This is a genomic window from Neisseria flava (assembly GCF_982712965.1).
In genome coordinates this window covers 1-57,420 of the sequence record NZ_CEXQBZ010000109.1, presented here as the reverse complement: position 1 = coordinate 57,420, position 57,420 = coordinate 1, and the positions used below count along the sequence as shown (strand labels likewise).

Annotated in this window: 52 protein-coding genes and 1 pseudogene (1 of these 53 only partly in view); 36 read left to right on the top strand and 17 right to left on the bottom strand. The window is 49.6% G+C overall.

The features are described from left to right. From holA to AC5M9B_RS05115, 5 genes are all read left to right on the top strand, one after another. A protein-coding gene (gene holA / locus AC5M9B_RS05135) for a DNA polymerase III subunit delta (protein ID WP_070654798.1) crosses the window boundary here: on the top strand, positions 1–967 show its 3' portion. It extends 35 nt beyond the left edge of the window; only the last 967 of its 1,002 coding nucleotides appear in the window; its start codon lies off the left edge, out of view; it ends in the stop codon at positions 965–967. Positions 968–1,163: 196 nt separating this feature from the next. After that, positions 1,164–1,814 carry a site-2 protease family protein gene (locus AC5M9B_RS05130; RefSeq protein ID WP_070654800.1) on the top strand — a complete coding sequence of 217 codons (651 nt, stop codon included), beginning with the start codon at positions 1,164–1,166 and terminating at the stop codon, positions 1,812–1,814. A gap of 158 nt (positions 1,815–1,972) precedes the next feature. Continuing rightward, entirely contained in the window at positions 1,973–2,977 is a 1,005-nt protein-coding gene (gene dusB, locus AC5M9B_RS05125; RefSeq protein ID WP_070654802.1) for a tRNA dihydrouridine synthase DusB, read from the top strand. Positions 2,978–3,283: 306 nt separating this feature from the next. Next, positions 3,284–3,529, top strand: coding sequence for a Fis family transcriptional regulator (locus tag AC5M9B_RS05120; protein ID WP_070654804.1), 246 nt, complete (start codon positions 3,284–3,286; stop codon positions 3,527–3,529). An 11-nt stretch (positions 3,530–3,540) separates the two neighbouring features. Further along, a complete protein-coding gene (locus AC5M9B_RS05115) occupies positions 3,541–4,404 on the top strand; it encodes a DMT family transporter (protein ID WP_070654806.1) in 864 nt (287 codons plus the stop codon). 224 nt (positions 4,405–4,628) lie between these two features. Here the strand turns inward: AC5M9B_RS05115 and AC5M9B_RS05110 are convergent, their stop codons facing one another. The 3 genes from AC5M9B_RS05110 to AC5M9B_RS05100 are packed head-to-tail and all read right to left on the bottom strand — an operon-like array spanning position 4,629 to position 6,335. Continuing rightward, on the bottom strand, positions 4,629–5,291 hold the full coding sequence (locus tag AC5M9B_RS05110) for a DUF799 domain-containing protein (protein WP_487648338.1): 663 nt from the start codon (positions 5,289–5,291) through the stop codon (positions 4,629–4,631). A 5-nt stretch (positions 5,292–5,296) separates the two neighbouring features. Next, the gene (locus AC5M9B_RS05105) at positions 5,297–5,656 is read right to left on the bottom strand and encodes a DUF4810 domain-containing protein (protein ID WP_016686669.1); all 360 of its coding nucleotides are present in this window, start codon (positions 5,654–5,656) and stop codon (positions 5,297–5,299) included. A gap of 13 nt (positions 5,657–5,669) precedes the next feature. Next, positions 5,670–6,335, bottom strand: a complete 666-nt coding sequence (locus AC5M9B_RS05100) for a CsgG/HfaB family protein (RefSeq protein ID WP_487648329.1) — start codon at positions 6,333–6,335, stop codon at positions 5,670–5,672. A 321-nt stretch (positions 6,336–6,656) separates the two neighbouring features. Here AC5M9B_RS05100 and purH point away from each other — a divergent pair, with 321 nt between their 5' ends. Continuing rightward, positions 6,657–8,237, top strand: coding sequence for a bifunctional phosphoribosylaminoimidazolecarboxamide formyltransferase/IMP cyclohydrolase (gene purH, locus AC5M9B_RS05095; RefSeq protein ID WP_019271491.1), 1,581 nt, complete (start codon positions 6,657–6,659; stop codon positions 8,235–8,237). Positions 8,238–8,368: 131 nt separating this feature from the next. On the opposite strand, the gene AC5M9B_RS05090 is transcribed toward purH, so the two are convergent. Further along, on the bottom strand, positions 8,369–8,752 hold the full coding sequence (locus AC5M9B_RS05090) for a DUF705 domain-containing protein (RefSeq protein WP_487648337.1): 384 nt from the start codon (positions 8,750–8,752) through the stop codon (positions 8,369–8,371). Positions 8,753–8,802: 50 nt separating this feature from the next. Continuing rightward, on the bottom strand, positions 8,803–9,597 hold the full coding sequence (locus AC5M9B_RS05085; protein WP_029609862.1) for an inositol monophosphatase family protein: 795 nt from the start codon (positions 9,595–9,597) through the stop codon (positions 8,803–8,805). A 76-nt stretch (positions 9,598–9,673) separates the two neighbouring features. Between AC5M9B_RS05085 and AC5M9B_RS05080 the strand changes: the two genes are divergently transcribed. Both AC5M9B_RS05080 and AC5M9B_RS05075 read left to right on the top strand, forming a co-directional pair. Further along, complete coding sequence (locus AC5M9B_RS05080; protein ID WP_070654810.1) at positions 9,674–10,399, top strand: 16S rRNA (uracil(1498)-N(3))-methyltransferase; 726 nt, start codon at positions 9,674–9,676, stop codon at positions 10,397–10,399. A gap of 200 nt (positions 10,400–10,599) precedes the next feature. Then, the gene (locus tag AC5M9B_RS05075; RefSeq protein ID WP_070654812.1) at positions 10,600–11,562 is read left to right on the top strand and encodes a beta-ketoacyl-ACP synthase III; all 963 of its coding nucleotides are present in this window, start codon (positions 10,600–10,602) and stop codon (positions 11,560–11,562) included. A gap of 416 nt (positions 11,563–11,978) precedes the next feature. Here the strand turns inward: AC5M9B_RS05075 and AC5M9B_RS05070 are convergent, their stop codons facing one another. Further along, complete coding sequence (locus AC5M9B_RS05070) at positions 11,979–12,809, bottom strand: factor H binding protein domain-containing protein (RefSeq protein ID WP_070654814.1); 831 nt, start codon at positions 12,807–12,809, stop codon at positions 11,979–11,981. Between the two features lie 419 nt (positions 12,810–13,228). Here AC5M9B_RS05070 and AC5M9B_RS05065 point away from each other — a divergent pair, with 419 nt between their 5' ends. The 7 genes from AC5M9B_RS05065 to fabG all read left to right on the top strand — a co-directional run bounded on the left by AC5M9B_RS05065 (position 13,229) and on the right by fabG (position 24,701). Further along, positions 13,229–14,518 (top strand): DUF1294 domain-containing protein, encoded by a 1,290-nt coding sequence (locus tag AC5M9B_RS05065; RefSeq protein WP_070654816.1) that lies wholly within the window; start codon positions 13,229–13,231, stop codon positions 14,516–14,518. Positions 14,519–14,537: 19 nt separating this feature from the next. Continuing rightward, positions 14,538–15,464 (top strand): ACP S-malonyltransferase, encoded by a 927-nt coding sequence (fabD, locus tag AC5M9B_RS05060; protein ID WP_070654818.1) that lies wholly within the window; start codon positions 14,538–14,540, stop codon positions 15,462–15,464. 407 nt (positions 15,465–15,871) lie between these two features. Continuing rightward, complete coding sequence (gene msbA / locus AC5M9B_RS05055; protein WP_019270111.1) at positions 15,872–17,725, top strand: lipid A export permease/ATP-binding protein MsbA; 1,854 nt, start codon at positions 15,872–15,874, stop codon at positions 17,723–17,725. Between the two features lie 112 nt (positions 17,726–17,837). Beyond that, positions 17,838–21,548, top strand: coding sequence for a glycosyltransferase (locus AC5M9B_RS05050; RefSeq protein ID WP_487648328.1), 3,711 nt, complete (start codon positions 17,838–17,840; stop codon positions 21,546–21,548). 144 nt (positions 21,549–21,692) lie between these two features. After that, positions 21,693–22,703: a WaaS/CpsH family glycosyltransferase gene (locus AC5M9B_RS05045; protein ID WP_487648327.1), complete on the top strand. Its 1,011-nt coding sequence runs from the start codon at positions 21,693–21,695 to the stop codon at positions 22,701–22,703. 9 nt (positions 22,704–22,712) lie between these two features. Next, the gene (locus tag AC5M9B_RS05040) at positions 22,713–23,753 is read left to right on the top strand and encodes a WaaS/CpsH family glycosyltransferase (RefSeq protein WP_487648326.1); all 1,041 of its coding nucleotides are present in this window, start codon (positions 22,713–22,715) and stop codon (positions 23,751–23,753) included. A 201-nt stretch (positions 23,754–23,954) separates the two neighbouring features. After that, positions 23,955–24,701, top strand: a complete 747-nt coding sequence (gene fabG / locus AC5M9B_RS05035; protein ID WP_009311008.1) for a 3-oxoacyl-ACP reductase FabG — start codon at positions 23,955–23,957, stop codon at positions 24,699–24,701. Positions 24,702–24,763: 62 nt separating this feature from the next. Here the strand turns inward: fabG and AC5M9B_RS05030 are convergent, their stop codons facing one another. The 3 genes from AC5M9B_RS05030 to rng form a co-directional block, all read right to left on the bottom strand. After that, positions 24,764–26,086 (bottom strand): ATP-binding protein, encoded by a 1,323-nt coding sequence (locus AC5M9B_RS05030; RefSeq protein ID WP_487648325.1) that lies wholly within the window; start codon positions 26,084–26,086, stop codon positions 24,764–24,766. Between the two features lie 74 nt (positions 26,087–26,160). Further along, positions 26,161–26,832 carry a response regulator gene (locus AC5M9B_RS05025; RefSeq protein ID WP_003763089.1) on the bottom strand — a complete coding sequence of 224 codons (672 nt, stop codon included), beginning with the start codon at positions 26,830–26,832 and terminating at the stop codon, positions 26,161–26,163. 257 nt (positions 26,833–27,089) lie between these two features. Further along, complete coding sequence (gene rng, locus AC5M9B_RS05020) at positions 27,090–28,583, bottom strand: ribonuclease G (protein WP_070654832.1); 1,494 nt, start codon at positions 28,581–28,583, stop codon at positions 27,090–27,092. Between the two features lie 337 nt (positions 28,584–28,920). Here rng and grxC point away from each other — a divergent pair, with 337 nt between their 5' ends. Then, positions 28,921–29,178 (top strand): glutaredoxin 3, encoded by a 258-nt coding sequence (gene grxC / locus AC5M9B_RS05015; RefSeq protein WP_003741129.1) that lies wholly within the window; start codon positions 28,921–28,923, stop codon positions 29,176–29,178. A gap of 25 nt (positions 29,179–29,203) precedes the next feature. Next, positions 29,204–29,638 (top strand): protein-export chaperone SecB, encoded by a 435-nt coding sequence (secB, locus tag AC5M9B_RS05010; RefSeq protein WP_003741126.1) that lies wholly within the window; start codon positions 29,204–29,206, stop codon positions 29,636–29,638. A 79-nt stretch (positions 29,639–29,717) separates the two neighbouring features. On the opposite strand, the gene tsaD is transcribed toward secB, so the two are convergent. Then, entirely contained in the window at positions 29,718–30,779 is a 1,062-nt protein-coding gene (gene tsaD, locus AC5M9B_RS05005) for a tRNA (adenosine(37)-N6)-threonylcarbamoyltransferase complex transferase subunit TsaD (RefSeq protein WP_070654834.1), read from the bottom strand. A gap of 424 nt (positions 30,780–31,203) precedes the next feature. Here tsaD and aroG point away from each other — a divergent pair, with 424 nt between their 5' ends. Together aroG and AC5M9B_RS04995 are read left to right on the top strand one after the other, a co-directional pair. Further along, entirely contained in the window at positions 31,204–32,253 is a 1,050-nt protein-coding gene (gene aroG, locus AC5M9B_RS05000) for a 3-deoxy-7-phosphoheptulonate synthase AroG (RefSeq protein WP_070654836.1), read from the top strand. 233 nt (positions 32,254–32,486) lie between these two features. Next, positions 32,487–32,708, top strand: a complete 222-nt coding sequence (locus tag AC5M9B_RS04995) for a YMGG-like glycine zipper-containing protein (protein ID WP_472692157.1) — start codon at positions 32,487–32,489, stop codon at positions 32,706–32,708. 147 nt (positions 32,709–32,855) lie between these two features. On the opposite strand, the gene waaA is transcribed toward AC5M9B_RS04995, so the two are convergent. Next, a complete protein-coding gene (gene waaA, locus AC5M9B_RS04990; protein ID WP_070654840.1) occupies positions 32,856–34,118 on the bottom strand; it encodes a lipid IV(A) 3-deoxy-D-manno-octulosonic acid transferase in 1,263 nt (420 codons plus the stop codon). 824 nt (positions 34,119–34,942) lie between these two features. Between waaA and AC5M9B_RS04985 the strand changes: the two genes are divergently transcribed. The 8 genes and pseudogenes from AC5M9B_RS04985 (at position 34,943) to yacG (ending at position 42,022) form a co-directional block, all read left to right on the top strand. Further along, positions 34,943–36,040 carry a YadA family autotransporter adhesin gene (locus tag AC5M9B_RS04985; protein ID WP_070654842.1) on the top strand — a complete coding sequence of 366 codons (1,098 nt, stop codon included), beginning with the start codon at positions 34,943–34,945 and terminating at the stop codon, positions 36,038–36,040. Between the two features lie 67 nt (positions 36,041–36,107). Then, on the top strand, positions 36,108–36,575 hold the full coding sequence (locus tag AC5M9B_RS04980; protein WP_049228456.1) for an outer membrane protein assembly factor BamE: 468 nt from the start codon (positions 36,108–36,110) through the stop codon (positions 36,573–36,575). Between the two features lie 287 nt (positions 36,576–36,862). After that, positions 36,863–38,542 carry a type IV-A pilus assembly ATPase PilB gene (gene pilB / locus AC5M9B_RS04975; RefSeq protein WP_049228453.1) on the top strand — a complete coding sequence of 560 codons (1,680 nt, stop codon included), beginning with the start codon at positions 36,863–36,865 and terminating at the stop codon, positions 38,540–38,542. A gap of 71 nt (positions 38,543–38,613) precedes the next feature. Beyond that, positions 38,614–39,855, top strand: a complete 1,242-nt coding sequence (locus tag AC5M9B_RS04970; RefSeq protein WP_060974403.1) for a type II secretion system F family protein — start codon at positions 38,614–38,616, stop codon at positions 39,853–39,855. Position 39,856: 1 nt separating this feature from the next. Beyond that, entirely contained in the window at positions 39,857–40,720 is an 864-nt protein-coding gene (locus AC5M9B_RS04965) for a prepilin peptidase (protein ID WP_070654844.1), read from the top strand. 1 nt (position 40,721) lies between these two features. Then, a complete protein-coding gene (gene coaE / locus AC5M9B_RS04960) occupies positions 40,722–41,351 on the top strand; it encodes a dephospho-CoA kinase (protein ID WP_019270097.1) in 630 nt (209 codons plus the stop codon). Positions 41,352–41,507: 156 nt separating this feature from the next. Continuing rightward, positions 41,508–41,789: pseudogene (locus tag AC5M9B_RS04955) on the top strand (hypothetical protein). A 38-nt stretch (positions 41,790–41,827) separates the two neighbouring features. Continuing rightward, the gene (gene yacG / locus AC5M9B_RS04950; protein WP_049228449.1) at positions 41,828–42,022 is read left to right on the top strand and encodes a DNA gyrase inhibitor YacG; all 195 of its coding nucleotides are present in this window, start codon (positions 41,828–41,830) and stop codon (positions 42,020–42,022) included. A 102-nt stretch (positions 42,023–42,124) separates the two neighbouring features. Here yacG and ribF read toward each other — a convergent pair whose 3' ends face one another. From ribF to lspA, 4 genes are all read right to left on the bottom strand, one after another. Beyond that, positions 42,125–43,054, bottom strand: a complete 930-nt coding sequence (gene ribF / locus AC5M9B_RS04945; RefSeq protein WP_070654846.1) for a bifunctional riboflavin kinase/FAD synthetase — start codon at positions 43,052–43,054, stop codon at positions 42,125–42,127. Positions 43,055–43,158: 104 nt separating this feature from the next. Next, complete coding sequence (locus tag AC5M9B_RS04940) at positions 43,159–43,551, bottom strand: hypothetical protein (protein WP_070654848.1); 393 nt, start codon at positions 43,549–43,551, stop codon at positions 43,159–43,161. Positions 43,552–43,706: 155 nt separating this feature from the next. Beyond that, a complete protein-coding gene (gene ispH / locus AC5M9B_RS04935; protein ID WP_003741106.1) occupies positions 43,707–44,675 on the bottom strand; it encodes a 4-hydroxy-3-methylbut-2-enyl diphosphate reductase in 969 nt (322 codons plus the stop codon). A 26-nt stretch (positions 44,676–44,701) separates the two neighbouring features. Beyond that, positions 44,702–45,235: a signal peptidase II gene (lspA, locus tag AC5M9B_RS04930; protein ID WP_487648324.1), complete on the bottom strand. Its 534-nt coding sequence runs from the start codon at positions 45,233–45,235 to the stop codon at positions 44,702–44,704. Between the two features lie 253 nt (positions 45,236–45,488). Between lspA and AC5M9B_RS04925 the strand changes: the two genes are divergently transcribed. The 9 genes from AC5M9B_RS04925 to nqrF all read left to right on the top strand — a co-directional run bounded on the left by AC5M9B_RS04925 (position 45,489) and on the right by nqrF (position 55,582). After that, positions 45,489–45,860, top strand: coding sequence for a hypothetical protein (locus tag AC5M9B_RS04925; RefSeq protein ID WP_019270093.1), 372 nt, complete (start codon positions 45,489–45,491; stop codon positions 45,858–45,860). Positions 45,861–46,158: 298 nt separating this feature from the next. Next, positions 46,159–47,583 (top strand): surface lipoprotein assembly modifier, encoded by a 1,425-nt coding sequence (locus AC5M9B_RS04920; protein WP_209283082.1) that lies wholly within the window; start codon positions 46,159–46,161, stop codon positions 47,581–47,583. Positions 47,584–47,993: 410 nt separating this feature from the next. Beyond that, the gene (locus AC5M9B_RS04915) at positions 47,994–49,415 is read left to right on the top strand and encodes a sodium:proton antiporter (protein ID WP_070497458.1); all 1,422 of its coding nucleotides are present in this window, start codon (positions 47,994–47,996) and stop codon (positions 49,413–49,415) included. 365 nt (positions 49,416–49,780) lie between these two features. Further along, positions 49,781–51,124, top strand: a complete 1,344-nt coding sequence (locus AC5M9B_RS04910) for a Na(+)-translocating NADH-quinone reductase subunit A (RefSeq protein ID WP_146736294.1) — start codon at positions 49,781–49,783, stop codon at positions 51,122–51,124. A 2-nt stretch (positions 51,125–51,126) separates the two neighbouring features. Continuing rightward, complete coding sequence (locus tag AC5M9B_RS04905; RefSeq protein WP_146736295.1) at positions 51,127–52,359, top strand: NADH:ubiquinone reductase (Na(+)-transporting) subunit B; 1,233 nt, start codon at positions 51,127–51,129, stop codon at positions 52,357–52,359. Next, positions 52,352–53,128, top strand: a complete 777-nt coding sequence (locus tag AC5M9B_RS04900) for a Na(+)-translocating NADH-quinone reductase subunit C (RefSeq protein WP_009425722.1) — start codon at positions 52,352–52,354, stop codon at positions 53,126–53,128. Before AC5M9B_RS04905 ends, AC5M9B_RS04900 begins: the two co-directional genes overlap by 8 nt. Then, positions 53,128–53,754, top strand: coding sequence for an NADH:ubiquinone reductase (Na(+)-transporting) subunit D (locus AC5M9B_RS04895; protein ID WP_003741088.1), 627 nt, complete (start codon positions 53,128–53,130; stop codon positions 53,752–53,754). The genes AC5M9B_RS04900 and AC5M9B_RS04895 overlap by 1 nt, the downstream gene beginning before the upstream one ends. A 3-nt stretch (positions 53,755–53,757) precedes the next feature. Continuing rightward, a complete protein-coding gene (gene nqrE / locus AC5M9B_RS04890; RefSeq protein ID WP_003741087.1) occupies positions 53,758–54,351 on the top strand; it encodes an NADH:ubiquinone reductase (Na(+)-transporting) subunit E in 594 nt (197 codons plus the stop codon). 13 nt (positions 54,352–54,364) lie between these two features. After that, on the top strand, positions 54,365–55,582 hold the full coding sequence (nqrF, locus tag AC5M9B_RS04885) for an NADH:ubiquinone reductase (Na(+)-transporting) subunit F (protein WP_049230621.1): 1,218 nt from the start codon (positions 54,365–54,367) through the stop codon (positions 55,580–55,582). A 180-nt stretch (positions 55,583–55,762) separates the two neighbouring features. Here nqrF and coaBC read toward each other — a convergent pair whose 3' ends face one another. After that, positions 55,763–56,953: a bifunctional phosphopantothenoylcysteine decarboxylase/phosphopantothenate--cysteine ligase CoaBC gene (coaBC, locus tag AC5M9B_RS04880; protein ID WP_070654856.1), complete on the bottom strand. Its 1,191-nt coding sequence runs from the start codon at positions 56,951–56,953 to the stop codon at positions 55,763–55,765. Positions 56,954–57,144: 191 nt separating this feature from the next. Next, positions 57,145–57,420, bottom strand: a 276-nt coding sequence (locus AC5M9B_RS04875) for a hypothetical protein (RefSeq protein WP_487648323.1), incomplete at its 5' end; no start/stop codon positions are given.

Genomic DNA, 57,420 nt, shown 5'->3' with positions numbered 1-57,420 from the left:
TATGCCGCTTTCGCCGTTGTACATCATTCACGGCGAAGAAGACCTGTTGCGCATCGAAGCCCTCGACACCCTGCGCTCCGCCGCCAAAAAACAAGGCTACCTCAACCGCGAAGTCTTTACGGCGGACAACGGCGCCGACTGGAACGAACTTTTGCAAAGCGCAGGCAGCGCGGGGCTTTTCGCCGATTTGAAACTTTTGGAAATCCACATTCCGAACGGCAAGCCCGGCAAAAACGGCGGCGACGCGCTGCAAACCTTCGCCGAACGCCTGCCCGAAGACACCGTTTCCCTGATTCTGCTGCCCAAGCTCGAAAAAGCCCAAACGCAGGCAAAATGGTTCACCGCGCTCGCCGCCAAAGGCACGATACTCGAAGCCAAAGCCATTAGCGCGCAAGCCCTGCCGCAGTGGATAAAAGGTCGTCTGAAAAAGGTCGGACTCGACATCGAACCCGACGCGCTCGCCCTGTTTGCCGAACGCGTCGAAGGCAACCTGCTCGCCGCCCGCCAAGAAATCGACAAACTCGCCCTGCTGCACCCGCAAAACCATACCGTCAACATCGCCGATGCCGAAGCCGCCGTCGCCAACGTCGCCCGTTTCGACGTGTTCCAGCTCTCCGGCGCATGGATGAAAGGCGATGCCATGCGCGTCGCCCGCCTTCTGGACGGACTTGAAGAAGAAGGCGAAGAACCCGTCTTGCTGCTGTGGGCGGTTGCCGAAGACATCCGCACCCTCATCCGCCTGACCGCCGCGCTCAAACAAGGGCAAAGCGTACAATCCGTCCGCAACAGCCTGCGCCTGTGGGGCGACAAACAAACCCTCGCGCCCATTGCCGTCAAACGCATTCCCGCCGTCCGCATGATCGAAGCGCTCAAAACCTGCGCCAAAATCGACCGCATCATCAAAGGCGCAGAAGACGGCGACGCGTGGACGGAATTTAAGCAGTTGGTAACGGGGTTGGCGGTGTGAAGGTATGTATAGCCGGGTCGCTTGCGGCGAGACACATCCCGTTATTAGAGCCTGATCGGGCATGATGAAGACTGGGGAGGGGTTGAAAACCCGACAAAAAAGAACATATTGAATGAGGCAGAAATCTTCCTGTTTCCGATAAATCGGCCATCCGCACATACATCGTCGTTTTCAGACGACCTTTCAAAGGAAAACCATGTTTCAAAACTTTGACTTGGGCACTGTCCTACTCGCGATTCCGCCCGTCCTCCTTGCCCTGACCATACGCGAAGTCGCGCGTGGTTATACCGCCCGCCGTTGGGGCGACAGTACCGCCCAACAATACGGGCGGCTGACACTCAACCCCCTGCCGCATATCGATCCGGTAGGTACGATCGTCGTACCCATAATCAGCCTGCTGCTGACCCCGTTCGTTTTCGGTTGGGCGCGCCCGATGCCCATCGACCCGCGCAATTTCCGCGATCCGCGCCGCGCTTGGCGTTGGGTTTCCATTTCCGGTCCGATTGCCAATCTGATTTTGGCGTTCTTCTGGGGCTTTGTCGCCGCCTTTGCCGTTTACGCGCCTGAATCCTATCAGGAGCCGTTGGTCCGAATGGCGCAATACGGCGTTATCGTGAACGCGATTTGGGTCGCTTTCAGCCTGATTCCCATCCTGCCTTGGGACGGCGGCATCTTTATCGATACTTTCCTGTCTGCCAAACAGTCCATGCAGTTTCGCAAAATCGAACCTTACGGAATGTGGATTGTCCTAATATTGATGTTCACAGGGCTGCTGGCAAAAATCATCCTGCCTATCGTTGTGCTGATACAGACGGCTGTGTACCTCTTTATGACCTTGTTAAACTGAACCGTCCGCAAGACGGCGAAAAGGTCGTCTGAAGCCTTAAACACACCCGCAGGGCGCATGATTGCGCCCTTTGTTTTACCTGTTTCCAAAGTAAATCCCATTGGAAACTCTGCTTAAAAATTGTACAATGGTAGCCCTTTCCATACGGCGGTTTGACCATGCACATCGGCGGCTACATTATCGACAATCCCATTGCACTCGCCCCGATGGCGGGCATTACGGACAAACCGTTCCGCCGACTTTGCCGAGATTTTGGCGCAGGTTGGGCCGTGTGCGAAATGCTGACCAGCGACCCGACGCTTAGAAATACCAAAAAGACCCTGCGCCGCAGCGATTTCTCCGATGAGGGCGGCATCGTTGCCGTCCAAATTGCCGGCAGCGATCCGCAGCAGATGGCGGATGCCGCGCGTTACAACGTCAGTCTCGGAGCGCAGGTTATCGACATCAACATGGGCTGTCCCGCTAAAAAAGTATGCAATGTTCAAGCCGGCAGCGCGCTGATGCAAAACGAGCTGCTGGTTGCCGCCATTCTTGAAGCCGTCGTCCGTGCGGTGGACGTTCCCGTTACCCTCAAAACCCGTTTGGGCTGGAATGACGACCACAAAAACCTGCCTGCCATCGCCCGCATCGCCGAAGATTGCGGCATCGCTGCCCTTGCCGTCCACGGACGCACACGCACGCAAATGTACAAAGGCGAAGCAACTTACGACCTGATTGCCGAAACCAAAGGTCGTCTGAAAATCCCCGTCTGGGTCAACGGCGACATCACCTCGCCGCAAAAAGCCGCCGCCGTCCTCAAACAAACCGCCGCAGACGGCATCATGATAGGGCGCGGCGCACAAGGCAGGCCGTGGCTCTTCCGCGATTTGAAACATTACGCTGAACACGGCGTTTTGCCGCCTGCCTTGAGCTTGGCAGAATGCAACGCCACCATTTTGAACCACATCCACGCCATGCACGCGTTTTATGGCGAAGTTGCCGGTGTACGCATCGCCCGCAAACACATAGGCTGGTACATCGACGCCATGCCCGACGGTGAGCAGGCACGCCGGGACATCAACCGCTTAGACAGCACCGCGGCACAATACGATACCCTTACCGCCTATCTTGAGACGCTTTCAGAGAAAACCGACCGCTGGGTGTGTGAATATCGCGAGGGGTAGGGCGTTTCAGACGACCTTTTGTTTTTGGGAAGCGGATAAGCCATCGTGAATGATTAAGAAAACCCAGTACTGTCATTCCTACACAGGCAGGAATCCAGGCTTTAATTTTTCAGAAATGTTCAGAAATTGCCGCAGCTTCAAATTACCGGGTTACGCCTGCGCGGGAATGGCGGCAATATCAGGTCGCCTGAAAACACAGTTTCATCGAAATAAAAAACAATTTATCTATACAAACTCAACAAACGTCGTCTGAATCCCGTTTCAGACGACTTGTCATCTTTTAAAAATAACGAAGGAGGATATGTCATGAAACAACCCATCCCCGATATTGCGCAATGCGTTGAACAGAATTTGCAACAATATTTCAAAGACTTGAATGGTACGGAGCCTTGCGGCGTGTACGATATGGTGTTGCACCAAGTGGAAAAGCCCATGCTGATTTGCGTGATGGCGCAATGCGGCGGCAATCAGTCTAAGGCGGCGGTGATTTTGGGGCTGAACCGCAATACGCTGCGTAAGAAGCTGTTGCAGCATGGTCTGCTGGAGGGCTGAGGTCGTCTGAAATGTTCTATCAAGTCCTTGCCTTGATTATTTGGGGCAGTTCGTTTATCGCCGCCAAATATTCCTACGAAATGCTTGATGCCGCGTTGATGGTCGAGGCGCGGCTGTTGATTGCTGCGTTGATGGTGCTGCCTTCCTGTTACCGCCATTTCGGCAAGATTCCGCGCCGCGAGTGGAAGCCGTTGTTGTGGATTGCCTTTATCAACTATGTCGTGGTTTTGCTGCTTCAGTTTATCGGCTTGAAATACACGTCCGCCGCCAGCGCGATTACCATGGTCGGGCTTGAACCCTTGCTGGTGGTGTTTGTCGGGCATTTCTTTTTCAACGACAAAGCGAGAATTTACCACTGGATTTGCGGTGCGGCGGCGTTTGTCGGTATCGGGATGATGGTGCTGGGCGGCGCGGAAGAGGGCGGCGCGGTCGATTGGTTCGGCTGTTTGCTGATTTTGCTTGCCGGAATCGGTTTTGCCGGCGTGATGCGTCCGAGCCGAGAGATGATTGCCCGCATCGGCGCGCCTGCATTTACTTCTGCTTCCATGGCGGCGGCGGCGGTGTTGTGTCTGCCGTTTTCGCTGGTGTTGGCTGAAAGCTATGAAGTCCGCTGGTCGTGGGGCGGCGTGTTGTCGATTTTGTATTTGGGGATTGGATGCAGTTGGCTTGCCTATCTTTTATGGAACAAGGGCATGAACAAAGTCCCTGCCAATGTCTCCGGACTCTTGATTTCGCTCGAACCCGTCATCGGCGTCATCATGGCGGTACTGATTCTGGGCGAACATTTATCCGCCGTCTCCGCTTCGGGCGTGTTCATCGTCATCGCTTCGACGTTTGTGGTGGGATGGCTGTCGAACAGAGGAAAGAGTGCGTAAGGGGTCGTCTGAACCGTAGGAAAACCCGATTTGAAAGACGTTTGGGAATCTGTTTTAAAAGCAACGTATGCCTGATTTTTAAATTGGATTCAACCTGATCGCTGCAATGACGTCAGTCGGTTTGAATAAGTGCCTTGCCAAAATAAGCGATCAATAAATATTCAAATGTAAACTAAGAAAAAGGTCGTCTGAAAACTTGTTTCAGACGACCTTTGCTTTGGGGATTATTTACCCGGCTGGGTTTCATAGTGGGGCGAATAAGGGCCGTACATGATGCCGTTCGTTGCGGACGCCGAAAGCAGGCGCGTGCCTGCAACTTGGGCAATATCGAATCCTTTGTCGCCGACGGAGCTTGCAATCTGTTGGACGATTGCGCTCACCATTGCGCCGAGCAGGCCTTGTCCGGCAGTATTGTTGTTTTCGGTGCTGGAAGCCGTTGCAGAACCGTGCCACAACTCTTTTCCGGTTTTCGCGTCAACCAGTTTGGCTTCCGCCGTAACCCGGGTATCGCTTTGGATGAGTTGGTAGCTGGTGCCGTATTGGTTGATTTTTATATAGAGTAGGGCATCCGCGCCGAAAATCCGATTGAGTTTTTCAAGGCTGACTTGATGGATGTCGTGCGCATTGTCCAAACCGTTTTGCTTGAAGGTTTCGGCCACTGCGGCAACCGGGAAGACGTAATAGCCTGATTCTGCCAACGGTCGCGTGGAAGAAGCAAGCATCCCTGCACTTGCCTTGACTTCCGGCGATTCGTTTAAGGGAGGCAATACCAAAATGGAGCGGGGTTTGCTTTCCCTGAATGCGGAATAGTCGAAAGGCTGCGGCGCGGTAGCGGAGCAGGCTGATAGTATGACGGCGGTTGCAGAAGCAAAAAGGGCGGTTTTCAGGCTGCTCATTTTTGGGCTCCTTTATTTTTCAACAGGAAGTCCATGAAGACGGAAGATTCGGGGAACAGGCGTTTTTCGGTTTCGAAGTGTTCCGCCGCCGACCGATCCTGCCCCGCCTCGCTCAACAGCATTCCCAAATGAGCGTGTGTGCCGGGTGCTTCTTTTTTATTTTCGCTCCGGGTTTTCTGGAAATATTTTTCCATTGCGTCGATTTGTTCGCCTAGGGGTTTGCCGTCGCTTTTGAGGCGTTCGTAAACATCGGCATTGTTGTTTCCCCAATAATAAAGGGTTTGCTGAGGGCTGCCGCATGCGGCTAGCAGCAGGCAGAATGCGCCCAGGCAGCCTGTTTTGATGAGTTTGTCCATTTCAGACGACCTTTCAGCGTGCAGGCGTCCAAGCACCGCTTTCGATGCCGGCAACCAAATTATTGACTGCTTCGCGGATGGCCAGGTCCAATACTTTGCCATTCAGCGTCGCATCGTAGCCCGTAGTGCCGCCAAAGCCGACGACTTCGCGGTTGGACAATGAAAATTCCCCTGCGCCCTGCGCTGAATAAACCACTTCGGAAGTGCGTACATCCACGACGTTCAACGCTACTTTGGCATAGGCGACTTGGGATTTGCCGCGTCCTAAAATCCCGAAAAGCTGATGGTCGCCGACATCCTTGCGGCCAAACTCGGTTACATCGCCGGTAATCACGTAATCCGCACCTTTAAGGGCTTGAGTTTTGCCTCCGATGCCTGCTTCCTGCTTCAGCGCGCTCAATTGTGTACGGTTGAGTACGTTGAAACGGTTAGTCTGTTGCAGGTGGGTCAGCAAAATGGTTTTTGCCTGACTGCCCAAACGGTCTTCACCGTCGGAAAATACGCCGCGCTGGTAAGTGGAGCGGTTGTCGAAGCTACCGATGGAAATAGGCGCGCGCGCACCGTGATAAGGGGTATTGTAGCTGCTGACTTTGACGGCTTCGATGGTTTTGGAAGACTCGGTCGCACAGCCGGCTGCCAAGGCTGCGGTTGCGAAAATGCAGAGGAATTTTCTGTACATATTTGATTACTCCTGGGTAACTCGAAATTTGGACTTTGTAGGGCAGATTATGCAATCCGACCGATTTTGCATTCTATGGCTGTTTGTTAATGTATGCAAGATTTAACTGTATGAAATTTTAAAACTATTTAAAAATGTTAAGTGGTTGGATATGCGAAAGTCGTCTGAAAACTTATGAACACGGTTTTCAGACGACCTTTTTTATCGAAAAATTGTTGACAATTTTTCTAGAAAACTGCTGCCAAAAAACGGAAACTAGAGGATAATACCGCCCCTGAAAGTGTTTGTTTCCAGTTATAAATCTGTTTAAAAGGAATCCCCATGCCTTCCATCAAACGCGCCCTGATCAGCCTGTCCGACAAAAACGGCGCAGTCGAATTTGCCCAAACCCTGCACAAACTCGGTGTCGAAATCCTCTCCACCGGCGGCACGGCGAAGCTGCTTGCCGATGCGGGCGTTCCCGTGATTGAAGTCGCCGACTACACCGGTTTTCCCGAAATGCTCGACGGCCGCGTGAAAACGCTGCATCCGAAAATCCACGGCGGTATTTTGGGGCGGCGCGATTTGGGCGAACACGTCGCCAAGATGGAAGAGCACGGCATCGGCAACATCGACCTCGTGTGCGTCAACCTTTATCCATTCGCCGCCACCATCGCCAAACCAAACTGCACGCTGGAAGACGCGATTGAAAACATCGACATCGGCGGCCCGACCATGGTTCGTTCCGCCGCGAAAAACTGGAAACACGTCGCCATCGTTACCGATACCGCCGACTTTCCCGCCGTCGCAGCCGAAATGGAAGCCAACGGCGGCGCGTTGAGCGACAAAACCCGCTTCAACCTGTCGCGCAAAGCGTTCAGCCACACCGCCCAATACGACGGCATGATTTCCAACTATCTAACCTCGCTTTCAGACGACGTCTTGAGCGGCACGCCCGAAATCGGCGAATTCCCCAGCCAGTTCAACCAAAGCTGGATTAAAGTACAAGACATGCGCTACGGCGAAAACCCGCACCAACGCGCCGCTTTCTACCGCGATGTTTATCCCGCCGCAGGCAGCCTCGCCGCCTACCAACAACTGCAAGGCAAAGAATTGTCGTACAACAACATCGCCGATGCCGATGCCGCATGGGAAGCCGTCAAATCCTTCGATGCGCCCGCCTGCGTGATTGTGAAACACGCCAATCCGTGCGGCGTCGCCGTCGCAGCCGATACATTGACTGCTTACAAACTCGCCTACGCCACCGACACCACCAGCGCATTCGGCGGCATCATCGCCTTCAACCGTGAAGTGGACGGCGCAACCGTGAAACAGATTACCGACAACCAATTTATGGAAGTCCTGATGGCGCCGAAGTTTACCGCCGAAGCCCTTGAAATCGCCGCCGCCAAGAAAAACGTACGCGTATTGGAAGTGCCTCTGGAAGCAGGCGCAAACCGCTTTGAACTCAAACGCGTCGGCGGCGGGCTGTTGGTACAAACGCCCGACATCCACCGCATCAGCCGCGCCGATTTGAAAGTCGTCTCCAAACGCCAACCGACCGAGCAGGAGTGGAATGATTTGCTGTTTGTCTGGAACGTCGCCAAATACGTCAAATCCAACGCCATCGTGTTCGGCAAAGGCGGTCAAACCTACGGCATCGGCGCAGGTCAAATGAGCCGCGTGGACAGCACCCGCATCGCCGCCCGCAAAGCGCAGGACGCAGGCTTGGACTTAAACGGCGCATGCGCCGCCTCCGATGCCTTCTTCCCATTCCGCGACGGTGTGGACGTCATCGCCGAACAAGGCATCAAAGCCATCATCCATCCCGCCGGCTCGATGCGCGATCAGGAAGTTTTTGATGCGGCCGACGAACACGGCATCGCCATGGTGGTAACAGGCGTTCGCCATTTTAGGCATTGATTCGGGAAATAAATAATGTGAACAAAGGTCGTCTGAAAAACTATTTTCAGACGACCTTTTTGTACAAGAGATGTACAGGGATACACGGCAATTGCATTTTCATTCTGTCCGACAAAATGCCGCTGTTGAGGCTATTGGTCAATTTGCCCGCTGTTGATGGGAAGGAAGTGGGAGCAGAACCGCCATTCGTGTACCGCTTGATCATCGATATAGGCGTTCGGTTTAGGTAAAAATGCTTGGAAACATTCCGATATGCCCAATTCTTCTGCGCTGCGACGGGCGTAGTTGGCTCCTCCGCTGCTCCAAAGGTAAAGCATATGCCCGTTTTCATGCAGGCGGCGAACTTGGCGGATGACTTCGGGCATGGGAATGCGTGTACTGCCTACGCTTCGGACGAGGGTGTCGTCCACATCAATGAAAATAACGGAAGATCTGCTCATCGGTTTGATTGTTTCGAAATGGGTAGATAATTCAAATAGGGTCGTCTGAAAAAAGTCGTCTGAAACTTTTCCTATTTCTTTATGATTGTTTTATTCAATCTGTCACTATATTTGTTAAAGCGGGTTTATTGGTTCTCCCGTATCCATTTTTCCCAACGCTCGAACAGGGCGGGTTGTAGGGCGGCGATGACGGAGCGTTTGAAAACGTGTTCGCCGCTCCAGAAGTCGTCGCCTTCCAAAGTGGACAGGTTGCCGCCTGCTTCTTCGAAAATCAGCGCGCCGGCTGCGTAGTCCCACAGTTTTTGTCCGCCGTGGACGTAAACGTCGTAGCGTCCGCTGGCGAGGTAGCACCAGTCGAGCGTGCTGCTGCCCATGCTGCGGATGGTGCCGAAGGGGGCGAGCGTGCTCATGCGGCTGGTGAGTTTGCCGGAACGCAGGTATTTGATTTCGACGCCTGCGATGGCTTCGCTGAGTTTTTTGTCGACGGTGCGCAGGGGAAGTTGTGTTCCGTTGAGGTATGCGCCTTTGCCGCGTTCGGCGTAGAAACATTCGCCGCTGACGGGGTTGTAGATGATGCCGAGTTCGGCGCGGCCGTTTTTGACGAAGGCGACGGAAACGGCGAAATGGGGCAGTCCGTTGACGAAGTTGTTGGTTCCGTCTATGGGGTCGACGACCCACAGCCCGTCGGTATGCGCGTGCATTTTCCAAAGGGTGGTTTGTTCCTGCACGCTCATTTCTTCGCCGAGCATGGGACTGTCGATCAACAAGGGCAGGGCGGCGGCGAAGGCGGTTTGGGCGGCAAGGTCGGCTTCGCTGAGCATGGAGCCGTCTTCTTTGCGGTGCGACGGGGTATTCAGGAAGCGCGGCATGACTTCGGTTTGCGCGATGTGCCGGACGACTTTTTGCAATCGGTGTAACACTTTTTGTCCTTGTTTTTGCGGTTGGGGTGCGAAATCGTATAATCGCGTTATTATATCCGTTTTCACTTGAAGAACCATGTCCAGATTTTATCTGCCTGATGCTTTATATGCGGGGCAAGTCGTTGAACTGCCTGATAATGTTGTGCGTCATTTAAATGTTTTGCGTGTGCGCTGCGGGGAAGAGGTCGTTTTGTTTAACGGCAATGGCAAGGCATATCCTGCGCGTTTGGATGTTTTGGAAAAACGCCGTGCCTGCGCGGAGGTGTTGCGCGAGGAGGAGGCGGACAACGAATCGCCGCTGAAAATCACGCTGGTGCAGTCGGTATCGAGCGGCGAACGTATGGATTTTACTTTGCAGAAAAGCGTGGAGCTGGGCGTGATGGCGATTCAGCCGGTAATCAGCGAACGCTGCGTCGTGCGCCTGAGCGGCGAACGGGCGGACAAACGGGTGGCGCGTTGGCAGGAAATTGTGGTGTCTGCCTGCGAACAAAGCGGCAGGAATATGGTGCCGGAAGTGCGCCCGTTGCTGCCTTACCGCGAGGCTTTGAAACAGATGTCGTCTGAAACGACCAAGCTGTTGATGAGTTTGAACCGCGCCCAAAGTTTGCGTGCCGTCAAGCCGTTTTCAGACGACCTGATTTTTATGGTGGGGCCGGAAGGTGGCTGGACGGACGAGGAGGAGAGGATGGCGTTTGAGTCGGGATTTCAGTCGGTAACGCTGGGCAAGAGGATTCTGCGGACGGAAACCGCTTCGCTGGCGGCGATTGCGGCGATGCAGACGCTTTGGGGGGATTTTGTGTAATCGAGGTCGTCTGAAAACGGGATATGGAAACGTAAATTTTTAGATGGTCTGAAAAGTAAGTTTCATTGAAATCATATGTTTATATTTGTTTTTCAAACCATTGCGCGCTTTACCTGTTTTACGCCTTCGCGGCGTTGGGCAATTCATCCGTTTTCGCTTACAATAGCCGATTATCCGAATCAACGCTCAAAGGCCTTCACATGCAATACGCCAAAATTTTAGGTACCGGCAGCTATCTTCCCGCCAACCGCGTCAGCAACGACGATTTGGCGAAAAAAGTCGATACGTCCGACGAGTGGATTACCACCCGTACCGGCATCAAGTTTCGCCATATTGCAGACGAAGGCGAAAAAACCAGCGACCTCGCCGCCGAAGCATCGCACCGCGCGCTGGTTGCAGCGGGTGTCGCTGCCGATGAAATCGATTTGATTATCGTGGCGACCGCCACCCCCGATATGCAGTTCCCGTCCACTGCGACCATCGTTCAACAAAAACTCGGCATAGCAAACGGCTGCCCCGCATTTGACGTACAGGCAGTCTGCGCGGGCTTTATGTACGCCCTGTCCACCGCCAACGCCTACATCAAAAGCGGCATGGCGAAAAAGGCTTTGGTCATCGGCGCGGAAACGTTCAGCCGCATCGTGGATTGGAACGACCGCACGACCTGCGTTTTGTTTGGCGACGGCGCAGGCGCAGTAGTATTAGGCGCGTCCGACGAAGCGGGCATCATCCACAGCAAACTCAAAGCAGACGGCAATTATCTCGACCTGCTCAACGTACCCGGTCAAATCGCCAACGGGCAAGTTTGTGGTTCGCCCTACGTCAAAATGGACGGACCGGGCGTGTTTAAATTCGCGGTCAAAATGCTCGCAAAAATCGCCGACGAAGTCATCAGCGAGGCAGGTTATACCCCCGATCAAATCGACTGGCTCGTACCGCACCAAGCCAACAAACGCATCATCGACGCCACCGCCAAACACTTGGGTCTGGACATGGAAAAAGTCATCCTGACCGTACAGGAACACGGCAACACATCCGCCGCTTCCATCCCGCTCGCGCTCGATGTCGGCATCCAAAATGGTCAAATCAAGCGCGGACAAAACCTGTTGCTCGAAGGCATAGGTGGCGGCTTCGCGTGGGGCGCGGTGTTGGTGAAATACTGATTTTTTGTTTGTTTGAAAAACTTAAGAGGTCGTCTGAAACTGCGTTGGTGCGGTTTCAGACGACCTTTTTGATGGATGCGTGTCCGTAGTGAAATTCAAGCAGGGGTTATCCATGTCGTTATTCCCACGCAGGCGGGAATCCATTTTTGAATTGCAGCAATTTCCTTTCAAACAAAGATTTCTTGAGCTTGCCGATGAATTCCTGCCTGTGCGGGAAGGCAGACGGCAAGTGTCATATCAAAAGAAGATGACCAGCCCTATATCCGCTTAAAATATGAAAGGTCGTCTGAAAACCTGCTGCTTTGGTTTTCAGACGACCTTTCATCATTCAGACCTTATGAAAGTCCAAAAAATGCGCTGTTCGATCAGACACAGATGGCATTTACCGTATGATTTTTCTGCCTCGTAAAGGGTATTTATTTACCGTCCCGCGTACCGCCGAAACCGATATCGAAGGCCGAATTTTTGAGTTTTCCTGCAATCGAGTCGGCATTCGGACCGAAAACGCCCAGTTCGTAATCACCGGCAGGAACAAGTCTTTGGTTATCTATGAAGGTACCTTTATAAACATCAACATTGCTTCGTACACCCATGACTTCCTGTCCGTCCAGATTGATTTTTTCAAGCTTGCCTTTTCCCAGTATGAATTCTCCGTAATCTAATTGAAGCGCAGAAATTTCCCCATGACCGGTACGTTCGTCAAAATCGATGGTGTATACCAAATACCCTGGACGCGCACCGGCGACAATTTCAGCATCTTGGGGATTGGTGGAGTTGTTAAAAGCCATACCCTTATAAACCACCTTGCCCATCTTAGGCAAGGCTGACTCAAGTGTCGGGGTGCCGCTGATTTGGATATCTGTAACCTCTCCAGTGTAGCCGTCAGCTTGCAGCTTCATTTCTGTAATGCCTGTAACTGTCGAGTAAGGCAGTTCGTAAATCCGCTTGGCACTTCCATTCGGCATGGTTGTTACAGTTAAAGTCGGTTCTTTTGGAACGTTGCCTGCTGATTGGTTTTCAGCTGGTGTGGTTGCAGGCGTTTGCGGTTTGGTGTTGTCTGCTGCTTGGGTTGTAGGTGAATCGCCGTTGCTGCCACCTGATTGATCTGCGGCTGGTGTGGTTGCAGGCGTTTGCGGTTTGGCGTTATTTGCTGCTTGGGTTGAGGGATAGTCTCCACCGCTGCTGCCACAGGCGGCAAGTGCGACTGCGAGGATAGACAAAGAGAAGGCGCGTGATAGGTATGTCATGATATTTCCCTAAGCTCGTTTATGGACAATGTAAAGGATAATGTAAAGATTTTCTTCGGGTGCGAAGATGTCCATTCTCTTATGTTTTTTATAATTTTTCAATAAGTTATTTTGGATTTTGGTCAGTTTTTTGATAGAGGTTAAGAGGGAAGTTTTTCATTTGATTACATTGAAGCAGGGAAGGGGAAAAGCTTTTTGTATGCGTCAATTTATTTTTCAAATGCACAACTCGATGCTTGTAGATACCTCCTAATTCTTTTCACGCAAAAAAGGTCGTCTGAAAACGTGCAGTTGCCTCAAACCGACACTGTTTCAGACGACCTTTTATTCATTATGGTTAAATTCTGCATAAATTATGATAAATCGGTATAATTGGAAAACTGGTTATCCAATATATTTTTTCCTAATATAAAAATAAAATGAACCATAATAAACATTACGGGACAATCGCCCATTGGTTCGGGGAAATGAGCCGCGGCTCCATTATTTGCGACGAATCTTCGCAACGCATCTTTGCTAACCGCCAATCCCTCCACCCCGATTATCAAGAACCTGAAACCGGACACCGCGTCAGCTTTCAAATTGAAACGGAAAACAACCGCGCCGTCGCAAGGGATGTCGAGCGTGTCAATCCGGGTTATAAAAACAATGATAGTGTGGTCATTACACTGACCGACTGGGATTGGTCGAAGAATGGTGGTTATGAAATGGATGTTTCAAACGAAGGGCAGCCTGTGTTTGTGCTGGGACAGTTTCTTGCCGACCAAACCCGTACGCCTCGGGCGGGCAACCGCCTTGAAGGCACGCTCCGCCGTCATCCCAACGGACAGTGGCTGCTGGTCAATGCCGTTATCCGCAGTACGCCCGAATCCGAACCCGAGCCTGAGTCGATACACGCTGCGCCCGCGAAAAAAGAAAATGTTCAAACCGTACACTTTTCCCGTCCGGAGCACGGCCCGAAAGTTCAAGCAAAAATCGAGCAGCCGTTGGTTGCCGAAACCCGTTATCCCGCTCCGAAATCCGCCCAAAAGAATCTGCTGCCGCCCAATCAGGTCATGAGCGGTACGATTACCGCATGGGACGATGCCAAAGGCTACGGCTTTATCCGTTTCGGCGACGAGTCTCAAAATATTTTCTTCCACATCAGCGCGTACCATTACAATACCAGCCGTCCGCAAACAGGACAGCGCGTCAGTTTCTACTGCAACCGCCCAATAGAAGGCAACCGCCAACAAGCCGTCAAGGTTGTCCGGCTGGGCGACGAAGCATTCCTGTTTGACGAATTGCCACCCGACTACAACAGGCTTAATATCGATATGCAGGCACTCCTGATCAACAGCGTCATCGCCGTCGTTTTCTTGACCGTTGTCGCCGTACTTTCCAATAAACTGTTTTTCATTTACGTCCTTATCAGTATTGCCGCCTTCATCCTCTATCAACAGGACAAGCAGACGGCGATAGAGTCCGCGCGCAAAATCAGACGTAAAAACGAATACCAAAACCGCATCCCTGAAAACAAGCTGCATGCATTCAGCCTGCTGGGCGGTTGGCCCGGTGCATTGGTCGCGCGCGCCGCGTTCCGCCACAAAACCAAGAAAGTTCCTTTTGTTCAGATTTTCTGGCTGACGGTGGCAATAAATGTTGCCATTACCTATGCCCTGCTGATACATTACGCCGATAATCCTCTGACGAATTTTCTGAAAAACTAAACCAAAACAAAGGAATATCATGTCTTTTGCATTTTTCTTCCCCGGTCAGGGTTCGCAAAGCCTCAATATGATGGACGGCTTCGCAGGACAATCGGTCGTAAAAAACACCTTCGATGAAGCTTCTGCCGTCTTGGGTCAGGATTTGTGGGCGATGATTAACGGTACGGATGCGGACCTCATCGGGCAAACTGTGAATACGCAGCCTATCATGCTTGCCGCCGGCGTTGCCGTTTACCGTGCTTATCTTGAAGCGGGTGGCAAAACGCCTGCCGTCGTTGCCGGCCACAGTCTCGGTGAATACACCGCACTCGTTGCCGCCGGTGCATTGGATTTTGCAGATGCAGTCAAACTCGTCCGCCTGCGTGCCGAACTGATGCAGTCTGCCGTACCGCAAGGCGTAGGTGCGATGGCGGCGATCCTTGGCTTGGAAGACGAACAGGTTAAAGCCATTTGTGCAGAAGCCGCGCAAGGCGAAGTGGTCGAAGCCGTCAACTTCAATTCGCCCGGACAAGTCGTGATCGCGGGTAATGCCGCCGCCGTCGAGCGCGCCATGAACGCTGCGAAAAAAGCAGGAGCCAAACGCACGCTGCCACTGCCCGTATCCGTTCCTTCTCATTGCAGCCTGATGAAACCTGCCGCAGAGAAACTTGCCGAAGCACTCAAAACCGTCGAAATCAAAAAACCGCAAATCCGCGTCATCCATAATGCCGATGTTGCCGCTTACGATGATGCAGAGAAAATCAAAGACGCACTTGTCCGCCAACTTTACAGCCCTGTGCGCTGGACGGAAACCGTCAATGCGCTGGTTGCTGAAGGCATTGCCGAGTCAGCCGAATGCGGACCGGGCAAAGTGTTGGCAGGTTTGGCAAAACGTATCAACAAAGAAGCCGTGTGCAGCGCTTTGACCAATTCCGAACAAGTTGCTGCCTTTATCGAAGCGCATTAAACTTGCCGCCTTTTATGTTTCAGACGACCTTTCTTAATGAAAGGTCGTTTTTTAATGTCTGTCGGTTGTGTTCGGATAGGGAAGGGAATAGCAACAGGGAGATTTTTATAGTGGATTAACTTTAAACCAGTACGGCGTTGCCTCGCCTTGCCGTACTATTTGTACTGTCTGCGACTTCGTCGCCTTGTCCTGATTTAAAGTTAATCCACTATACATTCCAGTTCACTATCAATTTATTTTGAACATTTAAGGTCGTCTGAAAAAACTTTACAGAAATAAAAATTGTTATTCATTTAAAAACAGCAATTTCGTCGCATCGGTAACTTCATTGCGATATAATCATAGGCTTTACCAATCCGACAGATTAATAAAATATTCAATCTGCATTAATCTGGAACACCGAGCCAATGATAGAAAAACTGACCTTCGGCCTGTTTACCCAAGAAGATTCGCGCAGCTTCATGCGCTTGATGGCTTATATCCGCCCTTATAAAACACGCATCATTTTTGCGTTAATTGCTATCTTCGGCGTCGCCGCCACCGAAAGCTATCTTGCCGCCTTCATTGCCCCCTTGGTCAACCAAGGCTTCGCCCCGCCTTCAGCTCCGCCCGAACTCAATACCGCAGGCGGCATCGTCGCCACGCTGCAAAACTGGAAAGACCAATTTACCTACCTGATTTGGGGTACGCCTAACAAAGTCTGGGTTGTACCGGTATTTTTTATCTTTTTGGTCATTATTCGAGGCATCAGCCGCTATGTCAGTACCTATCTCTTGACTTGGGTTTCCGTCATGGCAATCAGTCATCTGCGCCGCGATATGTTTGCCAAGATGCTGCAACTTTCTTCCAAATTCCATCAGGAAACCCCGTCCGGTACGGTTTTGATGAATATGGTTCAAATGGCGGAACAATCCATCAGCAACGCCAGCAATGTATTTATCGTGCTGACCCGCGACACCATGATTGTCATCGGTTTGGTCTGCGTCCTGCTTTATTTGAACTGGCAGCTCAGCTTGGTCGTCGCCCTGATGTTCCCGCTGCTGTCTTTGTTGTCCCGCTATTACCGTAATCGTCTGAAAGACATTATTGCGGGAGCGCAACTCAGTATCGGTACCATGAACAATGTCGTCAACGAAGTCCATCAAGGACACCGCGTGGTCAAACTCTTCGGCGGCCAACGTCAGGCTGCCGAACGTTTCACCGCTGTCAACGACACCATCGTCCGTCTCGGTAAAAAAATCACTCAAGCGACTGCGGCACGTTCCCCGTTCAGCGAACTGATTGCTTCGTTTGCTTTGGCCGTCGTTATCTTTATTGCCCTTTGGCAGAGTCAGCAGGGGCATACCACCATCGGCGAATTTATGGCATTTATCGTTGCCATGTTGCAAATGCTCAGCCCGATCAAAAACTTGGCGAACATCAGCATCCCCATGCAGACTATGTTTATTGCTTCTGATGCCGTTTGCCAATTCCTCGATACCGAGCCTGAAAAAGATAACGGTACAAAAATCCTGACCAATGTCGAAGGTCGTCTGAAATTTGATAACGTCGATGTCCGCTACCACACAGACGGTAAAAAAGCCTTGGACAGCTTTAATCTCGATATCCGCAAAGGCGAACGCGTAGCCCTGGTCGGCCGCTCAGGCAGCGGTAAATCTACTGCCGTCAACCTGCTTCCGCGTTTTGTCGAACCGAGCTCGGGCGCGGTTTATTTGGATGATGTGAATATCGAAGACATCAAACTCGACAACCTGCGCTCCCAGTTCGCCCTTGTTTCGCAAGATGTCTTTTTGTTTGAAGGCACGCTTTGGGAAAACGTCCGTTACAGCCGTCCCGATGCCACTGAAGAAGAAGTATTGGCAGCCCTCAAAGCCGCGAATTTGCAAGATTTGGTTGAAAGCTCGCCGCATGGTTTGAACCAACCGATCGGTGCAAACGGCAACCAACTCTCCGGCGGTCAGCGTCAACGTGTCGCCATTGCCCGCGCCATTCTGAAAGATGCCCCCATCTTACTTTTGGACGAAGCCACCAGCGCGCTGGACAACGAATCCGAACGCCTCGTCCAACAAGCCCTTGAACGCCTGATGGAAAACCGCACCAGCATCATTGTCGCCCACCGACTAACCACCGTCGAACAAGCCGACCGCATTATTGTCATGGACGACGGTCATATCGTTGAGCAAGGGTCACATGATGAATTGATGGCGCAAAACGGCTACTATGCCATGCTACGCAATATGCCGAAGCAGATAGCAAGTTGATTTTCAGACGACCTGTCGGTCAGTTGAAGGGCGATTTGCCTAAGAGGTCGTCTGAAAACACCGAGCTGCAAGACAAGGAAGGCTGCCGAACAGACAGAAAGGAACTATCCGCATGAATCATCAAGCCCAGTCCCCCACCGTCTCCGTGATGATCCCTTACTACAACTGTAAGGAATACATTGTAGAAACCATCCAGTCCGTCCTTAGCCAAAGCCATCAGAATTTTGAAATCATCATTGTTGATGACGGCTCCGACCCGGAACACGCCGATTATTTGAGGGAGTTTTTGGCAGACAAGCCCGCCATACGTTACGCCGTACAAAACAATCAAGGCGTTGCCGCCGCTCGAAACCATGCAGCGCGACTGGCGGGGGGTAAATACTTCCTGTTTCTTGATTCAGACGACCTCATCCTGCCGGATTACATCGAAAAATGCGTCACGGTTTTGGAAAACAATCCCGACTGTAAGCTGGTGTATCCGTTGGCAGAATATTTTGATGCGCAAGAAGGTTTGTGGAATCTGCCGGATTATGACGGTTTGGAAAGCCTGTTGACGGGCAACCGTTTTCCTTCATCCGTCTCCATGCACCGCGCTGAAGATTTTGCTGCCTTGGGTGGATTTGATGAAAACCTGACAACACATGAAGACTGGGATTTTTGGATACGCCTCTTAAGCAACGGCGGAACCGTTATCCGCATTCCGGAAGTGTTGTTCCGCTACCGTAAACGCCGTGACGGGTCATCGCTGATCAACCGCTTGGAGCAAAATCCTGATTTAAACCGCGAAGACTGGCAAAAAGTCTACGAAAAAAACCGCGCGCTGTTTATGCAATATCATTTGGGATATTCCGACTGTATTCAAAAAATATCCTTACTAGAACAACAAATCCAATCTTTATCCGAGCTAAACCTTCAATTGCGAGAAGACAATACCAATATGCAAAATCAAAACCAAGAATTGCAGCATGTAATGGCAAAACTGCTGCAACAAACCGAACTGTCTGCCAAGCAGACCGAGTCTCTGCAACAGCAAATCGACATGTTGATGCAGTTGATGGTGCGCAGCCAGGCAGCAGAAGAGCAATCGAAAGAACAAGAAAAACAAATCGAACTGCTGAAAAAACAAATCGATACCTTGCAGCAGGAAAAACAGTCGCTCGAACACACCATCCATACCTTGAATGAAAACAGGCAATCGTTCGAGCAAACCATACACGGACTCAATGAAAACCGTGCTTTATTGGAGCAGCACATCCGTCAGGAAAGTCAACGATTGGCAAAATACAAAGGGTTGTGGACGGTTAAGGTATTCAAGCCTTTCGTTAAAACCGAACAGGCCATCAGCTCTGCCAACCGCTACCGCAAAGGCTTCCGTTTTTTGGTACGCGAGAAGGGCAGTATCGGCAAGGCATATCAGTTTTTACGCCGCCATTACAAGCAAACCCATTCGATTAAAAGCGTGAAACAGATATTGAAAGCCGTCAGTTCTGCATCGGCTTTTGAGCATTCGATTCAGGCAGACCCGATTCCGCAAACGTTTATCCAGCGGCTGTCCAAACATGCTGCCGACACGCTTGCGCCTAAAGTTGCCATCATTGCCGAACTTAGTATTCCGCAATGCAAAAAATACCGCGTTATCCAAAAGCAGGAAATGCTTGAAGAGCTGGGTATTCCTTGTTCCGTGACTTCATGGATGGACAGCAACGAAGCCAAGAAACAGATTTCTTTGGCAAGTTTGGTGATTTTCTACCGCGTTCCCGGTTTTGACAGCGTAATGGATTTAATTGCGGAATGCCGTCGTCTGAACATCAAAACATTATGGGAAGTGGATGATCTGGTTTTTGACGAAGACGTCCTGAAAACCAGCAGCACCATCAACTTGCTTGAACCGGCAGAAAGAGAGGGCGTAATCAACGGCGCGAAACTTTACCGTCAAGCCATGTTGGCGTGCGACGAAGGTATCGCTTCGACTTCCGGGCTGGCAAAAGCCATGAAGGAAGCAGGTTTGGAAACCGTTTATGTGGTTGAAAACGCGTTGGATGATGAAACGCTGGCAGCGGCACGCAGCATTGAGGGTCGTCTGAAAAAACAAGAAGACGGTTTGATTCGGATTATTTACGGTTCTGGCACCAAAACGCACAACATCGACTTCTTGGAAGCCGCTCCCGCACTTGCCAACATATTGAAAGAAAATCCGAATGTCAGGTTCAGAATCATCGGATATTTGGAGCTGCCCGAATATTTCGATGAAGTACAAAGCCAAATCGAGCGCATCCCATTTTGCAACTATACGGAATACCTGACTTATTTGTCCGAATGCGACATCAGCATCGCACCTTTGGAAAACTTCGTTTTCAACGATGCCAAGAGCAATATCAAATACCTTGAAGCCTCGATTACCAAAGTGGCGTCCGTATGCTCGCCAAGGGCGGCTTTTGCCGATGTGATTGTCAACGGTGAAAACGGCTTTCTGGCAGACAACGAACAGCAATGGCATGAAGCGTTCGACACTCTGATTCAAAATCCCGAGCTGCGCGACAGTATGGCGCAGGCGGCATACCGTACGGTCACGGAAACATACAGCCCGCAAGCCATCGGCAGCACGCAGCTTGCACCTGCCGTCCGTTTTGAATCTGCCGCAAAAGGGAAGACCAAAGTCTTATCGTTTAACGTTTTCTATCATCCTCAATCGTTTGGCGGGGCGACCATCGTTGCCGAACAACTGAACAAACTGCTTGCCGATGAAGAAACCTACGAAATATATGCGGTAACGACTTTGCCGATGAAGAGCTGGCTGCCGCCGTACAGCGTTATCCGTTACGAATACGGCAAAGTAACCGTTTTCGGCGTTGCCGTTCCCTCAGAAGATGCAGCCGCCCACGAAAACCTGCGTTTTGATGCAGCTGTCAAAGACATCATCGAACTTGTACAGCCCGACATCGCCCATATCCACTGCATTCAAAGCATGGGTGTCGGTATGGTAGATATTTGTCGGGAAGCTGGTGTCAAAACCCTCGTTACCCTGCATGACGCATGGTGGATTTGTCCGAACCAGTTCATGCTTGACGAAAATGAAGTCTTCCGCGAGCAATGGAATACCGAAGACGAACGGAGCAAAACCATAGCCCGCGCCCTGTCGAAAATCGATATGTTGCTTGCGCCCAGCAAATATTTTGCCGAACTGCATGAAAGAACTTTGGGCAGGAACGTCCTCGTCAACAAAAACGGCGTTACCCGCCCCTTGGGTCAAATATCCAAACGGAAAAAAGACGTTATCCGCTTCGGCTATGTCGGCGGAAAAACCAAAATCAAAGGCGTTCATCTGATTTTGGAAGCCTTCAGGAAACGCCGTTTCCCCAACACCGAACTGGTTGTCGTGGACAATATGCTCAACGTCGGCGCACGTTCGTTCTTTGACAGCGATTTCGACGGCGTGGAACGCTTCCGCATCGAACCTGCTTACAGCCAAGATACCATCGACCACTTCTTCTCGGAAATCGATGTTTTGTTGTTCCCGACCCAATGGAAAGAAAGTTTCGGGCTGACGGTCAGAGAGGCAGTGTTGCGTGATGTTTGGGTAATCGCTACTGACGCGGGCGGTGTGTCCGAAGACATTATCGACGGCGAAAACGGCACGGTCATTCCGTTTGACAGCGGCGTGGAAGAATTGAGCCGCGCCATTGCCGAAGTTTGCGAACGCTATCAAGCAATGGACGATGGCGCAGTCATTGAATTGCCGAAAAGCCATATTCGGACTTTTGCGGAACAAAAAGACGAATTGGCAGGCCTATATCAAGAAATACTGTCGAACCAAGCAGATTGATGTTTTCAGACGACCCTTTCGATGGCAGCAAAGGGTCGTCTGAAAATGACAGCGAATGAACTTTGAACCCGTACGGCGTTGTTTTGTCTAAAATAATTTTCACTGCATTGAAGCACTTGATATTAACCGCATCACATCTTAATCATGAACAAAACCATCATACTGGTCGCCCCATATATGTACGGGTTGGATAAGTGCATAGAAAAAAATCTGCACTTCCACGGCTTCAATGTTATCAATCTCTGTTACGATGACAGGGATTCATACTATCCGCACATAGGCTGCCGTATTCTCGGTTTGTATCATAAACACATTAAAAAAGACGGAGATTATAAGAAAAAACTGAAATATGCCCGCTATCAGAAACAGATAACCGAAAAACTGGCTACATTGGAAGGAAACAAAGCAGACTATGCTCTTTGTATTCGCGCCAATATTTATCCCAAAGAAATTATTTCTGCTGTTCGTGAGCATAGCAAAGTATGTGTCAACTACCAATGGGACGGTATCGACCGTTTCCCCGACATCATCGAATATCTGCCCTATTTTGACCGCTGCTGGGTGTTCAATAAAAACGATGTGGAGAAATACCCCCAACACCGTTTTAAAGCAACCACCAATTTCTATTTCGATTTTCCCATTGAGGGAAACGGAAAAACGGAAGGTCTTTATTTTTTAGGCGGCTACGAAGCAGGCAGAGAACATCAAACCTCCGTTTTTCTTAATGAAGCACGCAAGCTGGGATTGCCTTTGGATTTCCATATCTACTGCAAAGACGACCGTGCAAGCAAAATTTTTGGCAACGACGGCATTATCTATTTAAATAGACAAAGCATCCTAAGCTTTGAGCAAAATCTGCAAAAGGTCAAAAACTGTCTGGCAGTCGTCGATTTTGTCCAATTTGAAAATTACGGCTTGTCTTTCCGCGTATTTGACGCCCTGTGTTTCGACAAAAAACTGATTACCAGCAATCAGGCAGTAACGGAATGCGACTTCTACCATCCCGACAACATCTTCATTTGGAACGGAGAAAGCCTTGATGGATTGGAAGACTTTTTCAGACGACCTTACCATCCCGTTTCCGAAGAAATAAAAAACAAATACGCCTTCGGCAACTGGGTTCGCCGAATCCTCGACATATCAGACAAAGCATAAAGAGATACCATGCCGACCGAACAAAAAACGATTATCTTGGGGATGCCTGCCGACAACCAAATCTACCGCGTCATCGAAGCCGCCTTAAATCATCACGGCTTCAACGTCGTCAGCGTCGTCATGGACAACCTGAATTTCCGCTATCCTTCCCTTTCCAGTCGTCTGAAAGTCAAATTCAGACAACTGGTGCTGCGGGACAAAAACGCCAAAAAAGACTTTAAATCCGCCCAATTGATCCGAGACGTCGAAAATAAACTGGCAGCGCACGGCAAGGCGGATTATGCCCTGTTTATCCGCGGCGATATTTACTCGCCTGAGTTTCTGGATATGATTAAACGCCATACCCGTCATGGCAATATGGTCAACTACCAATGGGACGGCATCGACCGTTTCCCCGCCATTTGGGATTGTACCGACCGGTTTGACCGTATTTACGTTTTTGATCCCGACGATATGCGAAATCCGAAACATCCCTTCCTGCCGACCACCAACTTCTATTTCGACCACGACGTCAACCTGCCCGAAAACCCGCCCAACGATTTCTATTTCATCGGCTGGCATATACCCGAACGCGCCCCGATTATTTCCGCGTTCGGCAAAGCGGCAGAAACGCTGGGCTGGAAGCTCGACTTCAATATCGGCTGTTTGAATACCAATGTAAAAAACCTCCGCCGTTTTTATCCTACGGAAAACATCAAAGTCTTCATCGGGATTAGAAGTTTCGCCGACAACCTCGAAGCCGCCAAACAGGCAAAAATCCTGATAGATTTCAAAACGCCCGTTCACAACGGTCTCTCGTTCCGCCCCTTCGAAGCTCTCGGTTACCGCAAAAAACTGATTACCACCAACGCCGAAATCCAGAAATACGATTTCTACCACCCCGACAACATCTTCGTTTGGGATGGTAAAAGTTTGGACGGTTTGGCAGAATTTGTCGCCAAACCCTACTGCGAACTGTCGCCCGAAATCTACCAAAAATACAGTTTCGGCAACTGGTTGCGCTATATTCTAGACATACCGCCCCATCAAAAAATAACCCTGCCCGAATAAACGGAAAGGTCGTCTGAAATTTGACGATATAGCAGATAAAATAGGCAATGCCTGCACTGTTATTCCCGCCTGTGCGGGAATGACAATACGGAGGCTTCTTATTTTGTTTCAGACGACCTCAAAAATTAGATTCATCACACTATTTATGCTATAAGGTCGTCTGAAATTGACAGACTCCATTCCCAAAACAAGGAAGTAAACATGAGCACACAAGATTTAAGCGGCAAAGTCGCATTGGTAACAGGCGCATCGCGCGGTATCGGCGCGGCGATTGCCGACACGCTGGCGGCGGCAGGTGCCAAAGTTATCGGCACGGCAACCAGCGAAAGCGGCGCGGCGGCGATTAGCGAGCGTCTGGCGCAATGGGGCGGCGAAGGCCGTGCATTGAATTCCGCCGAACCCGAAACCATCGAAAACCTGATTGCCGACATCGAAAAAGCGTTCGGCAAGTTGGACATTCTGGTCAACAATGCCGGCATCACCCGCGACAACCTCTTGATGCGCATGAAAGAAGAAGAGTGGGACGACATCATGCAGGTCAACCTCAAATCCGTGTTCCGCGCCTCTAAAGCCGTATTGCGCGGCATGATGAAACAACGCGCCGGCCGCATCATCAACATTACATCCGTTGTCGGCGTGATGGGTAATGCCGGTCAGACCAACTATGCCGCGGCAAAAGCAGGCTTGATCGGTTTCTCCAAATCCATGGCGCGCGAAGTCGGCAGCCGCGGCATTACCGTCAACTGCGTTGCCCCCGGCTTTATCGACACCGACATGACCCGCGCGCTGCCTGAAGAAACCCGCAAAACCTTCGAAGCGCAAACTTCGCTGGGCAAATTCGGCGAAGCGCAGGACATCGCGGATGCGGTATTGTTTCTCGCTTCCGACCAAGCGAAATACATCACCGGTCAAACGCTGCACGTCAACGGCGGTATGTTGATGCCTTGATTCGGCTTGGAAAATAAAGAAGGTCGTCTGAAAACGGATTTCAGACGACCTTTTTGTTTTGTTTAGTCTGCTTGCAGCAGTTGCTTGTTGAGTTCCGCCTGTATCAGCAGACCGTGGGTGAAGTTGCGGCTGTCGGCGAGGATGAGTTTGCCGCCGTAGCGTTTGGCGATGGCGTCGGCGATGGAGAGTCCGAGTCCGGTGCCTTGTTGTTCCGTACCGAGTATGCGGTAGAAGGCGTCGGTTACGCGGCTGCGTTCGGCGGCGGGAATGCCGGGGCCGTCGTCTTCCACCCAGATGGTGAGGGTGGTCGGGGTCTCGCTGAAACCTATGTCGATGCGGCCGCCTGCGGGGGTGTAGCGGATGGCGTTGTCGGTAAAGGTTTTGATGAGGGTGTAGATTTCGGTGTCGTCGGCGCGGATACGGATGTCGTTTTCGACGGCGACGCCGATGTCTTGTTGTTTGTCGAGCGCGAGGGGCATGAGTTCTTGCAGCACGCGGCGGAACTGGGCTTGCAGGCTGATGTCGGTCAGGTTGCGTTGGGTCTCGGAGCCTTGGGCGCGGGCGTGGGTCAGGAGCTGCTCGAGCAGGTGGCGGTTGCGCTGTATGCTTTGGAGGATGAGTCCGGTCTGTTCGCGGGCTTCGTCCGATTGGGGCAGCTTGGTGAGCCGTTCTGCCTGAAGGGAGAGGGCGGTCAGGGGGCTGCGCAGTTCGTGGGCGGCATCGGCGATGAAGCGTTGCTGGCGGCGGATGTTTTCGCCTGTACGTTGCAGCAGTTGGTTGATGGCGGTAACGAAGCCTTGTATTTCGCTGGGCACGCCTTCTCCGTCCAGCGGCGAGAGGTCGTCTGAACGGCGTTGTCCGAGGGAGGCGGAAAGGGTCTTAACGGGACGCATGGCGCGGTAGGTGATCCACACGGTCAGCAGGATCATGAGGGGCAGGGCGATGAGCAGCGGGAGGACACTTTGGTAGGCGGCGGTGGCTGCGAGATCGTCGCGGTATTCGGTTTCTTGGAGTACGGCGATTTTACCTTGCGGAGTTTGGCGGACGTAGGCGCGGTATTCGTCGTCATCGTCGTCGTCAACGCCGCCTTTGATGGTGTGGAATCCTTCGCCGAGTGTGTTGGACAAGGGGACGGTGTCTTCTTGTCCGAATGTTTGGATGAGGATGTGGTTTTCGCTGCCTATTTGTGTGTAGTCGGTGGTTTTGGGGTTGATGTAGGCGGCGGTTTGGCGCAACAGGTCGTCCTGAAGCTCTTCGGCTTCATGGTAGGTTTGGTAATAGGAGAATGCGCCTGCGATGATGGACAAAGGCAGGAACATCAGTATCAGGGCGATGCTGATACGGACTTGCAGGGATTGTTTGAGGGTCTGGATAAAGTGATGCATAGTGTGTTTGGTGAGGCTGTTTTAGGTTTTGTTATGGATTATGGCATGGGCGGGCGGATGCGCGGTTTGAGGTTTCAGACGACCTCTTTGGCGACCAGCCAGCCTACGCCGCGTACGTTTTGGATGTGTTCTTTGCCGAGCTTTTTACGTAGGGCGTGGATGAGAAAATCGACGGCGTTGCTCTCGACTTCTTCGCCCCAGCCGTAGATTTTGTCTTCAAGGTCGCTGCGGGAAAGGATGATGCCGGGACGCATCATCAGGGCTTGGAGGACGGCAAATTCTTTGTTGCTCAGGAGGACGGGTTTGTCTTGTCCTTTGACTTCGACTTGGTAGGTGGCGGGGTTGAGGGTGAGCGCGCCGTTGGTCAGCAGGGTTTGGCTGTGGCCGCTGTGGCGGCGCAGGACGGCGCGCATACGGGCTTGCAGCTCCGCCATGTCGAAGGGTTTGACGATGTAGTCGTCGGCTCCGCCGTCCAGTCCGTTGAGGCGGCTGTGTAGGTCGTCGCGGGCGGTTACGATGAGGACGGGGGTTTTGCTGCCTTCGTGTCGGATTTGGGTGAGAACATCCAACCCGTCTTTGCCGGGCAGTCCGAGGTCGAGCAGCAGCAAGTCGTAGTTCTGCGCCTGAAGGGCGGTGGAAACTTGGCTGCCGTTTTTGACCCAATCGACGGCATAGCCGCTGTCTTTGAGGTTGGCGGCTACGGCTTGGGCAATCATGTGGTCGTCTTCTGCAAGCAATACGCGCATGGTGTTCTCCTTAATCAGCGGGAAGGATAGCAGGGGAAAATTAGGAGGGGTTTAGCGGGAGGTCGTCTGAAAGGGGCGGCTGGTTTTCAGACGACCTTTTGTTGCTTTTCCGTACTTGATTGGGTTTCCTTCGGCGTGGGTTCTGCCGGGTATGGTGGACATTTTCTTCTAAAGGAATACTGCACTTGAATGGTCTGCCGATTTTGCCAAAAGGTCGTCTGAAAACCCCGATTCCGTTTTCAGACGACCTTTTGTCATTACAGCAACACAATATCGTACTGTTCCTGCGTGTAGGCGGTTTCGACTGCCAGCGAAATCGGTTTGCCGATAAAGTCTATCAGCATCGCCAGCGATTGCGATTCTTCGTCGAGGAAGAGGTCGATGACGTTGGGTGCGGCGAGGATACGGAAGGACTGCACGTCGTAACGGCGGGCTTCACGGACGATTTCGCGCTGGATTTCGTAACAGATGGTCTGCGGCGTTTTCAGACGACCCCTGCCTTGGCAGGACGGGCAGGGTTCGCAGAGGATTTGGCTGAGGTTTTCACGCGAACGTTTGCGGGTCAATTCGACCAAACCCAAGCTGGTGAAGCCGTTGAGGGTAACGCGGGTACGGTCGAAGGCGAGGGCTTTGGCAAGCTCTTGCAATACGGCTTCGCGGTGGGCTTCCTGCGCCATGTCGATGAAGTCGATAATGATGATGCCACCAAGGTTGCGCAACCGTAATTCGCGGGCGATGGTGTGGCAGGCTTCAAGGTTGGTGCGGAAGATGGTTTCGTCGAAGTTGCGCGCACCGACGAAGCCGCCGGTGTTCACGTCTATCGTGGTCATGGCTTCGGTGGACTCGATAATCAGGTAGCTGCCGAAGTTGAGGTTGACGCGCGGTTGCAGGGCGCGGCTGATTTCCTGCTCGACGTTGTGGGTTTCAAACAGCGGGCGTTCGCCTTTGAACAACTCTATCCTGCCCAATGCGCCGTGGACGTATTGCTCGGCGAAGCGGGTCATGCGGCGGTGGTTTTCGGTTGAGTCGACCAGAATTTTTTGCGTGTCGAGGCTGAACATATCGCGCAACACGCGCAGGCTCAAAGGCAAATCCTGATACAGCAGGGTTTCCGGAGGCTGGATTTTTGCTTGTTCTTGAATGTGTTCCCACACTTTGGTCAGGTAGTGGATGTCGGACTGAAGCTGCTCGTCGGTGGCGTTTTCGGCGTTGGTACGGATAATGTAGCCGTGGCACGCGTCTTCGGGCAGCAGGTTGGTCAGGCGTTCGCGCAGGCTGTTGCGCTCGGTATCGTCTTCGATGCGCTGGGAAATGCCGATGTGGTCCTCCTGCGGAAGGTGGACGAGGAAACGTCCGGCCAGCGAAATTTGAGTGGAAAGGCGCGCGCCTTTGGTGTTGATAGGGTCTTTGATGACTTGCACCAAAACCGACTGCCCTTCAAACAACATATGCTCGATGCGCTGGGTTTCGTCGGGGTTGCGGCGTTGTTCGAGGACATCGACGATGTGCAGAAACGCGGCGCGTTCCAAACCGATGTCGATGAACGCACTCTGCATGCCGGGCAACACGCGGCGCACCACGCCCAGATAAATATTGCCGACCAGACTGTGGCCGCTGTTGCGTTCGATGTGCAGCTCGCAGATATTGTTTTCTTCCAACACCGCCACGCGCGTTTCCTGCGGCGTAATGTTAACAAGCACGGTTTCGGGCGGACGGATAGCGTCCTTCGGGATAGGAATTCCTGAAAGCATTGTTTAGTTCCTGATTTTTAATAAGAAATATAGTAGATTAAATTTGAACCAGCCCGGTTTTGCTTTGCTCAAACCTGAAAAATGATCGGCTGATTGTGTTGCTGTTCTGACTCAAATTTAATCTACCATCCGCTTGCCGTCGGTTTTGTGGAAAATAAATGACAAAAGCGGTTCGGATTACCGTTTATCATACTTTAAAAACGGCGTTTTGGCACATGGGCGGCAGGCAGCCCTTACGCCCTGAAAACAAAGATTCAGGCAAAATAGCCGATTTCAAGTATTGTAAAATAAACCATATGCCCATATAGTGAACCCCATTAGAACTCTGAAAACAATCATGCAAACCGTTACGATGTACACAGGCGCGTTCTGCCCCTACTGCACCATGGCTAAAAAGCTGCTGCATTCGCTGGGCGTCGCCGAAATCAACGAAATCCGCGTCGACCGCAGCCCCGAAGCCTTTGCCGAAATGCAGCAGCTTTCCGGGCAGCGCAGCATACCGCAAATTTTCATCGGCGATACCCACGTCGGCGGTTTCACCGATTTGTACGGCCTGCACCGCGAAGGCAGGCTGGATTCTTTATTAAACCCGTAACTTTAAACCCAACTAGGAAAACAAAATGAGCGAAGAATTGCAACCCGTATTCAGCATTGAGCGTCTGTTCGTCAAAGACCTGTCTTTGGAAGTGCCCAACGCCCCCCAAATCTTCTTAGAACAAGGCGAGCCTGAAGTCGATATGCGCGTTTCCACCAACAGCGAGAAGCTGGAAGAAGGCTACTACAACGTTGACGTAACCGTTACCGTAACCGCCAAACTCAACGCCGAGCGTACCATGTTCCTCAACGAAGTAACCCAAAGCGGCATCTTCCGTCTGGAAAACATCCCTGAAGAAGACGTTCAACTGCTCTTAGGCGTAGCCTGCCCGAACATCCTCTTCCCTTACGCACGCGAAGCCATTTCCACCAGCGTAACCCGCGCCGGCTTCCCGCCCGTACTGCTCGCTCCGATCAACTTCGAAGCCATGTACCAGCAACAACAAGAAGGCAACGCATAATCCGCGTTCCCTGTTTGTCAAAAGGTCGTCTGAAAATCCAAACCCAAGTTTTCAGACGACCTTTTGTCTTTGCCATACTCTATTTCACAATATCCGACAGCGGCCAGCGCGGTTTGATGTTGAATGCGCCTGCGGGCTGCCGCTCCTGCAACCTCATTGCGCCGGCAAAGGCAATCATCGCGCCGTTGTCGGTGCAGTATTCCATAGGTGGGAAACAGACTTTGATTTTTTCTTCCTTAGGCTTAGGTTTGCCTTTTTCAGACGGCTTTTTGACGCTCAAGCGGGAAAATTCGTCGCGCAGCTTCCAGTTTGCACCGACGCCGCCCGCGACGACCAAAGTTCTGAAACCGGTATCCAACAAGGCTTTTTTGGCTTTGGCAGCGAGGACGTCAATTACCGCGTCTTGAAACGCGCGGCAGATGTCGTTGCGCGTTTGCTCGGGGATTTCGCCATCGTTTTCGGCGCGGACTTTTTCGACGGCGGTCAGCACGGCGGTTTTCAAACCGGAGAAGCTCATCTGCAAATCGTGCGAATGGAGCATGGGGCGCGGGAACGAGAAGGCATTGGGATTGCCCAGCTTCGCCAGTTCGGACAGCTTCGCGCCGCCGGGGTAGGGCAGTCCTAAGAGTTTGGCGGTTTTGTCGAACGCTTCGCCCGCCGCGTCATCGACGCTTTCTCCCATCAGCGTGTAGTCGCCGATGCCGCGCACCGCCATAAACTGCGTATGCCCGCCCGAAACCAGCAGGGCGACGAACGGAAATTCAGGCTTGTCGTCCGCCAAAAGCGGAGAGAGCAAATGACCTTCGAGATGGTGGATGGGAATGACGGGTTTGTTCAGGGCAAACGCCAAAGCGTTGGCATAGCCCGAACCCGCCAGAAGCGCGCCGCCCAAACCCGGCCCTTGGGTGTAGGCGACGGCATCGATGTCGTCGTATGAAACGCCCGCCTCCTGCAAACAGCCCTGCGTCAGCGGCACGACGCGGCGGATGTGGTCGCGGCTGGCAAGTTCGGGAACAACGCCGCCGTATTCGGCGTGCATTGCCATTTGGGTGTGAAGATGGTGCGCCAACAGGCCGCGTTCGGTGTCGTAAAGCGCAACGCCCGTTTCATCACAGGATGATTCGATTCCGAGTACCAACATGGTTTGAGGTCGTCTGAAAATAAGGATGCGGTATTTTAACGGATTTCGGATGGGCTTGGCTTGCTTGAGGTTTGGGAATATGCAGTGGGAGAGGCTATATCATATATATACGATACGGAATTGGGTTTGCTATCCGGTTATACCGAGCATTTTTATTGTCTGAGTTTTTGTTATTTAAATTTGATTACATTAGACATATTAGAGACGCATCGGGTGGGAGGATTGTCGGCAATTTTGATTTTTAAATTTAATTGATAGAAATATTATTGCTTATATTTTTATATTTTATGATTTTTAATGCTTTAAAATACAAAAAAATTATTTTTTTGAAATAAAATTGCTTAATAATTGGGAAAAGGCTTGTTTAAAACAGGTAAAGAAGGTAATCTATGCCTCGATTTATCTGAATTTGAAAGCAATAACAATGACCAAACAATACCCTACCGACGATATTAAGATTAAAGAAGTCAAAGAGCTGCTGCCGCCGATTGCCCATTTGTACGAGCTGCCGATTTCTGATGAAGCAGCGGGACTGGTACACCGCACACGTCATGAAATCGCCGATTTGGTTCACGGCAAGGACAACCGCCTGCTGGTGATTATCGGTCCGTGTTCCATCCACGACCCCAAAGCCGCCTTGGAATACGCCGAACGTTTGCTGGTGTTGCGCAAGAAATATGAAAAAGAATTGCTGATTGTGATGCGCGTGTATTTTGAAAAACCGCGCACGACGGTGGGCTGGAAAGGTCTGATTAACGATCCGCACTTGGATGGTACGTTCGACATCAACTATGGTCTGCGTCAGGCACGCAGTTTGCTGCTGACGCTGAACAATATGGGAATGCCCGCTTCGACGGAGTTCCTCGACATGATTACGCCGCAATATTACGCGGACTTGATTTCTTGGGGCGCGATCGGCGCGCGGACGACGGAAAGTCAAGTACACCGCGAACTTGCCAGTGGCCTGTCTTGTCCGGTCGGTTTCAAAAACGGAACGGACGGTAATCTGAAAATCGCTATCGACGCGATTGGTGCGGCAAGTCATCCGCATCACTTCCTGTCTGTAACCAAAGCAGGGCATTCCGCCATTGTGCATACCAGCGGCAATCCCGACTGCCACGTTATCCTGCGCGGCGGCAAAGAGCCGAATTACAGCACCGAACACGTCAAATCGGCGGCGGAACAATTAATAAAAGTCGGTTTGTCGCCCAAGCTGATGGTCGATTGCAGCCACGCAAACAGCCGTAAAGATTACAGACGGCAGATGGAAGTTGCCCAAGACGTTGCCGCGCAACTGGAAAACGGTGAAGACAGCATTATGGGCGTGATGGTGGAAAGCCATTTGTTCGAAGGCAGACAGGACAAGCCCGAGGTTTACGGACAAAGCATTACCGATGCCTGCATCGGCTGGGACACTACCGAAGAAATGCTCGCGCTTTTGGCTGCGGCAAACCGTAAACGGGTTGCGCCTTAAGCCGGTTTGAGCGGCAAAAAAGAGGTCGTCTGAAAAGGCTGTGTGTGAACAAAAACAGACAGTTTTTCAGATGACCTTTTGTTTTGTATAAATTGTTTATTTACAAGGGCTTCAGGGTGGTCTCCGGGTAAATTATCGTAGTTTAAACAGTCTTTACTTATCAGAAGACATATTAATGAAACCTTGTGAGATACTGCTTACGTATTGTTTAACCCACTGATGGAGAATACAACATGAAAAAGGCTTTGACTAAAACCGTTACCTTGATTGCTATCGCTGCTTCTTTGAGCGCATGTGCAGGTATGAACCAAACCCAACGCAATACCGCTACCGGCGCAGTATTGGGTGGTGTAGCAGGTAACCTGATTGGCGGCGATACCGGTTCTACTTTGGGTGGCGCAGCATTGGGCGGCGTTATCGGCAGCCAAGTTCATCGCGGACATCGCTATCGTTAAGTAGTTCATTAATATCATTATGCAAACCGTTCCTATCGTTTCATTTGTCGGAACGGTTTTTGTTTGATGGGGCAATGGGAAAAGGTCGTCTGAAACGAGGGTTATCGTGTTTCAGACGACCTTTTAGCAATAAGAAGGATGGATAACTTATTGGCGGATGACTGCTTTGGCGATTTGATCCGCCATGCGTTTGCTTGCTCCTTGGTGCTTGCCGATAAACTCAAGGGCTTTTTGGGAGAAACGTTCTTTTTCCGATGGATTGGTAAGCCATGATGTGGTTTTTTCGTACCATCTTTCAGTAGTACCAACCTGTTCTGCCGCCCCTGCCCGGATCGCATCTTGGCATACGGCGGCGAAATTGTAGGTTGAAAACCCGAATAAGGTCGGAATGCCGCAGGAAATCGGTTCGATAACATTCTGACAGCCTGCATCAACAAGGCTGCCGCCGACGAAGGCAATATCCGCAGCCAAATAATAGGCAAACAGTTCTCCCATGCTGTCTCCGACCCATATTTGCGTTTCTTTGTTGACAGGAAGGTTATCACTGCGATATTGCACACGGTAGCCCATATCTTCCGCAAGGGAAAAGGTCGTCTGAAAACGCTCGGGGTGTCGAGGGATAATCACCAGCAGTGCATCCCCTTTATAGCGTTTCCATGCTTCAAGCAACATTTCCGCTTCGTCCTGACCTTTATAGAAACGGGTGCTGGCACACACGACGACAGGGCGGTTGCCGATCCGTTCTTTAAATGCGGCTGCAAGTGCTTTCATCCCTTCGGGAAGCGATACATCATATTTGGTGTTGCCGCAAACGTGGACATTAGAAGCCCCAATCAAGTGCAACCGTTCTGCATCTTCGGCAGTTTGGGCAAAGCATCCGCTCAGGGTGCGCATAGCAGGCTCAACCAAGCCGCGTATTTTCAAATATCCCCGTTGCGATTTTTCAGACAGGCGGGCGTTAGCAAGAAAAAGCGGCACCTGTTTTTCAGCACACATATGCATCAGGTTCGGCCAAATTTCTGTTTCCATCAAAATACCGAAACGAGGGGCATGGTCGGTTAAAAATTGCCCAACCCATTCTGGTTTGTCGTAGGGAATATAGCGGCATTGCGCATTGGGATATAGGGTTTGCGCCGTATGCCTTCCGGTCGGTGTCATTTGAGTCAGTAATAAAGGGACATCTGGGAAATAGTTCTGTAATGCTTCAATGAGTGGCTGCGCAGCACGGGTTTCCCCGACAGAAACGGCGTGAATCCAAATCGGATGACGTACGGGCTTGCTCATTTTTTTGCCGAATCTTTCATCCCAGTGTTCCAAATAGGATGTTGATTTTTTAGCTCTCTTTTTTAGATAACGGCGGATAAACAAAGGAGCGATATGCCAAAGTTGATTGTATAACCAACGTATCATAATGATATTCCAAGATGTGATGGGCGTATAAAAAAGGTATCAGGAGGGGATTATAGACGATTCAATCTAAAACGGGACGAGATGAGCAGATCCAAAGCTAATGAGAATAGCTGAATAGGGAGGCCAGTGATTTTGAAATACTTAATTTTGGAGTGAGTGGGAAATAGGTGTTGTTAGATAAGATTGACGAAATTAGAAAGATCATCATCTATGAGGATAGATGATTTTTGTCTAAATACAACACTTTTTTAACATGTTTCAGTTGTAGAAAGATGCGTGAAAGTTGGGGTATAGAGGTAAGAGATGGGAATTTGTGGATATATGTATGGAAAACATTCTTGTAGATAAAAATAGCCTCTAAAAATTTTATTGGTAAATTTTTGTTTTATTTTAAATTTAAATTGCTTTTTATATGAAAATTAGACACAAAATTGCAGAATATCATATATTTCCCTACTAATTTCAATTGTTAATATGTGCTAGGTTATATATTCATGGCAAACAATACTGTTAATAATTAATAATATAGAGAACGTGTTAAGCCATGATAAAAAAAAATAATAAATGAGAAGACAGCTAGTCCAATATAATGCAATCATGTATAGATTAATTGGATTGTAAATCGATCCAGTATATTGATTGTACTGATTTATTTGTTTTAGATGGATTGAATCGGTTACATTTTTTTGTAAGTGTTAGATAAGTGGTATGTATATTAGATAAACGGTAAATATTTGTCAATCATAATATGCAAAAACATATATTATCTTTGGTTCGATCTTTTCGATAACTATCATTATGTGTTTTTATCAGGGAGATAAAATATGAAACACAAAGCACACATGAATCGTTTTACCGCGCTCAATACGGCAATGTCCGTATCGTTTGCCGCTTTCGGTTTGTTTGCAGCATCTGCTGCTTCAGCTGAAAATTACATTAGTATCAGTAGTGATGCTGGTGTTCAACGTCCTAACTACAACAACGATGGCGCTACTGATCGTTTTGGTATGGCTATCGGTGTAAATACAAAGGCAACAGGTCATAGCGGTATCGCTATCGGTACCAGCACCACTTCTGCGGGTGAGTCTGCTACCGCTGTTGGTACTCTATCTAATGCAGACGGTATTGCCGCTACGGCCTTTGGCCAAGGTGCGCAAGCAGTTGGTAATGTAACGACTGCCGCAGGTCAAAAAGCTCGTGCAACTGCCCAAGGCGCAACTGCTTTGGGTACTGGTTCTGTAGCTTCTGCAATGTATTCTACTGCTACAGGTGCAGCATCTTCTGCGTCAGGTCAGTCAAGTGTGGCTTATGGCTTGCAGTCTAAAGCTTCTGCTAATTCGGCAGTGGCTATTGGCTCCCGTGCGATAGCTTCTCATGCAGGTTCCGTTGCTTTGGGTGCAGGTTCTGAAACTGCTGAGGCAGTAGGCACTAACAGTGCAACTGTAAATGGTGTGTCTTATAGTGGCTTTGCAGGTACCAATCCTCGTTCTACCGTTAGTGTTGGCTATGCGGGTGGTGAGCGTACTATCACTAATGTTGCTGCTGGTCGTATTAGTACAACCAGTACTGATGCTATTAACGGTAGTCAATTGTATCAAGTTGCTGCACGTTCGCAAGGTAACTCTACTGCAATCACCAATTTACAAAATCAAGTTAATGGTATTGGTAACCGCTTGAATGATATGGATAAGGATTTGCGTGCAGGTATCGCCGGTGCGACTGCGATTGCCTTCTTGCAACGTCCGAATGAAGCAGGTAAGAGCATGGTTTCTGCTGCGGTAGGTGGCTATCGCAATGAACAGGCTATTGCAGTGGGTTATGCTCATAACTCAGATAACAACAAATGGTCTGTTAAAACCGGTGTCAGTGTTAATACACGCAAAGACGTAAACTGGGGTGGTAGCGTAGGCTATCAATGGTAAGGCCTGAAGGGGTTGGTCGGTTCAGACGACCCCAGTTGAAGAATGATATCGATATAAAGGAAAAAACATGAAATTATCAATCATTTTGCCAGTTATCGCGGCATTGACTTTGGCTGCTTGTGGTAATTTAAGCAAAGTCAGCAAAGAAGGTACTACTGATAACCCTGTATGGCCTGATGCTGCTAAAACTACCTTCCGTCATGATGGTACTCAGCATGGTACTTGGCCGAATTGGGATAACGTCCGTCAAATTGAAGCGGGTATGAATAAAGACCAAATTTACGAATTGATCGGTCGTCCTCATTTCCAAGAAGGCTTGTATGGTGTTCGTGAGTGGGATTATTTGTTCAATTACCGTGAAAACGGTGAGCATAAAACTTGTCAATACAAGATTTTGTTTGACAAAGACAAAAATGCCCAGTCATTCTTCTGGTTGCCAGAAGGTTGCGGTCCTAAAAAGTCTGCTCCTGAAGTAGTTCGTGAAGTGATTATTCGCGAGGTAGCTCCAGCTCCTGCTGCACGTATCCGCCAGTAACTAGTAATAGTTTGATTTTATAAATTAAAACCGAGTTTTGTGATTTTGCAAAACTCGGTTTTGTTATTTTGACTGTTTAAATAGTAGTGTAATGGGATTCTGCACGGACAGTGGTTGTTTTATAATAACCCCTTAGAATTTGGTAAGGGGCGTTTGTGTCATATTTTTCACAATGAAAAGCAAAGTTGAATGATATTAGAACGTCCTGATATGTTTTAGGCATAATGGATGATAAAATAAGCATACTCTTTGCAAAAAAAGAGAAAATAAGAAACGGATAGCAAACAATGAGTATCGGATTATTACGAGTTTTAGTTCAAAGTCAGACAATCAACAGTACCCAGGCAGAGCATTACAACAATATATTGAAAACGGGGCAGGAAATCTTGCCTATGCTTTTTGCGGATAAGATTATTAGCCCAAGGTCTTTGGGTGAGTTGGTTGCGCGAGTTTTTAGTTATCCACTCTTGGATTTACATTATTATCCACGTAACAATATTGTTATGGATGTTTTGACCGAAGAACAGATGGTTCAGAATCGCTGTGTTCCGATTTTTCGTCGCGGTCGAAAGGTATATTTAGCGGTTTCAGATCCTACTCAAATCCAAAGTTTTCAAAAAATAGCTTTTGCTTCAGGAGTGACAGTTGATTTGGTTGTCGTACCTGACGATCAATTAAGTTCCCTTCTAGAATGGTTAGGACAACGTTCTACTACCATCTTAAAAGAAATTAGTGAAGAACAAGAAGCTGCTCAACCCTCACAAGCTCTCTACATTGACAATGAAGAAGCTGAAGACGGTCCTATCCCTCGTTTTATTCACAAAACTTTATCGGATGCACTAAACGCAGGCGCATCTGATATACATTTTGAATTTTACGAACAAATGGCTCGTGTTCGTTTTCGCGTAGACGGTCAGCTAAGAGAAGTGGTTCAACCGCCTGTTGCAGTACGCGGACAGCTGGCTTCACGTATTAAAGTAATGGCGCGTTTGGATATTTCTGAAAAACGTGTGCCACAAGATGGTCGCATTCAGATTGCTTTCCATAAACATGGTCGCCCCATTGATTTCCGCGTGAGTACGCTACCTACCCTTTTTGGTGAAAAAGTGGTAATGCGTATTCTGAATTCTGATGCGGCAACTTTAAATATTGACCAGTTGGGATTCGAGCCTTTCCAAAAAGAAATGCTGCTTGAGGCCATTCATCGCCCTTATGGCATGGTATTGGTAACAGGTCCGACAGGTTCAGGTAAAACCGTATCGCTTTATACCTGTCTGAATATTTTAAATACAGAGGACGTCAATATTTCCACCGCAGAAGACCCTGCAGAGATTAATTTACCAGGCATCAACCAAGTCAACGTCAATGATAAACAAGGTTTGACTTTTGCTGCAGCATTAAAATCTTTCTTGCGTCAAGACCCTGACATCATCATGGTAGGTGAGATTCGTGATTTGGAAACTGCGGATATTGCCATCAAAGCGGCACAAACCGGACATATGGTGTTTTCAACGTTGCATACCAATAACGCGCCTGCGACCCTATCCCGTATGTTGAACATGGGGGTTGCTCCATTCAACATTGCCAGTTCTGTCAGCTTAATTATGGCACAACGACTATTGCGTCGTCTGTGTTCGAGCTGTAAGCGTGAAGTTGAGCGCCCCCCTGTTCCCGCATTGAAAAAAGCAGGATTTACAGATGAAGATTTAGCAAAGGATTGGAAACTCTACCGTCCTGTCGGCTGCGATAGTTGCCGTGGTAAAGGCTTCAAAGGCCGTGTCGGCGTCTACGAAGTGATGCCGATTACCGAGGAAATGCAACGTGTCATTATGAATAATGGTACGGAAGTTGATATTATGAACATGGCCTATAAAGAAGGCATGGTCGATTTACGCCGCGCAGGTTTGTTAAAAGCTATGCAAGGTTTGACTTCATTAGAAGAAGTTATTGCTCACACTAACGATTAAACCATTGAATCGAAGAAATACGGGGACTTTTGTTTTCTTCATTCTTAAACATTAAACCAAGGGGTAACAAAATGGCTCAAGCAGAGCAAAAAAGAGGCTTATTCGCTCAAAAAAATAAAGGCAAACGTTTTACGTTTGAAGGTAAAAATACCAATACGGATCAATTAGTCCGAGGCGAAGTAGTCGCCAAAGACGAAGAAGAAGCGCGTAAAAAGCTCCAACGCCGCGGGATACGCCCTTTACGTATCAGTAAAGTAAAGGCAACCAAAAAGCGTCGTATTACTCAGGAAGACATTACAGTTTTCACCCGTCAACTCGCCACCATGATGAAAGCAGGTCTGCCTTTAATGCAGGCTTTTGAAATTGTCGCACGCGGACACTCCAACCCATCCATGACTGAAATGTTGATGCAAGTCCGTGCAGATGTGGAACAAGGTAGTGCATTAGGTAAATCATTTGCCAAATACCCAAAATATTTCGACCGTTTTTATTGCAATCTGATTGCGGCTGGCGAGACCGGTGGTGTTTTAGAAAGCCTGTTGGATAAACTTGCTGTATATAAAGAGAAAACACAAGCCATTAAGAAAAAAGTAAAAACTGCATTGACGTACCCAATTTCTATTGTGGTTGTTGCGGTTGTACTGATTTTCGTAATGATGCGCTGGGTTTTGCCTGCATTTAAAGAGGTTTACTCCAATATGGGAGCAGAATTACCAGGTATGACACAAACAGTCATGAGTATTTCCGACTTTTTTGTGGAATATGGCTGGATCATGATTATTGCAGCAATTGGCATTGGATTTGGTGTATATAAATTGCATCAGAAATCTCCTGAATTTCAAAAACGTGTAGATGCCATGGTTTTACGTATGCCTATTTTTGGCTCTATCATTCGTAAAGCAACTATTGCACGTTGGGCTCGTACTACTTCTACCTTATTTGCTGCCGGTGTCCCTTTGGTTGAGGTTTTAGATTCTGTATCAGGTGCTGCCGGCAATATACTCTATGAAGAAGCAACGCAAGACATCCGTGCAAAAGTTACTCAAGGCCTCTCTTTGACTTCAAGTATGCAAAGTACGGATATGTTCCCGAATATGGTTATTCAAATGGCTGCTATTGGTGAAGAGTCAGGTTCGTTAGATGATATGTTAAATAAAGCTGCAGAGTTTTATGAGGAAGAAGTTGATAACTCTGTATCACAACTATCTTCTTTGATGGAGCCGATTATCATGGTGGTTTTGGGCTCCATTATCGGTACAATCCTCGTGGCGATGTATCTGCCGCTGTTTAACCTCGGTAACGTAGTAGGTTAATATGTTGGAATCTTTGGATACATTAGCGCCATTCGCTATTCCGCTATCTATTGTCGTTGGTTTGTTAATCGGAAGTTTTCTTAATGTTGTCATTTACCGCGTTCCTGTCATGATGGAACGCGGTTGGACTCAGTTTGCGAAAGAGCATTTGCAACTTGAATTAACGGAAGAAGAGCAGCAACCATTCAATTTGATGAAACCGGATTCACGCTGCCCCAAGTGTCATGCTCCGGTAAAGGCTTGGCAAAATATTCCGATTGTCAGTTATCTGATGCTTGGCGGTAAATGCGGTTCGTGTAAAACGCCCATCAGCATCCGTTATCCCTTAATCGAATTATTGACCGGTATATTGTTTGGCGTAGTGGCGTGGCAATATGGCTGGACGATGGTTACATTTGGTGGGTTAATATTGACTGCAATATTGATTGCATTGACCTTTATCGATGCGGATACTCAATATTTACCTGACAGCCTGACCCTGCCGTTGATATGGTTAGGCTTGCTGTTTAATTTGAACGGCACATTCGTACCATTGAAATCCGCCGTCTTAGGTGCAGTTTTCGGTTACATGAGCTTATGGTTGTTATGTTTCATCTATAAGCTTTTGACTGGAAAAATCGGTATGGGTAACGGCGATTTTAAATTGCTGGCTGCTCAAGGTGCATGGCTTGGGGTCGGCATTTTACCTGTATTGGTTTTTATGGCAGCATTAATCGGTCTGATTGGAGCGATTATCGGGCGGGTTGCCAAAGGACAATATTTTGCTTTCGGTCCGAGTTTGGCCATTGCTGGCTGGATTATTTTGGTAGCCAACGAGCCGGTACATCGTGCCGTCACTTGGTGGCTGACAAAATCAGGATTTTAATATGACTTTATGGATAGGTTTGACAGGCGGTATCGGCAGCGGGAAATCTCAAGCAGCAAAAATCTTTTCTGATTTGGGAGTTCCGCACATTGATGCCGATGCCCTGAGTCGAAACCTGACGGCGGATAACGGTATAGCATTACCGGCTATCCGCCGTCTTTTTGGCGACAAGGTTTTTCATACTCAAAACAGTCTGAACCGTGCTGCTTTGAGGGATATTGTTTTCAGACGACCTCAAGCCAAAAAAGAATTGGAAGAGGTATTACTGCCTTTGATTTTAAATGAAATCAAATCAGCAAAGACCTGTTATCCCGATGCGGCATACGGCATCATCGATGTCCCCTTGCTGGTTGAAAATCCGGAATTTTTGGCAGCTGTTGATAGAGTATTGGTGATTGATGTTTCTGAAGCAACACAAATTCTTCGCGTTCAGCAAAGAAGCGGTTTGAACACAGAAGAGATCAAGCGCATTATGAATACTCAGTCCAACCGCAAAACGCGGCTGCTCTATGCAGATGATGTTTTAGAAAATGAAGGAACTTTATCTGAATTGGCCAAGAAGATTCAGGAACTGAATAGGTTTTATCTGGGATATGCCGGCAACTCAAAATTTGGTACATCATTGCCCTAACGTGAAATATCCCTATCAACAGACAAAGCATATTGGAAATCCAACAATCAAAAGGTCGTCTGAAACTGTGTTTGGTTTTTCAGACGACCTACTTGACAGAAAACAGATAATTCAATTTTAAGAACTCGGAAGCCAATACGGCGAAAAGTTTAAACAATGGAAAATGGATACCCAAATAATCGACCTCCCTTAGAAAAAAGAATTTTTTATCTGGAGCATTCAGGGCAGTATCTGATGGTTTGCGCCCTATCAGATTACTCCCACAATAAACATACTGTCGTTATGGCAAATTTTCTCTGTCCAAATGAAACAATGGATTGAAGGAATTTAGATAATTTATTCAATGAGTTGGTTTTAGAGGAATTACAGTCTTCATTTATGGATTGGTATCCAACTATTGAAGAGGCAATTAGCCATCATTTAGAAGGCTTTTCGTAACAAGCATAAAATAAAGAATGATTTGGAAGGAATAAATAATGACTGAAGTAACGACTGTGAAATGTCCGACCTGTCAAAAGTCGGTGATATGGAATGAAGAGAGTAAATACCGACCTTTTTGCAGTCAACGTTGCCGATTGATTGACTTAGGCGAATGGGCGCAAGAGAAATATACGGTTGCAGCGGAAGAAGATGATACTTTATCCGATTCAATAGTCGGAGGCTTACAATAAACTGTATTTAAAACGTTTTTTTGAGGTTATGCAGCCCCCCCTTTTTTCTCCTTGGTAGGCATTTGTTTGGTAGGATGCCATTATGGTAATGGCTGTCCAAGCTTATGTTTCAGACCAATGTCGGGCATTTTTCATGTCTTGTTCGATTTGTACTTTTAATTCGGCGATACTGTCGAATTTTTTTTCGTCGCGTAATTTGTGCAGAAAACGGACGTTCAGGCGTTGGCCATAAATGTTTTCATTGAAATCAAATAGATGGACTTCAAGTTTTTGGGCGCGGTTGTTGCTGACAGTAGGGTTGAATCCGAAACTTGCCACGCCGCGTTTTGTGCCGAAAGTGCCATCTACTTCAACAACAAATACCCCGCTTAAGGCGTAATGGTGGGGAGGGAGTTGGATGTTGGCGGTGGGGGCGTTGATGGTGCGGCCGAGTTTTTTACCGTGTTTGACTTTGCCGCTTAAGGTGTAATCGTGTCCCAGCAGTTTTTTGGCATAGTCTAATCGTCCTTCAGAAAGCGCATTACGCACGGCGGTACTGCTGGTACGGATGTCTTCTACGATAACAGATGGGGTACGATCGGTTTGAATATCAGGTTGTGCTGCCAAAAGTTCGAAATCGCCACGGCGACCTGCACCGAAACGGAAGTCATCTCCAATCAGCAGATAACGCGTATTCAACGTCTTGCGTAAAAGCAGATTGATAAAGTCTTGGGCATCCATATCGGCAAATGTTTGGTTAAACCGCAGCACCCAAACTGCATCGACACAGCCGGTTTGTTCAAGCAAATTCAGTTTGGTGCGCAGAGGGCTGATACGGTAGGGCTGTTTTTTACCGGTTTGTCGGGCAAAAAATTCTTTGGGTTGTGGTTCGAAGATAACGACGACGACAGGAAGCCCCCGTGCATCGGCTTCTTGCTTGAGTTTTTGGAGAATGTGTTTGTGTCCGAGGTGTACGCCGTCAAAATTGCCGATGGTAACGGCACTTCCCTGAGGGAAGTCGGGCGTGCGATGCTGACCGAGCCAGATTTTCATGAGTTATTTATGCGGTTCGTAAACGGACGGGTATTGTAAACGTTCTTGGTGTTTATATAAACCACAGGTCGTCTGAATATGTTTTCAGACGACCTGTATCGTCGTTACCACCAAAACGGCGGACGGTAAAAAGGGTAACCCCAAGGGTCGTAATAGTTGTAATAATAGCGTGCTTCTTGGAGCTGCTGCTGGGAAATGTAGTTTTGCCATGCCATTTTGTAGCAGGCTTGGAACATGGGGTCGGAAACTTTATCTATATATTTCAGGCGGAAGGATTTTTGCTGTTCTACTGTTTGAACGGAGCGGTTATCCGCCAGCTCAAACTGTTTTTGTATCAATCGGGCGGTTTCGGGGTCGCACTGGGAGGCCAAGTGGATTTGCAGGTTTTGTTCTTCCTGTTTCCGAGCCTGTGCGCGTGCGGCGAGTTGCTCCGGCGTGGCGGCGCAGGCAGTCAGGAATGCAAGGGTGAAGAGCGATAAAAAGCGTAATGGGTTCATGATGTTGCCCCTTTAAGGTGATGATAACCAATGTACGCTGACGGCTGGTCGAGTGCAAGGGGTAAATAGGTAAAGGTCGTCTGAAAACCTTGAAACTCGGTTTTCAGACGACCTTTTTGTTTTACCGCTTGGATGAAAAGGCTGGACTAAGCAGTTTAACCTTTGTTGAGGATTTGTTTGTTTTCGCCTTCGCGCCGTAGTTCTTTAGGGAGGACGAAGACGATGCTTTCTTCTGCGCCTTCGCCTTCGCGTATGGTTTCGTGTCCCCATTGCTGTATGGTTTGCAGGACTTCTCTGACTAAAACTTCGGGGGCGGACGCGCCGGCGGTTACGCCGACTTTGTGTTTACCTTCGAACCATTCGCGTTGCAGGTAGCCGGCGTTGTCGACCATATAGGCATCGACGCCGCGTTGGGCGGCGACTTCGCGCAGGCGGTTGCTGTTGGAAGAATTGGGCGAGCCGACGACGATGACGATGTCGCATTCTTCCGCCAATTCTTTGACGGCGGTTTGTCGGTTGGTCGTGGCGTAGCAGATGTCTTCTTTATGCGGGTTGCGGATGTTGGGGAAACGGGCGTTCAGCGCGGCGATGATGTCTTTAGTTTCATCGACGGAGAGGGTGGTTTGGCTGACGTAGGCGAGTTTGTCGGGGTTTTTGACTTGCAGTCCGGCGACGTCTTCAACGGTTTCGACCAGCAGCATTCTGCCGGGCGGAAGCTGTCCCATGGTGCCTTCGACTTCGACGTGGCCTTTGTGTCCGATCATGATGATTTCGCAGTCTTGCGCGTCGAGGCGGGCGACTTCTTTGTGGACTTTGGTCACGAGCGGGCAGGTGGCATCGAATACGCGGAACCCGCGTTCGGCGGCTTCCTGCTGCACGGCTTTGGAGACGCCGTGTGCCGAGTAAATCAGGATGGCGTCTTTGGGTACGTCGGCGAGGTCTTCGATGAATACCGCGCCTTTTTCGCGCAGGTTGTCCACGACGAATTTGTTGTGGACGACTTCGTGGCGGACGTAAACCGGTGCGCCGAATTCTTCCAGCGCGCGCTCGACGATGCTGATGGCGCGGTCAACGCCGGCGCAGAAGCCGCGCGGGTTGGCAAGGATGATGGTTTTTTGGGTCATGTGTATGGTCCGGATTTCAGACGACCTTAAAGGTTGTCGGTTGTCGGTTCGTCGGCTACTGCTTCGTCAGTCGGTTTGGGGTCTTTTTTGTGGAACAGTCCATCCAAAACCAATAAAACGGCACCGACGCAGATAAAGCTGTCGGCAACATTAAATGCAGGATAATACCAATCCTTCCAGTAAAACAGTAAAAAATCAACCACATGACCGTGAATCAGTCGATCGATGACGTTACCGAGCGCGCCGCCGATAATCATGGCGGCGCCGATTTTGCCCGAAAGGCGGAACTCGTCGCGCAGGATAGCGCGGGCGAGATAGGCGCTGATGACGAGCGCCAGCCCTAAGAAAAAGAATTTCTGCCAGCCGCCTTGGTCGGCAAGAAAGCTGAACGCTGCGCCCGGGTTGTAGGCAAGGGTCAGGTCGAAGAAGGAGGAGATGATATTGAGGCGCTCGCCTTCTCGGAAGTGGGCGAGGATTTCCCATTTGGTCAGTTGGTCAAGCGCGATGCCGACCAGCGCAATCAGCAGGTAGGCGGTTTTTTTGGAAAGGGAGGAAGACATTTGGTTGAAGCTGCCTGAATAAAAACAAAGCGGCTATTTTACCCGAAAGCGCAAAAGCCGTGTTTCAAAAGGTCGTCTGAAAACCTTTTATTACAGGGCAAGATGCAGGGTTTTGCAGGGTTATCGCAAAACCGCGTAAACGCTGCGCGCAAAAACACCGTCATACGTAAAACAAGGTTTATTTGCTTGATAGGGTGTTGCCTTGCCGATAACATGGCGGCGTTTTTATATGCCTTCCCCGAAAGGATACAGTATGGCTAAAACAAAATCTTTATTGGCAACCGGCATTTTGGCACTTTTCTCCGCCACCGCTTTCGCCGCTCCGCTTCCTGCCGAAATTTACCTTCCCGCAGGCGCGCATACGGTTAAAGCCGATCGTCAGGGCAACGGCGAATTCGAATACGAAGCCGAACTGCCCGCACGCGGCAACCCGATTCCATCTTTGGCAAAAAAAGTCATCGCCCACGCGCGCAGCAAAGGTTTTCATGTGGTCGAATCTGAAATCAAACACGACGATGCCGATTTGAAATTCAAACGCGGCAGACAAGAATTGGACGTCTCCATCGAAAATAAAGGACACGGCCGCATCGAATACAAAGCTGATTTAGACTTGGACAAACGCTAAATCGAGAAATACCGGAAAGGTCGTCTGAAAAGAGGTTTCAGACGACCTTTTTGTATGATTAAGCACACAGAACCAAAACGGCAGGATAGGGCGTTAACTGCGATTTAGGTGAAAGCCGAATCATGCCGTATCGTTTTATTTGCCTCCGCAATATTTTGTTTTACTGTAAAACACGGTAAAATCCGCGCTCAACACAATATTGAGACAAAACAGTACCGAAATAAATGGTGTTGTCCGATCTCAAATAAATAATATTGACGCAATCACTACAATGCCAACATTCCACATTGCAAAGATCATGAAAAAAACACTCTTACTCCTCTCTCTTTTCACTATGTCTGCGGCAGAAGCCGCTGATGCCCCGCCCAAAACTCCAAACCAGCCTGCCCCCGAGTTGCAGGTCAAAACGGCAGAACCTGCCCCCTTCGAAGAAGAGGCGGTCAAACCTGCCGCCGAAACGTCGTCTGAAAAAGTCGTGAACGTCGATGCCAAAACCCTGCTCGACAATCCCCAATTACTTTCTCGTGCCATGTATTCCGCCGTTGTGTCGCGCAACATCGCGGGCATCAAAGTCGTCCTGCCGATTTACGAACAATGGCCGGGACACGATAAAAACATGGCGCTCTACGCACGCGGACTGGTTGCCCAAAACGACGGCAAAATGAAAGAAGCCATCGGGTATTACCGTCAATTTATCGCCGAAAACCCCGATGCCCCCGTCGTCCGCTGGCAGCTTGCCACCGCTTTGTTTGAAGACAAGCAAAACGAAGCCGCCGCCGACCAGTTCGACAAACTTAAAACAGAAGCCAACCTGCCCGAGCCGCTCGTCAAAGGCATTGAGTCTTACCGAAAAGCATTGCGCGAGCGCGATTCGTGGAAATTCAACGCCGGCTTGAGCGTTACCCGCGAACAAAATATCAACCAAGCGCCCAGCCGCCGCACATACGGCAACTGGACTTTCCCCGAGCCTATCGACGCTACCGCCATCAACTACCAACTCGGCGCAGAGAAAAAATGGTCGCTGCCCAAAGGCTGGTACGTTACGGCAGGAGCGGATACCTACGGCAAAGTTTATCCCGAACGAACCAAGTATAACGACGTGACCACCCGCTTCTCAGTGGGCGCAGGTTACGCCGACCAGCGCAACGACATCGGTTTGACCCCGTTCCACGAACGTCGCTTCTACGGCAACGATCCTTACACCTACTCCAGCGGTGCGCGCCTGCACATCAACCGCTGGTGGCAGCCCAAGCTGCAAACCCTGAGCGCCGTTGAAATGGGTCGTCTGAAAAACACCCGGCGCGCCCGTTCCGACAGCAACAACCGCCTTCTGAGCAATTCCGTTGTCTATTACCGAAACGCCCGTCAATACTGGGTCGGCGGTTTCGACATCTATCAGGAACGCAATAAAGAAGACAAATCGGACAGCTTCGACCGCTACAGCCTCCGTACCGCATGGGGGCAGGAATGGGGCAAAGGGCTGTCCACCATGTTGCGCCTGAGTGCGGCGCAACGCCGTTATCAAACGCCCAGCCTTTTGAGCGGTCAGGAAAACCGCCGCGATAAAGAAGCGGATATTTCGCTCGCCGTATGGCACCGCGCTTTCCACTTCAAAGGCATCACCCCGCGCCTGACCGTCGCCCACCACAAAACATGGAGCAACGACAAATATAATGAATACGGAAAAACCAGAGTGTTTGTCGAATTCAGCAAAACGTTCTGATTGTGTTTGGTTTGAATAATAAAAGGTCGTCTGAAATTTTTCAGACGACCTTTAGCTTTTTATTTGCGTAAGGGCGGATTGTGTAAATTTTTGGAAAAATAAATCTAAAGTTATATTTCGATAGTTTACATTGTTGTTTGCCTAGCATTTTATTTTCAAAAGGATTTTGAAAATATGGTTGGCGGAATAGGGCGTAACAGGTACTTGAAGATTGGGAGGCAGGGTAGGGCGGTCGGTTATTTTGACTGGTTTGGGGCGGGGTTTTCACTTACAATCAAACAAGGTTTACGTATGGCAACATTTCTCCGTTCAATGTCAGGATGGGTCGCAGGCGTTTTCTGTTTGACTTCTCGGCATTGTGCGGGCGTGTTTGTTCGGGCTTTTGTCTGTAAGAAAAACAAGGAAAAACAATGCGCCGCTTACCAATTTTATCCCTCATCTTATTCCCTACTTTGTCGCACGCTGCTGATTTTGACGGCGCGTCGCTCAGTCTGTTTTGGGGTGCGCCGTTTGCGTTGATTCTTTTGTCTATTGCGTTGGGGCCGCTCTTTTTCGCACATACTTGGCACCACCATTTCGGCAAGATTACGGCGTTTTGGACGCTGCTGTTTTTGGTTCCGTTCGCCGTTGTGTTCGGTTTCGGGGCGGGTGTGCATACGGTTGCCCATGCGTTGGTTGAGGAATATATCCCCTTTATCCTGCTGCTTTTGGCTTTGTACACGATTTCGGGCGGGATTTTGGTTTGGGGTAAGCTGCACGGTACGCCCGCGCTGAATACTGGGTTGTTGGCGGCGGGTACGGTGATGGCTTCCTTTATGGGAACGACCGGTGCGGCGATGCTGATGATTCGTCCGCTGCTGAAAGCAAATCATTACCGCAAGAAAAAAGTACATATCGTTGTATTCTTTATTTTTTTAGTGGCAAATATCGGCGGTGGACTGACGCCGTTGGGTGATCCTCCGCTGTTTTTGGGCTTCTTGAAGGGCGTGGATTTCATGTGGACGGTGAAACACATGTTGATGCCCGTATTGATCAGTACGGTGGTGCTGTTGCTGGTGTTTTATATTATCGACAGCCGCTATCACGCGCGTGAAACTAGTGTGGAACAGATTCAGCAGGAAGAGGAAGTCGAGGAAGATTTGCGGATTTCCGGTAAATGGAACTTCCTGCTGCTGGCGGGCGTGGTCGGTGCGGTTTTGCTGTCCGGCTTGTGGAAGCCCAATCATCCGGGATTTGAAATTTTTGGCAGCCACTATGCTTTGCAAAACTTGGTCCGCGATGTGATTTTGCTGGTGTTGACCATTGTTTCGCTGCTGATTACGCCCAAGCAGGTTAGGGCGGGCAATGAATTCAATTTCGACCCGATTGCCGAAGTGGGCAAACTGTTTTTGGGTATTTTCATTACGATTTCCCCTGTTTTGGCGATTTTGAAGGCAGGCGAGGCAGGTGCACTGGGTGCGGTGGTGTCGTTGGTGCATGACGCCGCAGGCAATCCGATTAATACGATGTATTTCTGGATGAGCGGTTTGTTGTCCGCCTTTTTGGATAATGCGCCGACTTATTTGGTGTTCTTCAATATGGCGGGCGGCGATGCTCAGGCTCTGATGACGGGGCATTTGTTCCATTCGCTGCTGGCTATATCCATGGGTTCGGTGTTTATGGGCGCACTGACTTATATCGGTAATGCGCCGAACTTTATGGTTAAAGCGATTGCCGAGCAGCGCGGTATTCCAATGCCGACTTTCTTTGGTTATATGATGTGGTCGGTAGGGATATTGATTCCGCTGTTTATACTGCATACGCTGATTTTCTTTGTTTGGCAGTTGTTCTGATAATTGCTTGTCCTCAAAAGGTCGTCTGAAAACCTGATTCTTGTGATTCGGTTTTCAGACGACCTTTTTGTATTCTGCCGCTTGTTTTGAAGAGATTAATTTTTGGCATCAATATGTTGTGCTTTTATTGAAGGCTTATTTCGTACGAGACATGGGGTAGAAGGCTGGAAAAAATCTGCGTAAATCTGACATAAAGCGGGCTGTTCCTGCTAAAATCAAACACTTTACAGTTTTCATTTGATTGTTGTTTTCCGTAAGTAAGGCTTTACTTTCAGACGACCTCTCCCACGCTTTCCAGTTTCAAACGTCGTCTGAAAAGTTGGATCATTTTATTCTGTTTAACTCATCACAAGTAATGCAAACCTATGATTAAAATCAAAAAAGGCCTAGACCTGCCCATCGCGGGCAGACCAGAGCAAGCCGTTTACGACGGTCCGGCCATTACCGAAGTCGCGTTGCTTGGCGAAGAATATGCCGGTATGCGCCCCTCGATGAAAGTCAAGGAAGGCGATGCCGTCAAAAAAGGCCAAGTGCTGTTTGAAGACAAGAAAAATCCGGGCGTGGTGTTTACTGCGCCGGCTTCCGGCAAAATCGCCGCGATTCACCGCGGCGAAAAGCGCGTGCTTCAGTCGGTTGTGATTGCCGTTGAAGGCGATGACGAAATCGAGTTTGAACGCTACGCGCCCGATGCGTTGGCAAACTTAAGCGGCGAAGAAGTGCGCCGAAATCTGATTCAATCCGGTTTGTGGACTGCGCTGCGTACCCGTCCGTTCAGTAAAATCCCTGCCGTCGATGCCGAGCCGTTCGCCATTTTCGTCAATGCGATGGACACCAATCCGCTGGCGGCAGACCCTGTGGTTGTGATCAAAGAAGCCGCCGAGGATTTCAGACGAGGTTTGCTGGTGTTGAGCCGCCTGACCGAACGAAAAATCCATTTTTGTAAAGCAGCCGGTGCGGACGTGCCGTCTGAAAACGCCGCCAACATTGAAACACACGAATTCGGTGGCCCGCATCCCGCTGGCTTGAGCGGTACGCACATTCATTTCATCGAGCCTGTCGGCGCGAATAAAACCGTTTGGACCATCAATTATCAAGACGTGATTGCGATCGGACGTTTGTTCGTAACAGGTCGTCTGAATACCGAGCGCGTAGTTGCTTTGGGCGGTCCGCAAGTCAACAAGCCACGCCTCTTGCGTACCGTTTTGGGTGCGAAGGTGTCGCAAATTACTGCCGGCGAATTGGTTGACGCGGACAACCGCGTGATTTCCGGTTCGGTATTGAACGGCGCGATTGCGCAAGGCGCGCATGATTATTTGGGACGCTACCACAATCAGATTTCCGTTATCGAAGAAGGCCGCAGCAAAGAGCTGTTCGGCTGGGTTGCACCGCAGCCGGACAAATACTCGATTACGCGTACGACCCTCGGTCATTTCCTGAAAAACAAACTCTTCAAGTTCACGACAGCCGTCAACGGCGGCGACCGCGCCATGGTTCCCATCGGCACTTACGAGCGCGTGATGCCGCTGGACATCCTGCCTACCTTGCTTTTGCGCGATTTAATCGTCGGCGATACCGACAGCGCGCAGGCTTTGGGTTGCTTGGAATTGGACGAAGAAGACCTCGCTTTGTGCAGCTTCGTCTGCCCGGGTAAATATGAATACGGCCCGCTGTTGCGCAAGGTGCTGGAAACCATTGAGAAGGAAGGCTGATTATGGGCTTGAAACATTTTCTGGAAAAAATCGAACCGCACTTCCTGCCGGGCGGCAAACATGAAAAATGGTATGCCCTCTATGAAGCTGCGGCGACGATTTTCTACACATCCGGCGCGGTAACGCGCAAAGCGGCACACGTCCGCGACGCGCTCGACTCCAAACGCATGATGATTTTGGTGTGGCTGGCTTTGTTCCCCGCCATGTTTTACGGCATGTACAACGTCGGCGCGCAGGCATTCGGTGCGCTGACACCCGATTTGCTGCAACAAAGCATCGCCAACGACTGGCATTACGCCCTTGCCAACGCTTTGGGCATTAATATGTCGTCTGAAGCGGGCGTGTTGGGCAAAATGCTGTTCGGCGCGATTTACTTCCTGCCGATTTACGCAACCGTATTTATCGTCGGCGGTTTCTGGGAAGTCTTGTTCGCCACCGTGCGCAAACACGAAATCAACGAAGGTTTCTTCGTGACTTCGATTTTGTTTGCCTTAATCGTTCCGCCTACGCTGCCGCTGTGGCAGGCTGCCTTAGGTATTACCTTCGGCGTGGTGGTTGCGAAAGAGGTGTTCGGCGGTACGGGTAAAAACTTTATGAACCCTGCACTGGCAGGCCGTGCCTTCTTGTTCTTCGCTTATCCCGCCAATATTACCGGCGACACCGTTTGGACGGCAGTTGACGGCTATTCTGGCGCAACTGCGTTGGCGCAATGGGCGGCACACGGTTCGGAAGGTCTGAAAAACGCCGTTACCGGTAAATCCATCACTTGGATGGATGCGTTTATCGGCAACCTGCCCGGTTCTATCGGCGAAGTATCCACGTTGGCGCTTTTAATCGGCGGCGCATTTATCGTGTTTGCCCGCATTGCTTCTTGGCGCATTATTGCCGGCGTGATGATTGGTATGATTGCCATGTCTTCGCTGTTTAATGTTATCGGTTCGGACACCAATCCGATGTTCAGCATGCCTTGGTACTGGCATCTGGTTGTTGGCGGCTTCGCCATCGGGATGCTGTTTATGGCGACTGACCCTGTTTCCGCCTCCTTTACCAATGTCGGCAAATGGTGGTACGGCGCGCTAATCGGCGTGATGTGCGTGTTAATCCGCGTGGTCAATCCGGCTTACCCCGAGGGCATGATGTTGGCGATTCTGTTTGCCAACCTGTTTGCCCCGATTTTCGACTATTTCGTCGCACAAGCGAACATCAAACGCAGAAAGGCGCGCAGCAATGGCTAAGAAATTCGATAAAGACAGCTTCAGCGGCACGCTGATTGTGGTGTTGGCGGTCAGCCTGATTTGCTCGGTCATCGTGGCGGGCGCGGTTGTCGGCTTGAAACCGGTGCAGGAAAAACAAAAGGTTCAGGATAAGCAAAGCTACATCCTGAGCGTTGCCGGTTTGCTCGATAAAAATACCGACATCAGCAAAACCTTTGCCGACCGCATCGAACAACGCGTGGTCGATTTGGCGACCGGCGAATATGTGAAAGACGCGCCGAAAGACTTCAGCGCGCGCGTTGCCGCCAAAGACCCTGCGCAAAGCATCCAAATCAAACCCGAAGACGATTTGGCAGGCATCAAAAGCCGCGCCAAATACACCGAAGTTTATTTGGTAAAAGGCGATGACGGCAAAGTCAGCCAAATTATTCTGCCTATGCACGGCAACGGTTTGTGGTCAGTCATGTACGGCTTCGTCGCCATCCAACCTGACGGCAACACCATCAATGGCATCACTTACTACGACCAAGGCGAGACTCCGGGCTTGGGTGGCGAAATCGGCAATCCGTTGTGGCAACAAAAATTCGTCGGTAAAAAACTCTTTGACGAACAAGGCAAACTTGCCCTGCACGTCGGCAAAGGCGCAGGTTCGGATAAAGAACACGGCGTAGATGCACTCTCCGGTGCATCGCTGACTTCCAAAGGCGTACAAGGCTCGTTCGACTACTGGTTCGGCGAAAACGGCTATATCCCCTACCTGAACAAATTGAAATCAGCAGGAGCACAATAATGGCTGATATGAAACGCTTGAAACATTTGATGTTTTCACCCTTTATCGACAACAACCCGATTGCCTTGCAGGTTTTGGGTATTTGTTCGGCGCTGGCGGTTACCACCAAACTTCAGACGGCCATCGTGATGGGTATTTCCGTCAGTTTGGTAACCGGTTTTTCCAGCTTCTTCATCTCGCTGGTGCGCAATTACATTCCAAACAGCATCCGCATTATCGTGCAGATGGCGATTGTCGCGTCGCTGGTTACGCTGGTTGACCAATTATTGCAGGCCTATGCTTACGAATTGTCCAAACAGCTCTCTGTATTCGTCGGTCTGATTATTACCAACTGTATCGTGATGGGTCGCGCTGAAGCCTTCGCCATGAAAGAGCCGCCGCTGGAAAGCTTGGTGGACGGTATCGGTCAGGGCGCGGGTTACGGCATGTTGCTGATTATCATCGCCAGCATCCGCGAATTGATCGGTTCAGGCAAACTCTTTGGGTACACCATTTTCCAAACCGTACAAGACGGCGGCTGGTATCAAACTAACGGCCTTTTCTTGCTGGCACCGAGCGCGTTCTTCATCATCGGCTTTTTGATTTGGGGTTTGCGCACATGGAAACCCGAACAGGCGGAGAAATAAGACATGGAACACTATTTAAGCCTTTTTGTGAAATCCGTCTTCATTGAAAACATGGCGCTGTCCTTCTTCTTGGGCATGTGTACTTTTCTGGCGGTATCGAAAAAAGTATCCACCGCATTCGGCTTGGGCGTTGCCGTTACCTTCGTACTCGGCCTGTCCGTCCCAGCCAACCAGCTCGTTTACTCGCTGCTCAAAGACGGCGCGATTGTCGAAGGCGTGGATTTAACCTTCCTGAAATTCATCACCTTCATCGGCGTAATTGCGGCTTTGGTGCAGATTTTGGAAATGTTCTTGGACAAATTCTTCCCTGCTCTCTACAACGCACTGGGTATTTACCTGCCGCTGATTACCGTAAACTGCGCGATTTTCGGTGCCGTTTCGTTTATGGCGCAACGCGAATATAACTTCGGCGAATCCGTCGTGTACGGCTTCGGCGCGGGCTTGGGCTGGATGTTGGCGATTGTCGCTTTGGCGGGCATTACCGAAAAAATGAAATATTCGGACGCTCCCAAAGGCCTCAAAGGACTGGGCATCACCTTCATCTCCGCCGGCCTGATGGCGATGGCGTTTATGTCGTTCTCCGGCATCCAGTTATAAGAAAGGATTCGGCATGGAAATTATTTTAGGTATCGTGATGTTCACCGTCATCGTCTTGGCTTTGGCACTGATGATTCTGTTTGCCAAATCTAAGCTGGTGAGCGAAGGCGACATCACCATCAAAGTCAATGATGAAAAAGAGCTGACTATGCCCGCCGGCGGCAAACTGCTAGGCGCGCTTGCTAGCCAAGGCATCTTCGTTCCCTCCGCCTGCGGTGGCGGCGGTTCGTGCGGACAATGTCGCGTTGTCGTGAAAAGTGGCGGCGGCGACATTCTGCCGACCGAGTTGTCCCACATCAGCAAACGCGAAGCACGCGAAGGCTGCCGACTGTCTTGTCAGGTCAACGTCAAAACCGACATGGACATCGAAGTACCGGAAGAAGTGTTCGGCGTGAAAAAATGGGAATGCACCGTCATTTCCAATGAAAACAAAGCCACGTTCATTAAAGAACTCAAGCTTGCCATTCCCGAAGGCGAAGAAGTTCCCTTCCGTGCCGGTGGCTATATCCAAATCGAAGCCCCGCCGCACACCGTTGCCTACAAAGACTTCGACATTCCTAAGGAATATCACGAAGACTGGGATAAATACAATCTGTGGCAATATGTTTCGAAAGTGGATGAGCCGATTTTGCGCGCATACTCCATGGCTTCATATCCAGAAGAAAAAGGCATCATCATGCTGAACGTGCGTATCGCCACGCCGCCTCCGCGCGTACCCGATGCGCCTCCAGGACAAATGTCGTCCTACATCTGGTCGCTCAAACCCGGCGATAAAGTAACCATCTCCGGTCCGTTCGGCGAATTCTTTGCCAAAGACACCGATGCTGAAATGGTATTCATCGGCGGCGGTGCAGGTATGGCGCCGATGCGCTCCCACATTTTCGACCAGCTGAAACGTTTGAACTCCAAACGCAAAATCACCTTCTGGTACGGCGCACGCTCCAAACGCGAAATGTTCTATGTTGAAGACTTCGACCAACTGGCAGCAGAGTTCCCGAACTTCACATGGCACGTCGCCTTATCCGACCCGTTGCCGGAAGACAACTGGGACGGCTACACAGGCTTCATCCACAACGTGGTTTACGAAAACCACCTGAAAAACCACGAAGCACCGGAAGACTGCGAATTCTATATGTGCGGCCCGCCGATCATGAACCAGTCCGTCATCAAAATGCTCAAAGACTTGGGCGTGGAAGATGAAAATATCCTCTTGGATGACTTCGGCGGTTAAGTATTCGGCTTCAAATACAAAAGGAAGAAACCTCGGTTTCTTCCTTTTTTTGTTTAGATAAAGATGAAGGTCGTCTGCAAACAGGAAAACGGGTTCCGCTAAAATTTTCAGACGACCTTTGGACTTTTCAGAAAAATAGCATTGTTCTCACTTATTTTGAGAATTATTTTGCTATATTGTTCATGATGAACGATTCAGACGAGTTGCAAGATGTTTGACAATGTTATCTGCTGCTTGACGTTTATCTGTTTCTGGAAATGAAATCTCATTTTCATCATCAATAATGGTGATTTGATTAGTCGTTTTTCCCATTGACAGGGAAATTTGATTTGCAATCAGCATCGGGATATTTTTCCTGATTTTTTTGACTCTGGCATATTCTAGGATGTGTTCGCTTTCAGCGGCAAACCCGACACAGAATGGAGGGGTAGGTAAAGAAGCAATGGAAGCGAGAATATCAGGGTTTTCCGTTAATTCGATAACAGGAACTTTACCGGAACCATCTTTTTTCATTTTTTGAGAACTGCTATTTTTCACCTTATAGTCAGCAACAGCTGCAACGGAGATAAATACATCTTGGTCGGTAATATGATTGTGAACAGCGCGGAACATTTCTTCAGCGCTTACGGCTTGTTCTGTATGTAAAAGTCCGGTCGGAATAGTAGTTTGGAGTTGTCCATAGATCAAAGTTACTTTAGCCCCTGCAGCCCGGCATGCCCGTGCTAAAGCCGTACCCATCTGTCCGCTAGAGATGTTTGTAATACCGCGTACGGGATCGATGGCTTCAAACGTTGCTCCGGCTGTGATCAAAATACGTTTGCCTAATAAGATTTTGGGTATCCATAAGTCGGAAATTAAATCAGCCAAATCAGCTGCTTCAAGCATTCGGCCAAGTCCAATTTCCCCACAGGCCTGTTCGCCATACGCCGGCTGAAAGACAGTAATACCGTCTGAACGTAGTTGTTCGATGTTGCGTAGATTGGCAGGATTGTTCCACATCTCTACATTCATGGCAGGAGCAACTGCTAAAGGACATTTCCGTGCGGCAACAAGATTAGTCAGGAGGTTATCCGCAATGCCATGGGAAATTTTTGCGATCGTATTGGCTGTTGCCGGTGTAATGACCAACGCATCTGCCTCACGTGTTAAATTAATATGAGCCATGCCATTTCCTAAGCCATTTTCATGCGTATCTGTTAAAACAGGATTTCCGCTTAAGGCCTGAAAAGTCAGTGGTGAAATAAATTCGGTTGATGCTTTGCTCATTACCACACTGACTGAATGTCCCTGTTTTTTCAATAAGCGTACCAACTCGCAAGACTTATAAGCGGCAATGCCGCCACTAATACCCAGCAGAATATGTTTACTCATGACTAAAATACATGTTCAAAATATGTTTATACTAACATGGATAAAGAACAAACAAGCAATTTTGAGGAAGGCCTATACCTATATATGTCAACGAGGCGATGCAATATTCAGGAGGGCAAATATTTTCTGAATGAGCAAGATTGGTAAAATATGATGCGAAATTGAATAACAAAGGTCGTCTGAAAGAGATTTCAGACGACCTTTGGTGTTGTTGGCGGTTGTGTTGTTTGTCGGTGTGTGAGTTGGATGGTTTTGGGCTGTTCGGGTTTGGATTGAGGGTGTTTTGAAATGCTGTTTTGAGGGTTCTGAAATAAAAATCTTTGTATTTCAGTTTGTTGGTGTGTTTTGTAGAATTTTTTGTTGTTTGGGAGTTGACGGTTTTTGAGGGGAGGGGTATAGTTCGGTTCTTCGCTGCTTTGGCGGTGATTGAACGAACTAATAAGTATATCACAGTTGGTCTGGTTTTT

What these genes read in the sequence shown, in the direction of transcription:
- AC5M9B_RS05070 (WP_070654814.1), bottom strand. Translation starts at nt 12,809, where the DNA reads ATGACATACCTATCACGCGCCTTCTCTTTGTCTATCCTCGCAGTCGCA.
- AC5M9B_RS04895 (WP_003741088.1), top strand. Translation starts at nt 53,128, where the DNA reads ATGGCTGATATGAAACGCTTGAAACATTTGATGTTTTCACCCTTTATC.
- secB (WP_003741126.1), top strand. Translation starts at nt 29,204, where the DNA reads ATGAGCGAAGAATTGCAACCCGTATTCAGCATTGAGCGTCTGTTCGTC.
- lspA (WP_487648324.1), bottom strand. Translation starts at nt 45,235, where the DNA reads ATGTCTTCCTCCCTTTCCAAAAAAACCGCCTACCTGCTGATTGCGCTG.
- coaE (WP_019270097.1), top strand. Translation starts at nt 40,722, where the DNA reads ATGACTTTATGGATAGGTTTGACAGGCGGTATCGGCAGCGGGAAATCT.
- coaBC (WP_070654856.1), bottom strand. Translation starts at nt 56,953, where the DNA reads ATGAGTAAACATATTCTGCTGGGTATTAGTGGCGGCATTGCCGCTTAT.
- AC5M9B_RS05075 (WP_070654812.1), top strand. Translation starts at nt 10,600, where the DNA reads ATGCAATACGCCAAAATTTTAGGTACCGGCAGCTATCTTCCCGCCAAC.
- AC5M9B_RS05080 (WP_070654810.1), top strand. Translation starts at nt 9,674, where the DNA reads ATGTCCAGATTTTATCTGCCTGATGCTTTATATGCGGGGCAAGTCGTT.
- AC5M9B_RS04995 (WP_472692157.1), top strand. Translation starts at nt 32,487, where the DNA reads ATGAAAAAGGCTTTGACTAAAACCGTTACCTTGATTGCTATCGCTGCT.
- ispH (WP_003741106.1), bottom strand. Translation starts at nt 44,675, where the DNA reads ATGACCCAAAAAACCATCATCCTTGCCAACCCGCGCGGCTTCTGCGCC.
- nqrE (WP_003741087.1), top strand. Translation starts at nt 53,758, where the DNA reads ATGGAACACTATTTAAGCCTTTTTGTGAAATCCGTCTTCATTGAAAAC.
- ribF (WP_070654846.1), bottom strand. Translation starts at nt 43,054, where the DNA reads ATGAAAATCTGGCTCGGTCAGCATCGCACGCCCGACTTCCCTCAGGGA.
- AC5M9B_RS04920 (WP_209283082.1), top strand. Translation starts at nt 46,159, where the DNA reads ATGAAAAAAACACTCTTACTCCTCTCTCTTTTCACTATGTCTGCGGCA.
- dusB (WP_070654802.1), top strand. Translation starts at nt 1,973, where the DNA reads ATGCACATCGGCGGCTACATTATCGACAATCCCATTGCACTCGCCCCG.
- AC5M9B_RS04915 (WP_070497458.1), top strand. Translation starts at nt 47,994, where the DNA reads ATGCGCCGCTTACCAATTTTATCCCTCATCTTATTCCCTACTTTGTCG.
- AC5M9B_RS05030 (WP_487648325.1), bottom strand. Translation starts at nt 26,086, where the DNA reads ATGCATCACTTTATCCAGACCCTCAAACAATCCCTGCAAGTCCGTATC.
- AC5M9B_RS04980 (WP_049228456.1), top strand. Translation starts at nt 36,108, where the DNA reads ATGAAATTATCAATCATTTTGCCAGTTATCGCGGCATTGACTTTGGCT.
- grxC (WP_003741129.1), top strand. Translation starts at nt 28,921, where the DNA reads ATGCAAACCGTTACGATGTACACAGGCGCGTTCTGCCCCTACTGCACC.
- AC5M9B_RS05025 (WP_003763089.1), bottom strand. Translation starts at nt 26,832, where the DNA reads ATGCGCGTATTGCTTGCAGAAGACGACCACATGATTGCCCAAGCCGTA.
- AC5M9B_RS04940 (WP_070654848.1), bottom strand. Translation starts at nt 43,551, where the DNA reads ATGAACCCATTACGCTTTTTATCGCTCTTCACCCTTGCATTCCTGACT.
- AC5M9B_RS05120 (WP_070654804.1), top strand. Translation starts at nt 3,284, where the DNA reads ATGAAACAACCCATCCCCGATATTGCGCAATGCGTTGAACAGAATTTG.
- purH (WP_019271491.1), top strand. Translation starts at nt 6,657, where the DNA reads ATGCCTTCCATCAAACGCGCCCTGATCAGCCTGTCCGACAAAAACGGC.
- nqrF (WP_049230621.1), top strand. Translation starts at nt 54,365, where the DNA reads ATGGAAATTATTTTAGGTATCGTGATGTTCACCGTCATCGTCTTGGCT.
- AC5M9B_RS05045 (WP_487648327.1), top strand. Translation starts at nt 21,693, where the DNA reads ATGAACAAAACCATCATACTGGTCGCCCCATATATGTACGGGTTGGAT.
- AC5M9B_RS05100 (WP_487648329.1), bottom strand. Translation starts at nt 6,335, where the DNA reads ATGTACAGAAAATTCCTCTGCATTTTCGCAACCGCAGCCTTGGCAGCC.
- fabD (WP_070654818.1), top strand. Translation starts at nt 14,538, where the DNA reads ATGTCTTTTGCATTTTTCTTCCCCGGTCAGGGTTCGCAAAGCCTCAAT.
- AC5M9B_RS05065 (WP_070654816.1), top strand. Translation starts at nt 13,229, where the DNA reads ATGAACCATAATAAACATTACGGGACAATCGCCCATTGGTTCGGGGAA.
- AC5M9B_RS05130 (WP_070654800.1), top strand. Translation starts at nt 1,164, where the DNA reads ATGTTTCAAAACTTTGACTTGGGCACTGTCCTACTCGCGATTCCGCCC.
- pilB (WP_049228453.1), top strand. Translation starts at nt 36,863, where the DNA reads ATGAGTATCGGATTATTACGAGTTTTAGTTCAAAGTCAGACAATCAAC.
- fabG (WP_009311008.1), top strand. Translation starts at nt 23,955, where the DNA reads ATGAGCACACAAGATTTAAGCGGCAAAGTCGCATTGGTAACAGGCGCA.
- waaA (WP_070654840.1), bottom strand. Translation starts at nt 34,118, where the DNA reads ATGATACGTTGGTTATACAATCAACTTTGGCATATCGCTCCTTTGTTT.
- AC5M9B_RS05050 (WP_487648328.1), top strand. Translation starts at nt 17,838, where the DNA reads ATGAATCATCAAGCCCAGTCCCCCACCGTCTCCGTGATGATCCCTTAC.
- aroG (WP_070654836.1), top strand. Translation starts at nt 31,204, where the DNA reads ATGACCAAACAATACCCTACCGACGATATTAAGATTAAAGAAGTCAAA.
- yacG (WP_049228449.1), top strand. Translation starts at nt 41,828, where the DNA reads ATGACTGAAGTAACGACTGTGAAATGTCCGACCTGTCAAAAGTCGGTG.
- AC5M9B_RS05105 (WP_016686669.1), bottom strand. Translation starts at nt 5,656, where the DNA reads ATGGACAAACTCATCAAAACAGGCTGCCTGGGCGCATTCTGCCTGCTG.
- AC5M9B_RS04905 (WP_146736295.1), top strand. Translation starts at nt 51,127, where the DNA reads ATGGGCTTGAAACATTTTCTGGAAAAAATCGAACCGCACTTCCTGCCG.
- msbA (WP_019270111.1), top strand. Translation starts at nt 15,872, where the DNA reads ATGATAGAAAAACTGACCTTCGGCCTGTTTACCCAAGAAGATTCGCGC.
- AC5M9B_RS04910 (WP_146736294.1), top strand. Translation starts at nt 49,781, where the DNA reads ATGATTAAAATCAAAAAAGGCCTAGACCTGCCCATCGCGGGCAGACCA.
- AC5M9B_RS04985 (WP_070654842.1), top strand. Translation starts at nt 34,943, where the DNA reads ATGAAACACAAAGCACACATGAATCGTTTTACCGCGCTCAATACGGCA.
- AC5M9B_RS04965 (WP_070654844.1), top strand. Translation starts at nt 39,857, where the DNA reads ATGTTGGAATCTTTGGATACATTAGCGCCATTCGCTATTCCGCTATCT.
- AC5M9B_RS04925 (WP_019270093.1), top strand. Translation starts at nt 45,489, where the DNA reads ATGGCTAAAACAAAATCTTTATTGGCAACCGGCATTTTGGCACTTTTC.
- rng (WP_070654832.1), bottom strand. Translation starts at nt 28,583, where the DNA reads ATGCTTTCAGGAATTCCTATCCCGAAGGACGCTATCCGTCCGCCCGAA.
- AC5M9B_RS05115 (WP_070654806.1), top strand. Translation starts at nt 3,541, where the DNA reads ATGTTCTATCAAGTCCTTGCCTTGATTATTTGGGGCAGTTCGTTTATC.
- tsaD (WP_070654834.1), bottom strand. Translation starts at nt 30,779, where the DNA reads ATGTTGGTACTCGGAATCGAATCATCCTGTGATGAAACGGGCGTTGCG.
- AC5M9B_RS04900 (WP_009425722.1), top strand. Translation starts at nt 52,352, where the DNA reads ATGGCTAAGAAATTCGATAAAGACAGCTTCAGCGGCACGCTGATTGTG.
- AC5M9B_RS05040 (WP_487648326.1), top strand. Translation starts at nt 22,713, where the DNA reads ATGCCGACCGAACAAAAAACGATTATCTTGGGGATGCCTGCCGACAAC.
- AC5M9B_RS04970 (WP_060974403.1), top strand. Translation starts at nt 38,614, where the DNA reads ATGGCTCAAGCAGAGCAAAAAAGAGGCTTATTCGCTCAAAAAAATAAA.